General features: G+C 44.6%; 54 protein-coding genes, 1 tRNA gene and 1 pseudogene. 23 read left to right on the forward strand and 33 right to left on the reverse strand.

Annotated elements, in window-relative coordinates:
• The coding region (locus tag J7529_RS12280) for a hypothetical protein (RefSeq protein ID WP_318729196.1) at positions 1-1,445 on the forward strand (1,445 nt) is incomplete at its 5' end.
• Here J7529_RS12280 and J7529_RS12285 read toward each other — a convergent pair.
• The 3 genes from J7529_RS12285 to J7529_RS12295 all read right to left on the reverse strand — a co-directional run bounded on the left by J7529_RS12285 (position 1,418) and on the right by J7529_RS12295 (position 3,474).
• Positions 1,418-2,050: a hypothetical protein gene (locus J7529_RS12285; protein WP_318729197.1), complete on the reverse strand. Its 633-nt coding sequence runs from the start codon at positions 2,048-2,050 to the stop codon at positions 1,418-1,420. The genes J7529_RS12280 and J7529_RS12285 overlap by 28 nt on opposite strands.
• Positions 2,051-2,808: 758 nt before the next feature.
• Positions 2,809-3,081: a helix-turn-helix transcriptional regulator gene (locus tag J7529_RS12290; protein ID WP_318729198.1), complete on the reverse strand. Its 273-nt coding sequence runs from the start codon at positions 3,079-3,081 to the stop codon at positions 2,809-2,811.
• 225 nt (positions 3,082-3,306) lie between these two features.
• Positions 3,307-3,474 carry a hypothetical protein gene (locus J7529_RS12295; protein WP_318729199.1) on the reverse strand — a complete coding sequence of 56 codons (168 nt, stop codon included), beginning with the start codon at positions 3,472-3,474 and terminating at the stop codon, positions 3,307-3,309.
• 693 nt (positions 3,475-4,167) lie between these two features.
• Between J7529_RS12295 and J7529_RS12300 the strand changes: the two genes are divergently transcribed.
• Positions 4,168-6,900, forward strand: a complete 2,733-nt coding sequence (locus J7529_RS12300) for a DUF3854 domain-containing protein (protein WP_318729200.1) — start codon at positions 4,168-4,170, stop codon at positions 6,898-6,900.
• A 616-nt stretch (positions 6,901-7,516) separates the two neighbouring features.
• On the opposite strand, the gene J7529_RS12305 is transcribed toward J7529_RS12300, so the two are convergent.
• The 10 genes from J7529_RS12305 to J7529_RS12350 form a co-directional block, all read right to left on the reverse strand.
• Positions 7,517-7,589: transfer RNA gene (locus J7529_RS12305), tRNA-Thr, on the reverse strand.
• 213 nt (positions 7,590-7,802) lie between these two features.
• Positions 7,803-8,441: a response regulator transcription factor gene (locus J7529_RS12310; protein WP_318729201.1), complete on the reverse strand. Its 639-nt coding sequence runs from the start codon at positions 8,439-8,441 to the stop codon at positions 7,803-7,805.
• Positions 8,442-8,730: 289 nt separating this feature from the next.
• Positions 8,731-9,156: a ferredoxin gene (locus J7529_RS12315; protein WP_318729202.1), complete on the reverse strand. Its 426-nt coding sequence runs from the start codon at positions 9,154-9,156 to the stop codon at positions 8,731-8,733.
• Positions 9,157-9,188: 32 nt separating this feature from the next.
• Positions 9,189-9,725 (reverse strand): cell division topological specificity factor MinE, encoded by a 537-nt coding sequence (gene minE / locus J7529_RS12320; RefSeq protein WP_318729203.1) that lies wholly within the window; start codon positions 9,723-9,725, stop codon positions 9,189-9,191.
• 72 nt (positions 9,726-9,797) lie between these two features.
• Positions 9,798-10,604, reverse strand: a complete 807-nt coding sequence (gene minD / locus J7529_RS12325) for a septum site-determining protein MinD (protein WP_318699051.1) — start codon at positions 10,602-10,604, stop codon at positions 9,798-9,800.
• A 363-nt stretch (positions 10,605-10,967) separates the two neighbouring features.
• Positions 10,968-12,344, reverse strand: a complete 1,377-nt coding sequence (locus tag J7529_RS12330) for a hypothetical protein (protein ID WP_318729204.1) — start codon at positions 12,342-12,344, stop codon at positions 10,968-10,970.
• 277 nt (positions 12,345-12,621) lie between these two features.
• Positions 12,622-13,311 (reverse strand): L,D-transpeptidase, encoded by a 690-nt coding sequence (locus J7529_RS12335; protein WP_318729205.1) that lies wholly within the window; start codon positions 13,309-13,311, stop codon positions 12,622-12,624.
• 198 nt (positions 13,312-13,509) lie between these two features.
• Positions 13,510-13,896, reverse strand: a complete 387-nt coding sequence (locus J7529_RS12340) for a hypothetical protein (RefSeq protein WP_271937708.1) — start codon at positions 13,894-13,896, stop codon at positions 13,510-13,512.
• Between the two features lie 168 nt (positions 13,897-14,064).
• Positions 14,065-14,655, reverse strand: a complete 591-nt coding sequence (gene hemJ, locus J7529_RS12345) for a protoporphyrinogen oxidase HemJ (protein WP_271937709.1) — start codon at positions 14,653-14,655, stop codon at positions 14,065-14,067.
• Between the two features lie 342 nt (positions 14,656-14,997).
• Positions 14,998-15,663 carry a hypothetical protein gene (locus tag J7529_RS12350; protein ID WP_318729206.1) on the reverse strand — a complete coding sequence of 222 codons (666 nt, stop codon included), beginning with the start codon at positions 15,661-15,663 and terminating at the stop codon, positions 14,998-15,000.
• Between the two features lie 242 nt (positions 15,664-15,905).
• On the opposite strand from J7529_RS12350, the gene J7529_RS12355 reads away from it, so the two are divergent.
• The gene (locus J7529_RS12355; RefSeq protein ID WP_318729207.1) at positions 15,906-16,445 is read left to right on the forward strand and encodes a transposase; all 540 of its coding nucleotides are present in this window, start codon (positions 15,906-15,908) and stop codon (positions 16,443-16,445) included.
• A 126-nt stretch (positions 16,446-16,571) separates the two neighbouring features.
• On the opposite strand, the gene J7529_RS12360 is transcribed toward J7529_RS12355, so the two are convergent.
• From J7529_RS12360 to J7529_RS12370, 3 genes are all read right to left on the reverse strand, one after another.
• Positions 16,572-17,846, reverse strand: coding sequence for a DUF2201 family putative metallopeptidase (locus J7529_RS12360; RefSeq protein WP_318729208.1), 1,275 nt, complete (start codon positions 17,844-17,846; stop codon positions 16,572-16,574).
• A gap of 128 nt (positions 17,847-17,974) precedes the next feature.
• The gene (locus J7529_RS12365) at positions 17,975-18,595 is read right to left on the reverse strand and encodes a Uma2 family endonuclease (RefSeq protein WP_318729209.1); all 621 of its coding nucleotides are present in this window, start codon (positions 18,593-18,595) and stop codon (positions 17,975-17,977) included.
• 44 nt (positions 18,596-18,639) lie between these two features.
• The gene (locus J7529_RS12370) at positions 18,640-19,725 is read right to left on the reverse strand and encodes an AAA family ATPase (protein ID WP_271937716.1); all 1,086 of its coding nucleotides are present in this window, start codon (positions 19,723-19,725) and stop codon (positions 18,640-18,642) included.
• Positions 19,726-19,876: 151 nt separating this feature from the next.
• Here J7529_RS12370 and J7529_RS12375 point away from each other — a divergent pair, with 151 nt between their 5' ends.
• On the forward strand, positions 19,877-20,467 hold the full coding sequence (locus J7529_RS12375) for an SMI1/KNR4 family protein (RefSeq protein WP_318729210.1): 591 nt from the start codon (positions 19,877-19,879) through the stop codon (positions 20,465-20,467).
• 257 nt (positions 20,468-20,724) lie between these two features.
• Here the strand turns inward: J7529_RS12375 and J7529_RS12380 are convergent, their stop codons facing one another.
• A complete protein-coding gene (locus tag J7529_RS12380; protein ID WP_271937717.1) occupies positions 20,725-21,453 on the reverse strand; it encodes a hypothetical protein in 729 nt (242 codons plus the stop codon).
• Between J7529_RS12380 and J7529_RS12385 the strand changes: the two genes are divergently transcribed.
• Positions 21,446-21,685 carry a hypothetical protein gene (locus J7529_RS12385; protein WP_318729211.1) on the forward strand — a complete coding sequence of 80 codons (240 nt, stop codon included), beginning with the start codon at positions 21,446-21,448 and terminating at the stop codon, positions 21,683-21,685. The two genes, J7529_RS12380 and J7529_RS12385, sit on opposite strands and share 8 nt — an antisense overlap.
• A gap of 18 nt (positions 21,686-21,703) precedes the next feature.
• Here J7529_RS12385 and J7529_RS12390 read toward each other — a convergent pair whose 3' ends face one another.
• Genes J7529_RS12390 through J7529_RS12400 form a run of 3 tightly spaced genes read right to left on the reverse strand, consistent with a single transcriptional unit; the run spans position 21,704 to position 24,655 of the window.
• Positions 21,704-22,288, reverse strand: a complete 585-nt coding sequence (locus J7529_RS12390) for a hypothetical protein (RefSeq protein WP_318729212.1) — start codon at positions 22,286-22,288, stop codon at positions 21,704-21,706.
• A 27-nt stretch (positions 22,289-22,315) separates the two neighbouring features.
• Positions 22,316-23,305 carry a hypothetical protein gene (locus tag J7529_RS12395; protein ID WP_318729213.1) on the reverse strand — a complete coding sequence of 330 codons (990 nt, stop codon included), beginning with the start codon at positions 23,303-23,305 and terminating at the stop codon, positions 22,316-22,318.
• A 9-nt stretch (positions 23,306-23,314) separates the two neighbouring features.
• Positions 23,315-24,655: a hypothetical protein gene (locus J7529_RS12400; protein WP_318729214.1), complete on the reverse strand. Its 1,341-nt coding sequence runs from the start codon at positions 24,653-24,655 to the stop codon at positions 23,315-23,317.
• 303 nt (positions 24,656-24,958) lie between these two features.
• Here J7529_RS12400 and J7529_RS12405 point away from each other — a divergent pair, with 303 nt between their 5' ends.
• Both J7529_RS12405 and fba read left to right on the forward strand, forming a co-directional pair.
• Entirely contained in the window at positions 24,959-25,393 is a 435-nt protein-coding gene (locus tag J7529_RS12405) for a hypothetical protein (RefSeq protein WP_271937724.1), read from the forward strand.
• Positions 25,394-25,526: 133 nt separating this feature from the next.
• A complete protein-coding gene (fba, locus tag J7529_RS12410) occupies positions 25,527-26,606 on the forward strand; it encodes a class II fructose-bisphosphate aldolase (RefSeq protein ID WP_271937726.1) in 1,080 nt (359 codons plus the stop codon).
• A 342-nt stretch (positions 26,607-26,948) separates the two neighbouring features.
• On the opposite strand, the gene J7529_RS12415 is transcribed toward fba, so the two are convergent.
• The 4 genes and pseudogenes from J7529_RS12415 to J7529_RS12430 form a co-directional block, all read right to left on the reverse strand.
• Positions 26,949-28,184 carry an LL-diaminopimelate aminotransferase gene (locus tag J7529_RS12415; protein WP_318729215.1) on the reverse strand — a complete coding sequence of 412 codons (1,236 nt, stop codon included), beginning with the start codon at positions 28,182-28,184 and terminating at the stop codon, positions 26,949-26,951.
• A 163-nt stretch (positions 28,185-28,347) separates the two neighbouring features.
• Positions 28,348-29,343: a ketol-acid reductoisomerase gene (gene ilvC / locus J7529_RS12420; RefSeq protein WP_318729216.1), complete on the reverse strand. Its 996-nt coding sequence runs from the start codon at positions 29,341-29,343 to the stop codon at positions 28,348-28,350.
• Between the two features lie 98 nt (positions 29,344-29,441).
• Positions 29,442-30,008 (reverse strand): annotated as a pseudogene (locus tag J7529_RS12425) (Uma2 family endonuclease).
• Positions 30,009-30,066: 58 nt separating this feature from the next.
• On the reverse strand, positions 30,067-30,636 hold the full coding sequence (locus J7529_RS12430) for a Uma2 family endonuclease (RefSeq protein ID WP_318729218.1): 570 nt from the start codon (positions 30,634-30,636) through the stop codon (positions 30,067-30,069).
• A gap of 326 nt (positions 30,637-30,962) precedes the next feature.
• Between J7529_RS12430 and J7529_RS24720 the strand changes: the two genes are divergently transcribed.
• Positions 30,963-31,097: a DUF6887 family protein gene (locus J7529_RS24720; RefSeq protein WP_390889975.1), complete on the forward strand. Its 135-nt coding sequence runs from the start codon at positions 30,963-30,965 to the stop codon at positions 31,095-31,097.
• A gap of 61 nt (positions 31,098-31,158) precedes the next feature.
• On the opposite strand, the gene J7529_RS12435 is transcribed toward J7529_RS24720, so the two are convergent.
• On the reverse strand, positions 31,159-31,299 hold the full coding sequence (locus J7529_RS12435) for a hypothetical protein (RefSeq protein ID WP_318729219.1): 141 nt from the start codon (positions 31,297-31,299) through the stop codon (positions 31,159-31,161).
• Positions 31,300-31,469: 170 nt separating this feature from the next.
• Positions 31,470-32,408, reverse strand: a complete 939-nt coding sequence (locus J7529_RS12440) for a D-hexose-6-phosphate mutarotase (protein ID WP_318729220.1) — start codon at positions 32,406-32,408, stop codon at positions 31,470-31,472.
• A gap of 80 nt (positions 32,409-32,488) precedes the next feature.
• On the opposite strand from J7529_RS12440, the gene J7529_RS12445 reads away from it, so the two are divergent.
• Positions 32,489-34,969, forward strand: coding sequence for an HAD-IC family P-type ATPase (locus tag J7529_RS12445; RefSeq protein WP_318729221.1), 2,481 nt, complete (start codon positions 32,489-32,491; stop codon positions 34,967-34,969).
• A 54-nt stretch (positions 34,970-35,023) separates the two neighbouring features.
• On the opposite strand, the gene J7529_RS12450 is transcribed toward J7529_RS12445, so the two are convergent.
• The 4 genes from J7529_RS12450 to J7529_RS12465 all read right to left on the reverse strand — a co-directional run bounded on the left by J7529_RS12450 (position 35,024) and on the right by J7529_RS12465 (position 37,809).
• The gene (locus J7529_RS12450) at positions 35,024-35,866 is read right to left on the reverse strand and encodes a hypothetical protein (protein WP_318729222.1); all 843 of its coding nucleotides are present in this window, start codon (positions 35,864-35,866) and stop codon (positions 35,024-35,026) included.
• A gap of 147 nt (positions 35,867-36,013) precedes the next feature.
• Positions 36,014-36,256, reverse strand: coding sequence for a hypothetical protein (locus J7529_RS12455; protein ID WP_318729223.1), 243 nt, complete (start codon positions 36,254-36,256; stop codon positions 36,014-36,016).
• Positions 36,257-36,292: 36 nt separating this feature from the next.
• Positions 36,293-36,598, reverse strand: a complete 306-nt coding sequence (locus tag J7529_RS12460) for a hypothetical protein (protein ID WP_318729224.1) — start codon at positions 36,596-36,598, stop codon at positions 36,293-36,295.
• Positions 36,589-37,809 (reverse strand): hypothetical protein, encoded by a 1,221-nt coding sequence (locus J7529_RS12465; RefSeq protein ID WP_318729225.1) that lies wholly within the window; start codon positions 37,807-37,809, stop codon positions 36,589-36,591. The genes J7529_RS12460 and J7529_RS12465 overlap by 10 nt, the downstream gene beginning before the upstream one ends.
• Before the next feature lie 132 nt (positions 37,810-37,941).
• Between J7529_RS12465 and J7529_RS12470 the strand changes: the two genes are divergently transcribed.
• The 4 genes from J7529_RS12470 (at position 37,942) to J7529_RS12485 (ending at position 42,367) form a co-directional block, all read left to right on the forward strand.
• Complete coding sequence (locus J7529_RS12470) at positions 37,942-38,310, forward strand: hypothetical protein (RefSeq protein WP_271937750.1); 369 nt, start codon at positions 37,942-37,944, stop codon at positions 38,308-38,310.
• Positions 38,311-38,453: 143 nt separating this feature from the next.
• Positions 38,454-39,905, forward strand: coding sequence for an LCP family protein (locus tag J7529_RS12475; protein ID WP_271937751.1), 1,452 nt, complete (start codon positions 38,454-38,456; stop codon positions 39,903-39,905).
• Between the two features lie 169 nt (positions 39,906-40,074).
• Entirely contained in the window at positions 40,075-41,664 is a 1,590-nt protein-coding gene (locus tag J7529_RS12480; RefSeq protein ID WP_271937752.1) for a glycoside hydrolase family 57 protein, read from the forward strand.
• Positions 41,665-41,794: 130 nt separating this feature from the next.
• Positions 41,795-42,367: a Uma2 family endonuclease gene (locus J7529_RS12485; RefSeq protein ID WP_271937753.1), complete on the forward strand. Its 573-nt coding sequence runs from the start codon at positions 41,795-41,797 to the stop codon at positions 42,365-42,367.
• Positions 42,368-42,443: 76 nt separating this feature from the next.
• Here J7529_RS12485 and J7529_RS12490 read toward each other — a convergent pair whose 3' ends face one another.
• Positions 42,444-44,636 carry an ATP-binding protein gene (locus J7529_RS12490; RefSeq protein ID WP_318729226.1) on the reverse strand — a complete coding sequence of 731 codons (2,193 nt, stop codon included), beginning with the start codon at positions 44,634-44,636 and terminating at the stop codon, positions 42,444-42,446.
• 476 nt (positions 44,637-45,112) lie between these two features.
• Between J7529_RS12490 and hoxE the strand changes: the two genes are divergently transcribed.
• The 7 genes from hoxE (at position 45,113) to J7529_RS12525 (ending at position 52,495) form a co-directional block, all read left to right on the forward strand.
• Positions 45,113-45,637 (forward strand): bidirectional hydrogenase complex protein HoxE, encoded by a 525-nt coding sequence (gene hoxE / locus J7529_RS12495; RefSeq protein ID WP_318729227.1) that lies wholly within the window; start codon positions 45,113-45,115, stop codon positions 45,635-45,637.
• Positions 45,638-45,746: 109 nt separating this feature from the next.
• Positions 45,747-47,360, forward strand: a complete 1,614-nt coding sequence (locus J7529_RS12500; protein WP_318729228.1) for a NuoF family protein — start codon at positions 45,747-45,749, stop codon at positions 47,358-47,360.
• 55 nt (positions 47,361-47,415) lie between these two features.
• On the forward strand, positions 47,416-49,059 hold the full coding sequence (gene hcp, locus J7529_RS12505; protein WP_318729229.1) for a hydroxylamine reductase: 1,644 nt from the start codon (positions 47,416-47,418) through the stop codon (positions 49,057-49,059).
• Positions 49,060-49,174: 115 nt separating this feature from the next.
• Complete coding sequence (gene hoxU / locus J7529_RS12510; protein ID WP_271937762.1) at positions 49,175-49,891, forward strand: bidirectional hydrogenase complex protein HoxU; 717 nt, start codon at positions 49,175-49,177, stop codon at positions 49,889-49,891.
• Positions 49,892-49,897: 6 nt separating this feature from the next.
• Positions 49,898-50,389, forward strand: coding sequence for a hypothetical protein (locus J7529_RS12515; RefSeq protein WP_318729230.1), 492 nt, complete (start codon positions 49,898-49,900; stop codon positions 50,387-50,389).
• A 17-nt stretch (positions 50,390-50,406) separates the two neighbouring features.
• The gene (locus tag J7529_RS12520; protein ID WP_271937764.1) at positions 50,407-50,955 is read left to right on the forward strand and encodes an oxidoreductase; all 549 of its coding nucleotides are present in this window, start codon (positions 50,407-50,409) and stop codon (positions 50,953-50,955) included.
• A gap of 109 nt (positions 50,956-51,064) precedes the next feature.
• On the forward strand, positions 51,065-52,495 hold the full coding sequence (locus tag J7529_RS12525; protein WP_271937765.1) for a Ni/Fe hydrogenase subunit alpha: 1,431 nt from the start codon (positions 51,065-51,067) through the stop codon (positions 52,493-52,495).
• A 94-nt stretch (positions 52,496-52,589) separates the two neighbouring features.
• On the opposite strand, the gene J7529_RS12530 is transcribed toward J7529_RS12525, so the two are convergent.
• On the reverse strand, positions 52,590-52,961 hold the full coding sequence (locus J7529_RS12530; protein ID WP_318729231.1) for a hypothetical protein: 372 nt from the start codon (positions 52,959-52,961) through the stop codon (positions 52,590-52,592).
• 336 nt (positions 52,962-53,297) lie between these two features.
• Between J7529_RS12530 and J7529_RS12535 the strand changes: the two genes are divergently transcribed.
• The 3 genes from J7529_RS12535 to J7529_RS12545 all read left to right on the forward strand — a co-directional run bounded on the left by J7529_RS12535 (position 53,298) and on the right by J7529_RS12545 (position 56,515).
• Positions 53,298-53,816, forward strand: coding sequence for a DUF29 domain-containing protein (locus J7529_RS12535; protein WP_318729232.1), 519 nt, complete (start codon positions 53,298-53,300; stop codon positions 53,814-53,816).
• A 197-nt stretch (positions 53,817-54,013) separates the two neighbouring features.
• Positions 54,014-54,172, forward strand: coding sequence for a hypothetical protein (locus J7529_RS12540; protein ID WP_318729233.1), 159 nt, complete (start codon positions 54,014-54,016; stop codon positions 54,170-54,172).
• Positions 54,173-54,205: 33 nt separating this feature from the next.
• On the forward strand, positions 54,206-56,515 hold the full coding sequence (locus J7529_RS12545) for a CHAT domain-containing tetratricopeptide repeat protein (RefSeq protein WP_318729234.1): 2,310 nt from the start codon (positions 54,206-54,208) through the stop codon (positions 56,513-56,515).
• 227 nt (positions 56,516-56,742) lie between these two features.
• Here J7529_RS12545 and J7529_RS12550 read toward each other — a convergent pair whose 3' ends face one another.
• Positions 56,743-57,621, reverse strand: coding sequence for a hypothetical protein (locus J7529_RS12550; RefSeq protein WP_318729235.1), 879 nt, complete (start codon positions 57,619-57,621; stop codon positions 56,743-56,745).
• Between the last annotated feature and the right edge of the window lie 50 nt (positions 57,622-57,671).

Genomic DNA, 57,671 nt, shown 5'->3' on the forward strand with positions numbered 1-57,671 from the left:
CTATCAGCAAGAACCGTAGTCGTCTGTCCCTTCGGTTCAAAGTTGCCAGCAAGTCTCAGACTTCCGATAATGGTTGCAATGAAAACTTCACTCGCGATGGGTGCATTAACACTCTGGCGAAAGCCTTGGCAGTCTTTAGCCAGCTCAAAGAGTTTGATAAAGAATCAGAGTTTTGGTCATGGTACGAGTCGGAAATTAAAGGCGCTCAAGCCCTTGTTGATGATTGCCTAACCATCGGGGATGCCATTGAGATGGTGAAGAAAAACTACCTCTCTGGCTATGATAAATGCGGTAGGGATAGAGCCGAAGAAAAGTCCAAGACTAATACCTTGGCTGGATATCATGATGCCTACGGCAAACATCACCGTAAGCTTAACCCTAAATTGAAACTCACTGGTGAAAACCTCATTTCTGAAATTGTCCGTAATTGGAGTCAATTGTTTACCATCTCTGGTAATCAAACTCTTTGCTCTAGAGGCTTTAGGAATGCCTATACAGGAGTCATGAAGCTTTTAAGGGACACGAAACTCTCATCAGAGTTAGACAAGGTCACTAGGCATTTTGGAACTTTGAGGATAGTAAGGGAGATTGAAGAACAGACTATTGATTTAGAGTCTTTCTTGGACTTTAGAGATAGAGTTCTAGGGTTAAATGGTTATCAACTTACCAAGGGACAATTCAGATATATCGAGAACCGTAAGTCATGGTTTAAAGCAATTTGCATTAACCTACTTTATGGTTTCCGATGTTCTGAATTCAAAGCCATTCGGAATCTTGATGAACCAGTAACAATTGATGGCGAATATTTCCCAGCATTATCTGACCCTGATAATGAATGGCACGAAATTGTCTTAGGTGATGGGTTTTGGATTACCGATACCAGTGGAAAGCGCCACTATATCACAGTGAAGACTTCCAAGAGAATAACCTGCCCCATGATTCATCCCGATTACCCTAATTTGGTTGAATTGTTAGGGATTAAGGATGCTTCTATAAGAATGCCTGAAGTTACTCCTAATTCTAAATCCAAGCCAGAAACAATTAAAAAATGTTATGTGCATGGAATGAGGGAATCTCTCTTAAGATATATTGACCAAGCGGACCATCCCGGATTTACCCAAACCCACGCATTGCGCCATCTCGCAAATTTCCATGGTACAATTGCAGGTTTAACCGTTGACCAACGTTCGGCAAGTCTAGGGCATTCAAGCCTTATGAATGACACGACTTATAAAGGTCATCAATCTGTTAGCAATAAGCGTGGTTTACTTCGTAGGAGAATCTCCAAGGATGCAGAGATAGCTGAACTTAAACAGAAGCTACAACAAGCAGAGGAAACAATCTCCTCCAGGGAGGAAACCATCCTCTTCCTAAAGAAGGAAAACGCCAGGCTCAATGAACTCCTGGGAGGAAATAATTACTTCTCTGTCCTTGCTGGAGAGTAAGCATGTAGCTTTCTTTTTTCTAAGAAAGCGCTGTTAGCCACCCTCCAGGGGTGATTGCTGTTCTCTCGCGAACTGTTAAGTTTTTGTAAATGCTTTTTCTTTGCCTGAGATATTTTGGGGCATTTATACCCTTGTGCTTCAAGTTCAGCTTCTAACTCCAATAGCTTCTTTTTCCCCGCAGGGTATTTTTTCCCCTTGCCCATTTTCAACACTTGAGCGATGATTTTTGTCCGGCACAGTTCCCCGGATATCAACAGCTCTTTAGCCCGACTGATTTGCTCGTCAGTAAGACTTTTTTTATCCCAATCTTCTTTTCTAGAGTCCCTAATAAGGAAGTCTCCTTCTGGTTGCTTAAAGTCAGGGTTGGGGACATATTGACAGGTATCATAATCAAAGATAATCAGCCCTATTCTTACTGCTTTCAAGACTGCCACCACTCGTCGAGAATACGTCTTAACGCCACCAGAAAAATCTTCTGCGTGGATATTCAGTTTGTGGTGGGCAGCTTGCACTCTACTGAGGATTGGTTTTTTTGGTATTAGGTCCTTTTGTGATACTTCTTTTGTTCCGAGTCCGTTGGCTATGTTACATAAAGCCTGTACCATCTTTGGGGACAGAGGCTCATAGTATTCGTCAATATAATGCATAATAGAACAACAACTTGTTTTGTCTCAAAAAAAGAGAGCCAAAAGGGGGAGAGGAGTCCCCCTGGCTCTCTCAGGTTCTTGCTGTAAACCCCCGATCGCTTCACGGGTAGTTTACGCTTTTATTGTCAGGAATTAGTTCAGGTTTTGTCTAGAGTTTTTCCATTTCAGTTGCTGACTGTAACGATCGCCGTACATTCATGGCTCTGATAGCAACTGCACAACTGCTATCACACGGTGAATCACCGTGTGGTGAGAAATGCGTCTAGCTTCACATTCAGACGCAACTGCTGCCACACAGTGATTCACTGTGTGATGAGGAATGGACGCGAAAGGGACAAGTAACAAGATAAGTTGGATTTATTTCTAATAGCAACTAACATAATTTTCTCTAAGTAATATGCTTTGTATTACCCGAATCGCTGCAACTCTTGTTCTGCAAGGATTCCTTGAGAAGAGTACTTTCTGTACAATAGGTCATTCTAGGGGGTATAACTACTGTACACCCCCAAAATGAGCCGCTATGAGCATGTCCTGAGTAGTACGGGGTAAGGGAGTGCCCCAAAAGGATAAGCCCTGAACCAATGTTTCCCAACCTGGCATCATCTTCAGTCTATTCAAATCACTGTAAGACGACTGTACAGTAGTCATAGAGAGATTGGCGATCATAGGGGCAAAAAAAGGACCGCCTTCTGGCGATCGGGAAAACAGCAAGCAGCTTAGTCTTCATAGTCCTTGAACAAGTCGCAATACTCATCAAAGGTGAGTTGCAAGATGCTTAATATCCCCTTTTGTTGAGTAGGGTTCGTTTTTGGAGTCTTCTTGTAAGTAATCCATTTTTGATAGGTACTTGGCTTAATATTTACTGCTCTAGCAAATTGGACTTGCGTAAGCTTAGTCCTTTCTTTGCGTAACCGCTCCAATGGGTAAATGTCATCCCAGTCGTCACATCCATGTTCAATCTTTTGTTTCGGCTTGGTAAGTTGATTCATGATTCAATCTATAGTTACTATTATCAAAAATTATTAGTTTTCCGATTCGGAAAGTGATACAATAAGGGTATCGGTAACCAAGCCCTCCTGGCTCAGAGCCTACAAGCCTTATTATCGCTTACCTGAAGGCAGTCGCCAAGTGTAGAGGTGCCGATATATTTTTTCGCTTACCCGTAGCACGACAGTGCATTTTTTACTGGCGTAAGCACTATTGAACCTTGAAAACTAGATATCACTGTCATTACTACCAGCACTAGCGCATCTACCTCTACCCAGGGGGTTACTGCCATAACTGGAGGCGACTTCAACCCCTTTGAGCCGATTGGGGGTCGTCTCGTCAGCATGGACAAGGAAACCCTCTCCGGCCTGATACAGAGGTGCGATCGCTTTCATGTAGAGTCACCTTATTCAAAAGGGAGCTGGTTGAAACGACCAGGGAAGAGGTTAACAGACTTCTCTCCCCTCCATGAATGGGAGACCGCCCAAAATTGCCTGACTTTCTATTACTGGACAGTTCCTAGTTCTGGTAAAAACTCTCTCTTTTTGCTCAGGAAGAAATAGGGGTAAATCTCTCTTATAGGAACCCTCTTAGTTCCCCAAGGGATCAACCCCTATCCCTGCAAAGTTCAAGTCGTAATTCCCCCAGAAGTATATCATGAGAATTCGTTGGAGACCCAACCCCCATGGGAGAAGGTTTAAGTCAAACCAAAGCAAGTGGCTCAATTCAGAGACTAAACCTATCCGGCTACCAGAGGTTCTTATTCCTGAAATCTTGGAATATGCCCACCAGTTGGACAAAGGAAATGTTGGTCAAGAATCCGATGAAAGCATCAAGCAAGTCCGCTCTATTTTAGAGGGCTGCTTAGACAGCAAAAAGTACCCAGCCAATAGAGGAGGCGCAATTAAGAAAGAAATCAGGAAAGTCCTAGAGCTTTTGCGATAGCCAAATGCCCCCAAAATGAGGGTAAACACACCTTTTGTCCCTGTTGACCCCACCCTCATTTTGGGATTAGTATAGAAGCGAAAAAAAAAAGAACGAGTTAGGTTTATCGCCTAACTCGTCACAAAATAAAACCATCCGACATTATGCACAAAAATCTTAAAGAGCGAAACCCCTCTCTTAACAGTTCTTCATGTGGGGGACATTCTCGTTCCCCCATTGTATCAGACAGTGATTGGCTTGAGCAACAGTTAAATGACTCTGGCATAAGGAATCCTCTGTTGAGGAAGCAGTTTGAGGTCTGCTTTGAAGGCTTCACTATTCAGGGAATAAGCATTGATGGAGTCAAGCTCAATCCTGACTCTTGGCAGAAGCGCAACCGCTACCCAGAGAAGCATCTCGACAAAGACGGTAAGCCCATCAAATACATCACCCAGAAGAAAAAGCCAGGTGAGGAGCATGGATACTATGATGCTTTCCTCCCTGCCGGATGTGTTGCCTGGTATAGCGAACTAAAGTGGAAATGTTCTGATTTCCTGTCGGGAACTTCAGGAGAGAAGATGGACATCACTCTCTCCCTAGGGCAATTTCTCGTCAAACACCCATCATTCCCCATCATCATTACTGAGGGGGCAAAGAAAGCTTGCTGTGCCTTGGAGAACGGCTATATAGCTATCTCTATCCCTGGTTGCTCCATGTGGCACAAGTCCCAATCCACAGAGCTTGTCCCCACCCTTGATGCCCTATGTGTGAAAGGCAGACCCGTCTATGTGGCTCTCGATAGCGATTTCAGAGAAAAGCCCGAAGTCAAACAGCAGCTCTGGCAACTCTCAAAAGCCCTAGAGAAACGTGGCTGTGATGTCAAGATATGTGTGTGGGAACCAAAGGGTAAAGAAAAAGAAGGAATGGATGACTTCATTGTGGGTGGGAGTGATTTTGATGAGGTGATTAAGGCAGCCCTGACGATTGCACAATGGGAAAAACAGTTCTACAACGACTGCACACGGGTTGTACAGGGCAAAAAACCACACAAGAGAGAGAAGCTTCCCACCCCTGTGGAGTTTGCTATGGAGTTCGCTAACACCGAGCGTTATCGGTGGCGCTTTCACAATGAACAGAAAACTTGGAGGGAGTGGAACGGTCAATATTGGGAAGCTATTCCAGATGAGAAAATCGGGGATGCCATCTACCACAAAGCCAAGACCCGGATTAAGGGAAATGCCTGGGTCAAAGATTGTCAAATCCTCATGGAACGGGAGCTACGACAGTGGAAATGGATGCCTCAATCCCAAACCGTTAAAGCCTTTGCCAATGGAGTAGTGAACATGGGAACCTTGAAACTCTCTCCCCATGACCCAGAGAACTACAACACCAGCATCATTAACCGGGACTGGTGGACTCCAGGAAAAGACCCCATCAAAGACCCCTTGCAAGCCCTAAAGACCTACTGTCCTAATATTTATGAGGCTTGGTGCTATGCCATGGGCGGAGACGAGAAAAAGATGCTCAAGCTCCTAGCCGTCTGCCATGCTGTGATGACCTGGAGATTCTCCACCCTCCAGAAGTTCATTCACTTGATTGGTAGACCTGGAAGCGGCAAGGGTACATTCTCGCGACTGCTAACGGCTTTAGTTGGAGAAGAAAATACCAAGTCCTCCAAGCTTGCCAAACTCGGAAATGATTACGACATAGCCCACTGGATTGATGGGCAGTTGGTCACCTTGCCAGATGAAGGGGCTAAGGTTTCCGATGCCGTCCTAGATAACCTGAAGTCTCTGACTGGTGGCGATAGTATCTCCTACCGTCAAATCTATGGAGCGGTTGCCTCTAGCCCGTTCTATGGCACTCTGCTAATGATTTCCAACGACCCCTTATTTAGGGGGGAGACGGGAGCGCTTAAACGTCGGCTGTGCCTAATTGAGTTTGACCAGCCTATCCCCAATCGTTCCCACTGGGCAGAAGAACTAATGATGAGGGAAATTTCCCAGCTCACCTACTGCGCTCTTGTGATGCCATCCCATCAAGTTGATGAAGTCATCAATGAATTAGGTGAATATGAGATTCCAGAGTTCCGATCCAAACAATGGGAACTGGAGACGGCGGAAAACAGCGTGGCTGATTTCTTGGATACCCAACTAATACCCATTGCTGGATGCAAGACAAGAACTAAAGACATTTATGACGAGTACAAAACCTTCTGTACGGAGACTGGACAGAAGCCTGTCGCCATGAACAAGTTCAGCTCTCGTCTACTGACGGCTTGCAGTTTCGTAGGTTGGGAAGCAGAGAGAGGGTTGAACCGCAACGGTTCTTACATGGTTGGAGTAGACCTGAGAGAGGAAGTCAGAGACATGAACACCCCCACTCCCAGTGAAGTGTTCAAACAAGCAGAGAAGGTTGATAATCGTCATCAACCTTCACAACCTTCACAGCCAGACGGGGCAAGAGATTCAGCCTTCACGCCTACCTTCACGCCCACCTTCACGCAACCTTCACGGGAATCTTCACAGCCTTCACCGACGAAAAATGAATCTGGAATTCCTAGTTCATCCCCAGAGTGTGAAGGTAGTGTTAAAGCTGATGTGAAGGTTGATGTGAAAGCTGAAACCCAGTCAGGGCAAGGGTGTGAAAGCTGCGAAGGTACTTTTCCTAAAAAGTCTCCAGGAAGAGAGTCTTCACAGGAAAATGCCTCCAGTGATTCTCCTCCAGAACTTCGCTTGGGGATGAAAGTCAAGAACAAAAGCCTTGACATGGAACTATTTAATGAGGGTGTTTTGGCTCTTCCTCCAGAAGAAGATGGAAAGTGGGGAGTCTTCTGGGAACACTTTGGCTACAGCAGCAGGGAACATCCAGATAATCTCATCCCAATTGTTGACTGACCTAGTTTAACAATTGATACCAGTAAGAATGGCTTCTGGTCACTCTTACTGAGATTTTGCGGGGACTTTTTTGTACCTAGAATAAGCTCAAGAGAACATAAAGCGAATTTGGTATCCTTATAAGGATTCCAGCTCAAAAGCAGTTAAGTGCAGAAGGTAGGGCAAAGTAAAGCCCTTGAAGCGTCCAACTCTTTGAGTGCGCTTTATCACTCGCTAGGCGGTCAACTGATTTCTTTGCTTCTCTCACTCTGGCATTCATTATCGGCATAGTCAGTGTCACTGTGATTGAGGGTGGTTTCGAGGGGTGAGGTTACCCCCTTATCTCTGAACACCGTGTGAATCACACGGTGACAGCAGTTGCGTCTGAAATTAAGAGGATATTTTTAGGGGTTCTTGGGAGGGACTTTAGTTTCTCTCGGTTTCCTCTTGGGAACCCCCTTGGATTTCTCTATGGATTCCATAGAAAACTCTAATTACTATCTAACTCATTTAACCTATTTCTTGCCCCTTACTTTTGGAGGTGTTATGGTGGTTTTAGGTAGATTTTAGGTGTAGCGATGATTTGTAATCAGCCTGTCAGGAGTGAAAGTTCCTTACAATAAGCCTTTCTCTAAAGAGCTGGTGAGGAGACTCGAACTCCTGACAGGCTGATTACAAATCAGCTACTCTACCAACTGAGTTACACCAGCAAACTCGCGGTGATAGCATTATATCAGAAATGATATCTCCTTGTCACGCCCTAAGTACGGAAAAGAAAGACAATCTCGATAAGATCAAGCGTTTCTAGATGGTTGTGAGGAGTAGAACAATTGAGTGCAAGAGCGAACTTCACTTGGGACACCTATAGATACCTAAAATAAAGATGCAACCCTATAGAATCAATTGGGTGAACCCGATCGCTCTTAAGCTAGATTATTTTCCATAGCCCAGCGAGCCAATTCCGTGCGGTTATGCAAATTGGTTTTACCCAACATATTGGAAACATGGCTCTCTACCGTCCGTTGACTCACATTTAAGATCTCCGCAATTTCACGATTAGAACTACCTTGGGCCACTTTCTGTACTACTTTGCGCTCGGTGGGAGTTAAGGTTACATCTTCAGGAACTTTAGGGAAATTCACTTCGGTATTTCCCCCTTTATACTGATGATGCATCATCCGGGACGCTTGCTTGAGAGAAGATTCCACTTGAGCCACTAGTTCTTCTGGTTCAAAGGGTTTGACCATATAGACATCAGCGCCTTTACTCAAGCCCTTAACTCGATCTTGACTTTGGCCTTTAGCGGATAAAAACAGAACGGGAATCCATGCAGTTTGATCATCTTCACGCACTTTTTGCACAAACTCATAACCGTCCATTTCCGGCATCATAACATCACAGATAATCATGTCTGGAGTTTGATCGTCCAAGATATCTAGCGCTCTTTGCCCATTTTCAGCAGTGGTGACTTCGTATCCCCGGAATTCCAAGTAATCTTGTACCAACAGAATCAGGTTGGGATCGTCGTCAATTAGAAGTAATTGCTTGTGGTCGGTCGTCATATCCGTATCTCCTCGTGTGAATTGATTATAAACTACTATCTTTTCAGTATATTCCTCTAATTCTGGAAAATCAATAGGGAGGATAATCTAATTTCCTCCTTGTCCCAAAATGTCTTAGCGTTTTCCGAGGCTCTGAAACTCAGGGTATCCTAGGAGAACAGTAGTGAATATACTTAGTGTTGGCTGGGTGGATTTTCTTCATTATAGCGTACTTTTGCGGAAATAATCAGAGAATATCATTGAATATTTGCGGGATTTACTTATTTTTTTTCTCTGTTTTTCGGAAAAATCATGATGAAATTACGGAAGAGTTGGGCAAAGGATGAACAAGGAAGGCATAGTCTTCAACGACCTGATTGCCCAGGAGATGGTCCTGAATAATCCGCTCTATCACATCTGGAGTGCAGCTATGATACCAAACTCCATCAGGATAAACGACTAGAATGGGCCCTTTCTGGCAAACTCGTAGGCAATGACTCTTAGAGCGAAAAATACTCATCGGTCGTTCTGGAGTGGGCAGATCCAACTTCAACTCTTTCAAGCGACTTTTGAGATAATCCCAAGATTCAAGACTCTGTTGACGATCGCAACATTTAGGAACGCCCTGATCGGCGCAAATAAAGACATGGCGATCAATCTGAGTTAGACCTAGTGCCTTGACACAAGCACTTAAGGAGTCAGAAGTGGGTTTTTGAGCATCAGATTCCAAGTTCATTCGTAAGACAGAGTAACACGATTAACTTTATCTTACTCAGATTTGGTCGTTTTTCGTGGTTTTTGGCTAGATTTTGGTGATAAATCAGATTTTTTAGGGGAGTCTTTCGGAGGAGGGGGGGCACAAGAGTGCACATCCTTTTCCTCCTTTTCCGTTGCAGATGAGGAACTAGCCAGGGGTTCAGAAGAGTCGAGGGGAGCATCTTCGACAAATAACTCCTCTAGTTCAGCCGCTTCTTCTTGAGAAGAAAAGATGAGAGCGCTTTGTTCATCTAGGGAAGCATTTTCTGGTTCCGGGTCAGCCGTATTTTTAATCCGCCGAATAGGAAAATTAGCAATCAAAGCTGTAGAGCGATCGCTATTTTCAATGGCAAACTCCAGTTGTTCGTCATCAATCTCCACATAGCGAGAGACCACCGCCAAAATATCATTGCGCATGGCGTTCAACATCCCTGGACTAATCCCCGCTCGGTCATAGGCCAGCACCAACTTCAACCGCTGTTTTACCTCCTCGCGACTGGACGGGCGAGTTTTCCAAGGGAAAAGACGTTCTAGAAGATCATTTAACATAGGGAGTGGGCAGTAGGGAGTGGGCAGTAGGAAATGGGCAGTAGGAAATGGGGAAACCGAAATTCACCCAGCTCATCCCTTACGGAACATCTGAAACAAGCGGCTGAAGAAATTTCCTTGGGGGGGAGCCAAATCCAAGAATGGCACTTTTTCACCTTCTAGACGGCGAGCAATATTACCATAGGCAATTCCGGGTAAAGACGACTCTCCAGCGCCAGAAAGCACTAGGGGTTCCCCTCGGTTCGTAGAGACAATCACCCGTTCATCATCCGGAATGATACCCAAGAGGGGAATAGCCAGAATTTCCTGCACATCCTGAACTGACATCATGTCATTGGCTTCCACCATGTTTGGGCGAATGCGATTGACAATTAAGCGAATTTTGCGAATACTATTGGCTTCCAAAAGACCAATCACCCGGTCAGCATCTCGCACAGCCGCAATTTCCGGAGTCGTCACAATCAGAGCCTCTTGCGCTGCGGCGATCGCATTTTGGAATCCCATTTCAATCCCAGCCGGACAATCCACAATCGCATAATCAAAACTGGGACTCAAGCGATGAATCAACTTGGCCATTTGATCGGGAGTAATAGCATCTTTGGTGCGATTTTGGGCTGCTGGTAACAGCACCAACTTTGACTGGCGCTTATCTCGCACCAAGGCTTGTTCCAGACGGCACTCCCCAGCTATTACTTCTACTGCTGTATAGACAATACGGTTTTCCAAACCTAAGAGCAAATCCAAATTTCTCAAGCCAAAATCGGCATCAACCAGGACGACTCGTCGTCCCCGTTGAGCCAGAGCCATTCCTAAATTTGCGGTACAGGTGGTTTTACCCACTCCTCCCTTTCCTGATGTAACGACGATAATACGGCTCATGATGGCGATTTCTTTGGCAGGGTCACGGCAGTTGATTATAGCAAGGCCCTTTAGCCTTTTAACAGATTTAATTAAACTTTGTTCATCGGCTGCTGTCGAGTCTGTTGTTCCCTCTCCCTATGCCCCCATCCTCCCATCACAGCACAAAGCACTGTATATTGTATCGGGATATTGCATCGGGGTTGGCGATGGGTTATTGAATCATATTATTCCCAATTTCTTTTCACCAATGATCTAGCTGTTCTTGTTGAAAATGGGGCACCCCGAGGCTTATTAACTCAACTCATCCTGGAGTGTTTATCTACTGGGATCTCGTTCTGGCCATTTGATATTTTTCAGTGGCACGATGCAGTTTTCACGAAATTATCGGCAAGATTCGGGAATGCGATCAGGAGTGGCGGACTGCCACCAAGACAAACGCGCGGCTTCTAGAATTTTCGGACTATCGCGCCAGTTTTTCGAGACAACTCCCAAGTGAATTTCACTCATTTCATCAGTCGATTGCCAACCCCAGCGTACATCGAGCGGCGGTTTATGGGGATTGGATGAATTTTGAGGGGAGTTGTCATAGCGAAACCAAGCATCAATACGACTACCTGCGGGCAACCGAATGAGGTTGCGATAAACATAGGTATTTTGCCATCCCAAATCCCAATTGGGGATACAAATTAACGGTTTTTTACTGCCGTTGGGTAAGGTAGCAATGGCTTGCATTTCTGCACCAATATAGTGCATATGAGGGGAGATATCGACAAGATCCATGGTTGCAGGTACGTCCATGCTGAAATGTCGCCAATACTGGCTTTCTCCAGCCGGAATATCGAGGTCTTGGGTGCCGATGATTAGTCCCTCAATATATTTCTGCACGGGCTGTTTGGCAAAGTAGAGACCGAGAATACTGCGATCACTCGCTTTTTGACCATTGAGATGATAGTGAATTTCGACAACAAGATCGCCACCTTTTTGCAAGTACATCCCAATATCGGGAGGCAATTGGTAAGGATCGACTCCCGGTGCCCAACCCCCGATCGCGCTGGCACCATCGTAGTCCATAAAACCTCCAGTTTCAGTAGTCGAGAATCCTGGTCGCGGATCTTCGGCATCTAATTTGCGTCCGCGTCCCTCATAATCGATGAAAAAATTAGCATGATGGACGACTGCTGCCGCTCCGGGTTGAAAGTCGATCGCCGTGACCGTTCGATCTTCTAAAAGCTTGCCATCGAGAACGAAGTAGCGATAGATATCTTCTCCGGTTGCCGGGACTTCAAAGGCTTCTGGCATGGGAAACTGGCGATCAGGTTCCCCCAAACGCCACCGAGAGAGCGGTAGATTGGGAGGGGGGGGAAGTTCGGCCAAATTTCCCGCCGGAGTCCCCGCTTCAACCCATACTTTGAGGGTAGCAATCTGTTGTTGGCTCAAAAATTTCTCATTACGAAATTCTCCATATCCCTGTTTGGCTCTCCAAGGAGGCATAAAACCATCTGCTGTCGCTTTCACAATGCGATTGGCATGGGAACGGGCATCTTCATAGGATTGCAAGGGAAATGGGCCAATACCTCCAGTGCGATGACATTCAAGACAATTGTTGTTGAGGATTGGAGCAATATCTCGTGCATAGGTTGGTGAGATTGGCGAATGTTGTGCAGCGCTGAGTTTGGCACATCCAATCGCCGTCATGAGAAGAATAAAAATAAAGATAATGGCGCGAATGTCAGGTTTGTTGAAATTAACGCGGCGCATAGGTTTTAACTCAATGGAGGTTAGCAATGGGATGGGACGATCAAGATAGGTTTAAGGAGATCGCGCGCTAGATTCGTTTTACTATTGATATTATTTTGCCTCGAATAAGACAAGTATGTATCGCAACTTAACACAACTTAACAGTTGGTTCAAATCTTGGACCAAAATCCGATAAATATGCCAGTATTTGCAGGATTATACGCAGAAATCCGGTGTTAGACCACAACTACTAGAACATCTTCTGCTTGAGGGAATCATCCTGCAATACGGATTTATTTTACTGTATGATCTCTACTGTCGTTCCAGGCTGGATTGCACCATATAGTTCATCAACATCTTGGTTTTTCAGGGAAATGCAACCTAAGGTCCAATTATTTTTGCGATCGATGAGATCATCACGGCCTGATGGCACACCATGAATACCAATTTCTCCGCCAATTGTGGCGCTAACTGGGATAATTCCTTGTTGTTTCGCTTGTAAATGTTTGCGCCAAGAGTTAGCATTAGGATAATCTAACCAAATGAATTTAAACCAATCCGAATGAGGATACAGATCTCGTACCTTAAAAATGCCTTCAGGAGTTTTGAGATCGCCTTCTCGAAGCTTATCTCCAGTCGGATTACCTCCCAAAACAACGGGATAGGATTTAATGGGTTGGCGATCGTAATAAAGGGTCAGAGTTCCTTGAGATTTCTCAATAAGAATTGAGGTTTTACTCGTGTCGATTGTTCCAGTATTAAGAATATCTAAAATAGTCCAATTATAGTTTAATAATTGACTATAATCAGGACTCGAATGCAGAGGTTCAAAATATTCTACATTAGCCAAAATTCCCCACAAATGATTGAGCGGAAAAAGGTAACCTCGTTTGATCAGGAGAAAACAAACAATACTGCCTGATAACAATAAAAAAATAACCCAACTAATCGCTTTTCTGTTAGCTTTTTTAATAAGATTGTCAAACATAATCGATTCTCTTGCGAAAAAACCAGATATTTTACTTTTAAACGTTCTATAACAGGAGTTTCCTCTGCTATGCAGTACATCAATAGTAGTTTTTAAAAGCTTAAAACTAGATTGAGCTTATTGTCATTCCCTCCATTTCCCTATTCCTCCACGGAGAGCGAAAAGTGCTGCAACTTCTCTGCCATGAATTTTTATCGCTTACTTTAATTTTTTGATAGCTGTAAAGCCTTCCCATGTTTGACTGAGAAATGCAACTGGAATAATTAAACCAACTGGAGAGCCACTTTGAACCAAATTCAAAAGCCCCGCAATAGCATTGAGTCCCATAAAGCCAACAGCAATTCCTAATGCAAGGATTGATTTGCGTTGTATGAAGAAGCCTAATAATAAATAAAATGCTCCAAATATCAAAAAGGTGAAAGCCAAAAACATACCACCGGGTATTACCGCACTCGAAAAACTTGCTAATAATGCTAACAAGCCAAGAAATATACTTAAGACTCCTACTGCATAAGTAGCACGGTAAGCAGCAGCTAGTTTTTTCAAGTATTCCGATCGTGAGGAATTTTTCTCTTGCTCATCCATAATTGATGATTGTTAGACGGCAATGTGAATCTCAGTAGCTTATCTTATATTATATTATATTGTTTGCTTTTTGTCAATCTCAATCGTCGATCGCGATCATCTCTTCCCCTTACCCTAAAGACAAGAGATGCCTTGTCTTTAGGGAATTTCGGGTAATCGAAGATTATGTTAACTTGCTGATGAAGCCGATGTTTGTTGTTCAATACGTTCCAACATTTTTTCCTTATCTTGACGACGTTTCTTCGCATAAAGTTGAATCGCAGCTACCATCGAAACAACAAGCCCAAAAATTAACCATGTTGTTAAATCTAAAGGCAAACTTCCCTTAAATACAGCCAAAAGAACGATAACAACTAACAATACTGTTGGGGCTTCATTTAAGGCGCGAAATTGTTGACCTGTCCAGTTGCATTCACCAGATGCTAACCGTTTCATAATGCGTCCACAATAGAAATGATACCCCAGTAATACAGTAACCAGAGCTAGTTTAATATGTAGCCAACCCGACTTTAAAATTTCCGGTTCTGTAGAGATCAAACCAATCGCCATTGCCACTGTAACGGCCATTCCAGGCATGGTAATAATATGATAGAGGCGCTTTTCCATAATTTCATATTGCGCCTTGAGAATGGTTTGTGCCGGCTCATCTCGTTCTGAGGCTTCAGCATGGTAAACAAAGAGACGAACTAAATAAAACAAGCCTGCAAACCAGACCACTACACCGATCAGGTGAAATGCTTTAAACCAAAAATAAGCCATAAAAGGTGTTCTTATCGAGCAACTCATCAAGGCGAGTTTAAGATTTCTCTTGGGTCAACAGGGTGATCGCGCAACAAAAGTTAATATACTCTGAGAGAGTAGAGAGTGCGATCGCTGATTGTGTAGTGCCTTGATCTCACTCAATCAGTGCATGAAATGCAAGGGATTTATCCTACTCAAACACTCGATAAAGGTGTTTGAGTAGGATGAACTCCATCTATCCGTGGTAAATCACCGAGCTAAACAGGGGGCTTCATAGGCAGGGCAAGTTTTATAGACAGACGTAATACCATGAGTCTTGGGGTTGTCAAAGATTAGTCGGACTTTAAGTTCCTCAGGAGTTTAAGCTTTTACTCCTGCGTCTTCTAGCGCCTGGTTAAAGTTCTCTGCATACCCTGCAATGAGTTCTGCACAGTCCAAACCGTTGATGATTTTTCGAGCTTGGTAAAAATCAACTTTTTGTCCTTTGTTGGGGTCGCCGATAAAGTTCTTCAACGCATATCCTGTAAAAATACCCAAGAACATCCCATAAAACATGACTATAGCAGAATATTTGGGACTCTTAATAGCATCAGGATCGGCAACAAAATCCGGACTACTGGGGTAAAATTCGCGGACTACAGGAGTTACTTTTGTGTAATTTATGCGTCCAGTTAGTTGAACATAGCCGCGTCCATGAAATCGAGGACCATCGCCGGGTTTGCCACCGTATTGCGGGCCGTTACCTAAGTCCTTTCTGTTGCAATAATTCTCTTGAAAGTAAGCCGTTGAACCGTATTCGGAAATAGGCTGCATTTTTTGAGCTGTCTCATGGTAGGTCGTTGCAAGCATATACGCTAACCATCCAATAGTGCGAATATCCCAGTCGGTCTTTAACTCACCTACGGGTTGTACTGGTGGATCTTCCCAAAAATTTAGAATCGCCTCTATTCCGTCCACTTGGCCTGGGGTGAGATTGCCACTAAATAGGCTATTTCTGATCCGATCGTAAAAAATCTTTCTGTCCATTAAGATTTCCTTCTAAAGAGAATAGACGAGTGTAAGCCTATGGAGGGAGCACTCCTATAAGCTGCTTCTATAAAAAAACGATTGTAAAAGATGATTTCGGAATTTGTTGACTTAGAACCCTTTTCTCAAAGCTATGGCTGATTAACAGCTCTCTCACCAGTTAAACCTATTGCTTCATTACTCAATTGTTGCTTCGAGCAATCCTAACCTACACTTCGTTTATAATCTCAGCATCAAATTAAATGACATCGATCGCCGAGGACGAAGAACATGATGCTAAATTTAGGGAACAGGTGATGACGATGATTCCCGACGGAGCAGTGATCATGATGGATAGAGGTTTTGCCAGTTGGGAATTTATAGAAGAAATGAGTAAAACTCAGACAAAATTTGTGGTTCGGATTAAGAATCATATGAAAACCCAATTTAATCCCCAAAGATATCGAGTGGTATGCTTTCATGATCCAGAAACCCAAACCGAATATCGTCTGGCTACTAATCTAAAAGACATGACGGATGAAGAAGTATCAGAAATTTACCGTAAACGTTGGGATATTGAAATTTTGTGGAAATTCTTAAAGATGCATTTAAAGCTGGACAACTTAATCACTAAAAACATTCCCGGTGTCCGATTACAAATTCTTATGTCGTTAATTGCTTATTTGATGTTACAGTTAATGAAAATTCATAAATTTTATGGGCATACATTACTAGATAAATTTCGTTATTTGCAACTTAAATTAAGTCAAAAATGCTCCCTCATCCATTGGAGCTATGATTAGCTCCCAGAGACTCTTATTTAGTTTAATGTAAAGTTTTATGCCGAAATTCAACACTTCTGGCTGAAACCCTCATTCTGTTGTAACCTGAACCCCCGATTCTCTCGTGAGATTATCCCGAAAACGGTCTTAACTCGAACTGAGGTTAGCATTAGCTTTCAGATAAGACCCCGGCCCCAAATGCTGTAGCTTAGGATAACAACTCCGGTAATGCGCCTCGCTCACAAATAACCACAGAATACGAGTTCGCCGATTTTGGGGCGGTGGGGGGCAGGGAGCATAACCATCTGTGTAAATAATTAGGCCATCGTAATCCCGGTGTTCATCAAGATACGTCAAAACCGGGTGAAAATTCGTGCCACCTCGTCCGGTTAGTTTGACCTCGTGCTTGGCGCGACGGAACGTCATTAAGTCGGCGGTAATCTTGGTATCAAATTGAATCACATCGATCGCCGGTACACCGTAGTTAAAAAAGCGATTCACCACCGAAAATCCCTGCTGTAGCTCTTTCGTTCCCATGGAGCCGCTCACATCAATGGCAAACAGCAAACGGGTGGTAAAGTCACGACGACTACCCATATAGGCGAACCCATAGCGGCGATTGGGTTTCATGCGGGTGAGCCGTCGCTGTTGGCTGAGGATAGAGGTGCGAAACTTGCGTAAAACCGCCCGATAGTCGAGCTTAGGGTGCAGATTGGCTAAGATACGTTCGCGCAATTTGCCGCCAATGCTACCCCAACTGTTATTGGCTTGAGCCATTCTCACTAGATCGTCTAGGCGATCGCTCAATAATTCATCTCGATCCCACTGGTCAGTATTTTCTACACCGCTCAAGTTTACATCAGTATAAACCACCAGGAGATCTGGGGGGCGATCACTAGGGATTGAAGTCGGTTCAGATTCACAAGAGCCAGGAGAGCCGGATGCAAGTGCAGCATTCGCTTCCCTCATCTCTACTCCTGGCACTCCAGAGGCTGCTCCCTGTACACTGGAGGACTGTTGGTCGAGCAATTTGTGGTAATAAAACTCGAAGAATAGTTGGTCATAATTGCGATCGCCAAAAACATCCCGCGCCCGAGGAAACGGCAGCTCGGTTTGCAAATATTCCTGGAGTGTTAAATTGCTGGCAGCATAGCTAATCGCCGAGTGCGCTTGGCGACGACTGTAGGGGTGTTTGAGCAGAATTCGTAGAGCTTCAAAGCGCAGGGTGGCTTCCAGGTGGCGATCGCTCAACTGGGCGATAAACTCCGGATTGTACTCAATTCGTCCCCGTTGCACGCGAATCGTTTGAATGCGCGGCTCGGAAACTAAAGCGTGACTTGTCCAAGTTGCCAGCAACAGTGGCTCAACCAGCAACCACTTTTCCACAATCCGAGCAATACGGTGACGGGCGATCTGTTTCATATCAATTAAAACTGAAAAATGGGGGTTGTAGCATGAAAAATGGTATTCTCATTACCGATAACCTATTATCCTTCTGCCGCGCGTTTCGGACTTCGTCCGACATGAACATCTCCGCGAAGCGGAAAGCGCTATATCGTTTTGGCGGCAAAAATCTCGGCGGCGCTCAGTTGCAATTCTGGGAAAGCCAAAGACTCAATCCTCTCGTTTCCGGTAAATAGCGTTACCTGATATTCCCCATCCACCAGTTGGTAAACTGAGAGAGTCGGTTGTTTGGGATTACCAATAAACCGCCGACCACCTAAACCGAGATAATCTACAATCCAGTATTCGGGTATACCCATCAGTTCGTAATCCCCGACCTTCCGCAGATAATCATTTTGCCAGTTTGTACTTACAACTTCTATAGCTAATCGCACGGAATTTCCCTTAGTAATAACCGATTTTTTCTGCCAATGGGGTTCCTCAGCCAGTTGCGCTTTATTGAGACATATAATGTCAGGTTGGTAACCGGATTCGTCATCGAGTGGTTTCAGCAAGCAATCGCCAGGAATTGTACAAGGTAATTCGTAACGGTCGATTTGAACTCCCAGTTTTATCGTTAAAAAACCGATGACGTTAGAATGTTCCCCAGTTGCTAAAGGCATTTTTACGATCGCTCCATTGCGTAGTTCGTATTTACAGGTCGCGTTTTCCGGATACCAGTCAACAAATTCATCGAATGAGATAGGTGTCGTTAGAGTTGCAATCATATTAGGGAATAGGGAATAGGGAATAGGGAATAGGTTTTTCAGGTTCAAACCTGAATCGCCTCCAAATATTCTGACAAGAAGTCAATCAGATCCATCGATTCAGCCACAAAGCCCATAGCATCGCTAAATTTGGGCCCCTGAACCAGGGAGGAAAAATGAGCGATCGCCTCCTGTTGTTTGGCTTTGGCGAGATATTGGAGATATTTCAACAGATTTTTGCGGGCATTCTCCGCTTTATTGTCAGGACAATGCCCGGCATTGAGCCAGAGTAAGACCCGTTCGTTCAAACTGGCAAAGTCCTGAATTTCCAGGTCTTTGAGCTGTTTGGAATGCTTCGCAAATTGCAATAGAAGTTGCTCAGGACTCAGACCCCGTTGGGTAGCCAGGCTTTGGCGAAAGGTGATACTGGCGCGAGTCCCCACCATACCGGCAATCAGTTTGAAGTGAATGTCTTCTAGCTTTGGATGGTTGCGCACAAAATTCGCGACTTTCACCCAAGCGCGGCGATCGGGGGTTTTGACGAGTCCGGCGGTGGCGATCGCCGCATCCGCATCTGGATTGTCGCCATCGAGATAGTCCGGATGCTGTTGGATAAAGGTTAACACTCGCGCATCGATATTGCGATCGGAAGCCCAGAGTAGCCAATCTTCTACTGTTGGCGCAAACTCGTAGAGATTGAACCGCGACACCAGCGCCGGATCGAGTTCCGTCAGTTGATATTCTTCTCCCCCATTCACCGCAGCAATGACAATACTGCCAGGGGGTAGCGCTTTACCGGCTAAGGTTTTGTTGAGGGTGAGGTCTTGAACGGCTTGCAAAATTTCGGGTCGGGCGCGGTTAAGCTCGTCTAGGAAGAGTACCACCGGGCGATCGGGTTCCGGCCACCAGTAGGGCGGTAAAAACACTGATCGCCCCGTTTTCTCGTCTTTGTGCAACAAGCCAATCAAATCCCCCGGATCGCTCATCTGACCCAGAAAGAAGGGGATAACAGGCAAGTTCTGGCGATCGCGGTAGAAATGGCTAATCATTTCCGATTTGCCAATCCCATGCTTGCCCACCAGGAGGATATTTTGCTCCGGTGGAGTCAGTTCCAGAACGTGATAGAGTTCCCTCGCATCAATACGAATCATCCTTTTGTCTTTAATATCAGATCCGGTTGATTGGTTAACAAGCGAGCAAGATGCTTGCACTACCAAAACCCTTAGATCGAGGCGTAGCGGGAGCGTCTTGCTCCCTAGATTTTTTATTATAGTATTTTACGATAGTTCATTTGAAAATGTCATGACAACTTTTAATTGGGAAAGCCTACTCAAAGAACTTAGTCACAAACTGATTGAGGGACGTGGAGAATATGACACATGGGAATTGACTCCAGAAATCCTTGCATCCAGATGGTTGGGCAAACCAGGCGCATCAGAAGATCAAATTACTTTAGCTGAAACTCGTTTAGAAACTCGATTTCCGCCATCTTATCGGGAATTTCTCAAGATTTCTAACGGTTGGCGCAACTCAGATTGGACCGATTTGCAGCTTTGGTCAACAGAGGAAATAGAGTGGTTTTCTATAAGAAATCAAGATTGGATCTGGCCACTAGATACGGATGAAAGACCTTCAGTACCGGATGATCAATATTTTGTTTATGGTGAAGCTCAAGATTGCGTTCATTTAAGATGCGAATATTTACAAACTGCCTTGGAGATTAGTAGCAATAGCGGAGATGGTGATATTTTTCTATTAATTCCTGATGTTGTTTTTGAAGATGGAGAATGGGAGGCATGGCACTTTGGGAACAAACTTCCAGGGGCTAATCGATATCGTTCATTTTATGAATTGATGTTTGAAGTTACAGAACAAGGTCGCTTTATTTATTAGGAAATTAACAGGGTCTCTTATATCTTCGGTGAAATCGGGACAATTGTATCTCTCTTCTGTGACTTTCGCTAGGGCAAATTCTGAAACCTTAATATAGCAAGGCTTTCACAAAAACGCGAGATTTTTGAGTTTCTGTTAGTTGGCGATCGCTGAATATTATGTCCTGATTGAGTTTTGGGATTTGACTTTGATTTTTCTTTTCCCAGAGTGACAAAACAGGGTTAACTGGGTTTTTCTGAATTATTGGAGAGTCTATTCTACAAATCCTGATGACGAATCCAGCCAGAGCGGCCGTAGCCCCGCTTAAGACGAGTGGTAAAACGAACGCCGGTGTTGTAAGTCTCGCGCAGAGTCTGAATTGCAGTTCGTAATTTGGGTAGCACTTCCTTGAATTGGTTAAAGGGAATCAAAATAGCAAAATAGTCGTTGTTGTCAGACAGACGAATAATCAGCTTGAGCTTAACTGTATCGACTTCGGTGGCAAAGTCAAATTGATCTTCTTTGGCTATTTTACGCACCTGAGCCAAGATAGCTTGCACTTTCAAGTCTTTCTGTTTTTGGCGCTTGGCAGCCTGTGCTTTTTGCCGGTCAACCCTCTGGAAAAATGCTTGAATGAGGGCAACTATCTCACTGATGTCTGAAACGGGGGCAGGCGATCGCTCTCCTCCTAACTCTACCCAGAGCTGTTGCTCCGGACTCAAGAGTAAATGTAAATGGGTGTGATTTCGATACCAACGCTCGCTGGATTCTTCGAGCAAAATACAACAACAGAGGGTATTGCTGGGAGGCTGATCTGCACTCGATCCCCTTTGGAAACGATGGTAATGGTGACAGTTATCATGCCGCTCTGCACCAGCGAGAGGCTCAACTCGCGCCAATAAGTCTTCTGCTAGATCTTTAGCCTGTTCGGGATTAACGCTAAGGGGTTTTTGCCCGGATATATTCTCCCGGAGGAGCTTTTGCAAACTTCGTGATGTGATGGACATAAGATCAACGACCTTCTTTCACTCAGATTCGGCAATTTTGCGATCGCGAAGCGACTGGGCAGGAGTATCGCTACTAGCACACCCTCAATTATATCGACTGGCGATCGATCTCCGCTCAACATCCTCATTCCCAGTAGATGATAGCGATCGCCCCAACCCAACAAAGAAACCGGGTTTCTCCCATAACTTCCGACTCTCAACTACCATCTGGCTTGAGAAACCCGGTTTCTAGACCTCCCGCGATAAAACTTTAGTCAGAAAAGAACGCCCACCTCTTAGGAAGAAATACCCAACCTTTATCATGAATCAATTTTTGCTTTTCTGCTGGTGATAAAAGAACGAGGTATAAACTAGGGGGGACATCGCACACCTCAAATTGATAACCCGTCTTCGCGATCGTTGGATTAATTTGTCCAGCTAAAACCAAGGGTTCATCTAGAGGATCTAGCGGAGTCAAACTATAAGGTTTACCATTCAAGTTAAAACCAATAGACTCTTGTCCTAGCTCAATAATATGCTCTGGCATAAACTGGCCGCGAGAAATCTTAGATAAAGCCCCTAATGTTTCCATTAATACGGGTAAAGTATAGGGCGGAGGGAGTTCTCCATAGAAAAGCTGTGGGGTTATCCCAATAACTCGTTGGCTATCCAGTTTCAGGAGTTTCCAATCATTCTCCCAATCAAACAACTCTGCGACTCCACCTTGATAGAGTTCTATTTGTCTGCCAATAATTGCCATGGCTATAGATTCATCAGGAAGATCATGATATTCAGTAAAGAAACCGAGATCGCAGTAGTATCTGATTTTTTCCAGAAAACGGGTTTTAGTATTCATTTTTTAATAAGTTAACATTTTGGATATCTACAGTCCATGCTCTAACTCAAAAAGGAGTGTATGCATATGATTCTTACCAAACTCAAAACAATGCTCGAAATCGTAATCATTCCAGTCCCATAATTTCTTTTTGATCATTTTTTTCTTTTCCTCTTCAGATAAGGTAATTATAGCTAGTTCGTTATAATACTCTGGACAATAAAACTCAAATTGGTATCCTGTTCCTACAATAATTGAATTGATTTGTACGGCTATCATGAACGGATCATCTACCTCTCCTTTGAACTCAAGCGTATAGAGTTTTCCATATAAATTAAATTGAATCACTCGCTTCTCTATCTCGATAATATTCTGAGGTATAAACTTGCTACGAGAAATTCTCGATAAGTCTCCTAATGTATGTAACAAATTCTCGAATGTATAGTTTGGCCCAGAATCTCCATATAAGACATCCAATGCTCTATAGATAACTCGTGTGCTATCTAGTCGAATCATTTCTCCATAACTTGCTTCAAGAAATAATCGCTTCGGCTGTCTACCATCATCCATGGAAAGACAAAGAATTTCAAGCATCAGAGCATCATCACTAAGATATCTATATTCGGCAAAAAAGCTAATATCGAACAATTGTTCAACTGTCTGAATAAAATACTTCTTGTGATATTTTTTTTCGGTTTTATCTTCAGTATCGACTTCTAATATGTAATCTTTTTTCAGAAGCTTCCAATATTTTTTGTAACCCAACAGCTTGGTTATATCGCCTGTATCGATATCTACTTGTTTGCGACGAATCATTTCTATGGCTTCCACAAGCTTCCAATCATTTTCGTCACTATAGTTTTGGTAACCAAAATTTTCGTCACCAAACAAGTCGGCTATACCCTCTGGATCGATGTCTGCTTGTCTACTAATAATTTCTATGGCCATCTCTTCATCTGAAAGATTGTAAAATTTTGTATAGATTTCGATACCGCAGTAGTATCTTATTTTTTCCAGAAACCAATTTTTAGTATTCATGATGCAAATTTAGAATTTAGGGTTCATCCAGAAGTTATTAAATGTCCAGCCTGTTTTATCGATAATATCTTGTTTTTCCTTTGCCGATAAGAGAAAAAGATACATATCGTATAAGGCAATCCATTCTAACAACTCAAACTGAAATCCAGTGTCTGAAATTATTGGATTAATTGCTCCAGCTAAAATAAATGGATCGTCTGGAGGAAAATCAATCGTAAGACTATGGGTTTTAGCATTTAAATCAAATTGAACTGACTTATTCCCTAGCTCTACAATATTCTGTGGGATAAATTTTCCACGAGAAATTATAGATAACTTTCGTAATGTCTCTAAAAACAAATTGAACCTATAATCTGGCGGTTCTTCTCCATATAAAAACTCAAGTGATGCATAGCAATGAGGCAACATCCAAAAATCATCAAAAAGTCCATCTGTGTCTTCAGCTAGTTTTTGTTTCTCGTCTTCAGACAAGAGAATAACATACACCTCATATCCGTCATATCTCTGATTTATTGGAGTTCCACTTAATAATTTAAACTGATATCCTGTTTCTAAAATTATGGGATTGATTTGCCCAGCTAAAATTGAGGGTTCATATGGAAATCCATTGAGCATAATTCTGTGATTTTTCCCTTCTAAATTAAATTGAATACAGTTATTATCTACTTCGATAATATTTTCAGGGACGAACTTACCACGAGAAACTTTAGATAGCTTTCCCAAGCTATCCAATAATGTATTGAAACTATACTCTGGTGCTTTCTTGCAGTTTTTATCAAGTAATGTATATTCCTCTAGCTTTTCTTCGCAATCTTCATCTGGTAATGTATCTTCTTCTCGTATTTTTTTGCAATCCTCATGAAGTAATTCATTATCTTCATAATCTTCATCATCAAATAATAGATCGGATAATATATACAAATTATCCTCTGTATCCAAATCATCCTCTAGTGTTTTTATCCACTCTTCAAGTGAGGGACAACAGAGAATTCGCTCCGTATCTACCTCTAGCATTTCTCGATAGTTTCCTTCCAGAAATAATGTCTCTGGGGAGCGATCGCAATCTATACTGAGACAAATAATTTCTAGGATCAGAGCATCGTCAGAAAGATGGCGATGTTTGGCGAAAAAACCGAGATCGCATAAGGTTCTAGCTTTTTGGAGAAAATGACTTTTTTTATATTCGACTTCCCCTGCATAATCTCCCCTGTAGATGGGTAATAAGAAATCCTTCAATGTTGGCGAGATTCCAGTGCCTGAACCTCCCTTATTCAGCATGGGGTCTGGGTATCTATAACCTTGCATTTTTATCCGGAAATGATACAATTCCTGACTAGGATATCCTGCCATTGATTTTTTTGTCAACTGCTTGAACTTTTACAAATCCTTAGTTGACATTTGGTAATATTGCGATTCCTCCAGAAAGCTTCGCTAACGCGGCAGCGATGGGTCGCATTATCGCGAAGCGACTGGGCAGAAGTATCGCCCCCAACCCACGCTCAATTAGATCGACTAGCGCTCGATTGATTATTGTGTCAACTTAATAAACCTTTACAAATCCTTAACCTTGAGTAGAGTTACCGTAACTAGAGATACAACAAAATTGCAGAGGATGAGTGAATAATCATCATTCACGATTGAGGAGGATTGCCTGTGAATGCAGCCGAACAAGCAAAAAACTTTGAAGTCGCCAGCCAAATAGCTACCGTCATCAACCTGTTGAAGTCCCAGTTTCCGGATGCGCGGGTGGATATGAAGCCTTGGATGAACGATCCGTGTACCCAAGAACTCGTCGATCCTGACTCCATCGATCTGGGCTTCCATTTTCCTGGATTTAGTCGATCTTTCCAAAGTCGTTCCGTGCTGATCCAGATTCGCTTTCATCACGATCGCCTAGAAAACGCTTATCGAGCGATCGGCATTGAGGTAACTGGATACAGCCACAAAGGGCAACAATGGCGATTCTCCACCGTGGAGAATTGGCACTTTGAGGGCGAAACCCAACCCAATCCCGACACCGCAAGCAAATTGAAGCAGTTTTGCCGTCAAACCTTAGCACTGTTCAATCGCGGCGATCGCACAGCATAAAAACCCATCATCCTAGCAAGATGAAAGTTTGATTTCCTAAAATCCCAAAAATATCTTAATATTGTCTCAAGACTGGATTTGTCATTAGACAACTTGCTGATAACCACAACCATCTTAGGAGGACAAGTATAGTATGGCCCTCGTACCCATGCGACTTCTGCTCGATCACGCAGCCGAAAACAACTACGGTATCCCAGCATACAACGTAAACAACATGGAGCAAATCCTGGCCATCATGCAAGCTGCTGATGAAGCCGATAGCCCCGTAATTCTGCAAGCTTCTCGTGGTGCTAGAAAATATGCAGGTGAGAACTTCCTCCGTCACCTGATTCAAGCCGCAGTTGAAAGCTATCCCCATATTCCCATTGCTATGCACCAAGACCATGGGAATGCTCCTGATACTTGCTATACCGCTATGCGCTATGGTTTCACGAGCGTCATGATGGATGGTTCCTTAGAAGCTGATGCCAAAACTCCTGCCAGCTTTGAGTACAACGTTAACGTTACTGCTGAAGTTGTTAAAGTTGCTCACTCCATTGGGGTTAGTGTTGAAGGAGAACTCGGTTGCTTAGGTTCTCTGGAAACTGGACAAGGTGACAAAGAAGATGGTCATGGGTTTGAAGGAACGCTCTCTCACGATCAATTGTTAACTGATCCTGACGAAGCTGTTCAATTTGTAGAACAAACTCAAGTAGACGCTTTAGCTGTTGCGATTGGAACCAGCCATGGTGCTTACAAATTCACCCGCAAACCTACTGGTGAAATCCTAGCAATCAGCCGCATTGAAGAAATCCACAAGCGCCTGCCTAACACCCACTTGGTTATGCATGGATCTTCTTCTGTACCTGAAGATTTAATTGCCATCATCAACCAGTATGGTGGTAGCATCCCTGAAACCTACGGCGTACCCGTTGAAGAAATTCAGAAAGGAATCAAGAGCGGTGTGCGTAAAGTTAATATCGACACCGACAACCGGTTAGCCATTACCGCTGCTATCCGCGAAGCGGCATCTAAAGATCCTTCTAACTTCGATCCTCGCCACTTTATGAAGCCTTCTATCAAGTACATGAAAGAAGTTTGCTTGGATCGTTATCAACAGTTCTGGACTGCCGGTAATGCCAGCAAGATCAAACAAGAAACCTTGGATGTTTATGCCGTTAAATATGGCAAAGGTGAATTAAACGCAACCACCAAACAAGTAGCTGCTGTTTAATTTTTCTTGAGTATTTGCTCTTCGTTTGTTCCTAACTGTTCACTGATATTATGGATGGGGATGAATCTTCGGGTTCATCCCTTTTGTTTGATGTTATGACGCTTTGCGCTAGGGAATAGGCTTTTGGTACATATATAGTTAATTCAATTAATACTGAGACACTCTAAGAGTGTCTACAATAACGGTATATGTAGGGGCGAAAAATTTTTCGCCCCTACAAAAATATCTCACTGTTATTTGAATTGACTATAGCTTTGAGGATTCAACACTGTCCCTCATAACGCAAGCAAAGCGCTGTAGGTTGTAAGAACGAACAACGGTTCGCCCCTAAAGGTTGCGTACTTAAACCTTGAAATTGGCCGTAATGCGACTCATAGCTTCCTCCACATTTTCCCGACTGTTGAATGCCGAGATACGGAAGTAACCTTCTCCAGCAGCACCAAATCCCGATCCGGGAGTCCCCACGACATAGCACAAATTGAGCAATTTATCAAAGAAGTCCCAACTCGAGAGTCCTTGGGGGGTTTTTACCCAAATATAGGGCGCATGAACTCCACCATAAACGGTTAATCCAGCATCGGAGAGCTTTTGACGGATAATTTGGGCATTTTCCAGGTAAAACTTGATTAAGCCTTGAACTTGGCTTTGTCCTTCTGGAGAGTAAACCGCTTCTGCTCCACGCTGTACCAGATAGGAAACGCCGTTAAATTTGGTGGATTGGCGACGATTCCACAGTTGATGTAGGGTGACTTCTGCACCGTCAGACGCAGTGACTTTTAAGCTTTTGGGAACGACGGTATACGCACATCGAGTTCCTGTAAATCCCGCATTCTTGGAGAAGGAACGAAACTCGATCGCACATTCCCGTGCGCCTTCGATTTCATAAATAGAATGGGGCAGCTCTGGATCGGTAATAAATGCTTCATAGGCAGCATCAAAGAGAATCACGGAACCATTGGCTCTAGCGTAATCGACCCAAGCTTTCAGGTCAGCCTTAGATGCGGTTGCCCCCGTGGGATTATTGGGGAAACAGAGATAAATTAGATCTACGGGGCGATCGGGAATTTTGGCAGTAAAGTTGTTCTCGGCTGTAATGGGCAGATAGAATAAGCCTTCATATTCGCCCTTATCATTGACTGGTCCAGTATGACCCGCCATGACATTAGTATCCACATATACTGGATAAACCGGATCGGTAACAGCAATGGTATTACCCTTGCCGAAAATGTCCAAAATATTGCCTGTATCGCACTTACCGCCATCGGAGACAAAGATTTCCGATGCATCAATCTCACATCCCCGTGCTTGGAAATCCTGACTAGCAATCTTTTCCCGTAACCAAGCATACCCCTGTTCTGGGCCATATCCTTTAAATGTAGCCCGATCGCCCATGTCCTCCACTGCCTTAATCATTGCTGTGCGGCAAGCTTCGGGTAAAGGTTCCGTTACATCTCCAATACCTAGCTTAATAATGGGAGCATCCGGATTAGACTCAGTAAACACTCTCACCCGTCGGGCAATTTCTGGGAATAAATAACCCGCCTTCAACTTGAGATAATTTTCGTTAATTGTGACCATTGTGGCTTTATTGAGACTCTTTCTATCAGCTTAGGCGTAAACCGGTATCATAGGAAGATCTGCGATCGCCAGTCATGAGTAGATGAGCTAGTCATCTTTGAGTTGGGTGAAGGTAATGTCGAGTAGGGCAGGTTAACATTGAGGTGTAACCCACCCCCACAGATTATGCTTTCTTCAGCCAGCTAAACATAGCTCGTAGGTCTTTCCCTACCTCTTCGATGGGATGTTCAGCTTCTTGACGGCGCATGGCATTAAATCCAGCTTTACCCGATTGATTTTCTAACACAAATTCACGGGCGAATTGACCGCTTTGAATTTCTTCGAGGATTTTCTTCATTTCGGCGCGGGTTTCGTCGGTGATAATCCGATGGCCGCGAGTATAATCGCCATATTCAGCCGTATTGGAGATACTATCGCGCATTTGGGCCAAGCCGCCTTCGACCACCAAGTCTACAATTAACTTGACTTCGTGGAGGCATTCAAAATAGGCTAATTCCGGTTGATATCCTGCCGCTACCAGGGTTTCAAAACCGCTCTTAATTAGGGCACTTAAACCACCACAGAGGACAGCTTGTTCGCCAAATAAGTCAGTTTCAGTTTCTTCGCGGAACGTGGTTTCCAGGATACCCGCACGAGTACCGCCTACACCTTTAGCATAAGCCATGGCGCGATCGCGAGCTTGTCCGGTTGCATCTTGATAAACCGCAAATAAACAGGGAACTCCTTCCCCTTGTTCATAGGTTCGCCGCACCAAATGTCCCGGCCCTTTTGGCGCTACCATAATGACATCTACATTTGCTGGAGGAACCACTTGACCAAAGTGGATATTAAACCCATGGGCAAAGGCTAAAACATTACCTTCACTCAGGTTCGGGGCAATTTCATTCTGATAAACCGTCTTTTGCACCTCATCCGGCAGTAAAATCATAATCAGGTCTGCTGCTTTCGCGGCATCCGCAACAGGTTTAACCGTTAACCCGGCAGCTTCTGCTTTGGCTGTTGACTTACTCCCCTCATACAACCCCACAATCACATTAACCCCACTCTCCTTTAAATTCAGCGCATGGGCATGTCCTTGGGAACCATAGCCAATAATGGCAACAGTTTTACCGTTCAGTAAATCTAAGTTAGCATCCGCGTCGTAGTACATCCGGGCCATAATCACGATTCTCCTTGGTGATTGATTTGTATTTTATGCCAGCCTTTAAGTGTAGCGCGTTGTGGGGAAAAAGGCAAAAGGTAATAGGTAAAACGGCTTCACGTCCATAGAGACTCAACCGCACACTGAAACTCTGGTAAAAGGGGACTTGTGAGGGTATCTTGGTCAGATAGGGTAACAGCTTTTTCTAAACGGGCTTGGTTACGGCGATAGATTTCAATTTCTCGTTGCTGATAATCAACGATCCAGTATTCTCGCACTCCTTGCACAGAATACAACTTTAACTTATTTTGTCGGTCTTGCTTCTTCTCCTTCTCTAACATCGATAAAACCTCAACCACCAACTCTGGCGCACCCCTCAAATGTCCATCATTATCCAAAAGCTGGGCAAGACGTTTATGGGAGATCCAAACTACGTCAGGAATCACATAATCACTCTCAAAAAAGATAATTCCAGGACCAAATACAGCTTCTCCCAAACCTGTTTTTTCCGACCATATATTTAAGCAGATACAGATTTTTCCCATAACCATTTGGTGATATAAATGGGGCATTTAATTCCTGAATAATTCTCCATCAATAATCTCATACCTGATGCCATTGTCGGGGAACCCTTCTAAATCTTTACTTGTCCAATGGACAGCGTTTCCTTCTGATGAAATCATGGTTACAGGGCATCTATAACAAGAGTTTAACTTTATGTTTTGTGAATTCAAATAGCGATTAGTCTTCCCACAATACTTCTAGAGGACACTGAAAGTCTGGTAAAAGTGGACTGGTGAGCGTATCCTGCTCAAATAGGGTGACAGCTTTTTCTAAACGTCCTTGGTTACGACGATAGATTTCTATTTCTCTTTGCTGATAGTCAACAATCCAATATTCTCGCACTCCTTGCACAGAATAGAGCTTTAACTTCGTTTCTTTGTCTCGCTTTTTATCCTTCTCTGACTTCGATAAGACCTCGATCGCCAACTCTGGCGCACCAGTTAAATGTCCAGCATCATCTAAAACTTGAGATAGACGTTCGCGGGATATCCAAACTACGTCAGGGATAACGTTATCACTATTGGAAAAAATAATCCCCGGACAAAAGGATGCTTGTCCTAAACCTGTTTTTTTTGACCAAATTCGTAGTTCTGTATAAATTGCTCCAGAAATATCTTGGTGATTCCAATGGGGTGATTTAGTCATGAATAATTCTCCATCAATAATCTCATACCTCGTGCCATTGTCGGGGAATCCTTCTAAATCATCAATTGTCCAACGGACGGTTTTTACTTCTGATGAAATCATGGTTACACTCAGCCTCTAGAGAGTTGCCAGGGATGGGATAGGGTTCGTCTATGTTAGCGTATTATATGAGCGATCGCCTTTGAGCCTTTGAGCTATAATTCTCTAAATCTATCCTAAGCAAGGGTAACCGGTGGAGTAAGTGAACAAAATGCCTACTGCCGATCAGCTAGAAAGTTTGTATCGGGTGAGCTATCAATTAACATTCATTAGATATTGAGTTTGAGATCGTGCCTAATGGGGAGGTATTCTGATGTATCCAGTCAATTTTGAGGCAATGCAGTGATGACGAATTAAAACGTTACTTTCTCAGCAACCGCGAAGATAAAATGGCTTTTCAGGCTTATTTGGACAGATTTAACCAACGTCCAAAATCACTGATTGCTAGTCCAAATGACCCCAATTTTGACGCGAAGATTCAATCAGCCATTCGGGAAAAACTAAAAACGTTAGAGAGCAATTAGCAGAGCTTTGAGGCAATGAATGACCCAACAAGAGGTATGGTAAGGCTAGTTGGATCGCATCTTACTCATAATTGCCCAAATCCTCAATGAAATATTGGGCAGTGTGGTTTTCGCCTTTGATGGTTTCACCACGACAATTGACTATAACTGTTTCAAAGTCGAACACTATTAGTTTCTTGCCACTGAGAGATAATTGACTCATGATCACTTTTTAAATTCTCCCTATCTTTAAGAAAGTAAATACCAACTTTTCAATTGCCTATTGCCTAGCGCTTCGCGCTATAGTGCATATTTAAGGATTTGATGGTGGGCAGGGTTAAAGTTGTCGAAAGTGACTCAATCGCTAATCCTCCTGCCCACCTTACGATGATTTCAATTCCTAATTTTCGACTCTAATCGATATTCATGTCCAGGGAACACTTCAATTTGATCTGGCCCTGCATTAGTGGTTTCCACACAGACAAACCGAAGATAATCATCATCACTTAAATCGTCACATTTAGCAGCTTTTTCAGACCAAGGATTCCAGACAACAGCGCTGCTACTCCCTTTAGAAAGGATCTGAATCTGGCGTTTCCAGGTGGAATCATCAATCGCTAACTTAGGTGGAACATTCATGTAAATGCGATCGACTTCTGAGTCAATCTCTACTACTCCAGCTTGAGATTTTTGCACTCCACCCTCTACTTTATCAATATATTCTGTTCTATCTAAGCCCAAAATCCTGACTCCATCAATATTGCCGACCTGGAAATAGGTATGTAAGGCTTGGGTAATTGTAAAGGGTTCATTCCCTTGGTTACGAGTAATTAAACCCACGGTTAAGGTATCACCAACGACAATGTCAATGACTAATTCCCAAGCATGGGGCCAAAGTTCGCGGGTTTCTGGGGTATCGGTTAATCCTAACTGGATTTGGGTTTCTCCTCCTGGAGTCGTTCCGGTGGACAAAACTGACCAAAACCGATTGCGTACAAACCCGTGACTGGGAAGTGTTGAGTCTTCTGGATGGGGGCCAAACCAGGGCCAGCAAACGGGAATTCCACCGCGCAGTCCTTTTCCCGCTTGGATGCGTGCGCTTTCGCTCAGAAACAGGAGATCCTCCGCTTCAGTCATGGGTTGAAAGGAGAGGACATGACCCCCATAAAGGGCAATGGTAGCCTTGGCGAAGTTATTCTCAATTTGGATAATGGGAAAGCCTTCTACTTCTTCAGGAACCGATATAATGCGATCGGGTGGGAACTCGGTTGTGCCATCAATAAATTTGAGTTGGCCGTCAATTGCATAGCGATCATTGAGTTGATTAATCATAAAATAAACCTGATAATTGAGTCTCAAATGTACCTAGCCGCTTGGCTTTTTATTCCATTATTATCCACCAATCATGCTTCATGGTAAATGCTAATTCTATACCCACCGGATTAACGGACGATCGCGTGGAAAGCCTCTATCGGTCCGGCTTGCATAATAATGTTAATTTACCCAATAGTCGCTCCTATCAAGATATTTTACGCGAAACCGTGTTTACCTTCATTAATGGGGTATTCTTTTCGATTTTTATGCTGCTGATTTCCCTGGGACGCTACAGCGATGGAGCGATCGTGATTGCAGTGTTGTTTAGTGCGGTGATGGTGAGTGTCTGTCAGGAAATTTGGGCGAAACGCAAGTTAGACCGAGTAGCGTTGTTAACCCGTCCGCGATCGCTGGTAATGCGCAATGGTCAAGAATGCATCCTCGATCCTCGTGAACTGGTTCAGGGGGATGTGCTGCATCTGGTTCCTGGAGAGCAAATCATCCTTGATGGAGAAGTGTTGCAGGGACAAATTGAGGTGGATGAGTCTCTGTTAACGGGGGAAAGTGATGCCATTGTCAAAAAACCGGGCGATCGCCTGCTCTCTGGCACGTTTTGCATTAGCGGCAATGGGTATTATGAAGCGCAACAGGTGGGGAAGGAAACCCTCGCTTATCGTCTGGCTTCGGGGGCTAGGGCGGTGCGACAGGTGTATACTCCTTTACAGGAGCAGATCAATCTGGTGATTCGCATCTTTATTTTGGTGGCTGGGTTTCTGTGGATTTTAGTGGCGATCGCTGTTCTCAGTCGTACTTTATCGGTGAGCGATGGGGTGCAAAAAGCGGCAGTAATCTCCAGTTTAGTGCCTGCGGGCCTCTATTTATCGATTACTCTAGCCTATGCTCTGGGAGCGGTGCGGATGCTAGATCGAGATATTCTGATTCAACAGGCGAATTCTGTGGAATCCCTGAGCCATGTGGAAATTCTCTGTTTGGATAAGACGGGAACGCTAACCGCGAATCAAATTGAAGTGCATCAGTTAGAGGCAATTAATGGTGAAACGGAGCGTCTAGAGCAGGTTTTAGGCGTTTATGCCGCAAGTTCGACGACTCAAAACGCCACCAGTGAGGCGATCGCTCGTTATTCTCCCCGTTCCCCACAATCGGTTAAGGAGGAAGTTCCCTTTACGTCTGCACGCAAGTGGAGCGGGTGTATTTTTGCTCCTGGGACAGAACAAGGAACCTATGTGCTAGGCGCTCCGGATATCCTAGCGCGCTCGATTCCCCTTTCCGAGGATATCCGGGAAACGATTCACCAGTGGACGGAACAAGGCTATCGCGTCTTGCTGTTTGCCGGTTCTCCAGAGATTATCAACCTTTACGATACTCCTTTGGAGTCGCTTCGCGAACGCGACAATACGCCCACGATTCCCCCTACCCTTGCCCCTTTGGGATTGGTAATTTTAGGGGATAAATTGCGTCCGGGAGTGTTAGAAACGCTGCAAGGATTTCAACAAGCAGGGGTGCAACTGAAGATTATTTCGGGTGATTATCCGCAGACGGTACAGGCGATCGCCCGTCAGGTGGGATTAGAGGGCAATTTAGCGATGATTTCGGGAGCGGAGTTAGCCCAAATTGAACCGCAAAAATGGCCGCAAGTCGTGCAAGACTATACCATTTTCGGGCGGATTACCCCCGATCAAAAAGCGCAATTGGTGAAAGAATTGCGGCAAAAAGGGATTTATGTGGCCATGATTGGCGATGGAGTGAATGATGTTTTATCCCTGAAACAAGCGAATTTGGGGATTGCCATGGAAAGTGGCAGTAAAGCAACCAAAGCGGTGGCGGATTTAGTGTTATTAAAAGATTCGTTTGTTTCGCTCCCCTTTGCACTGTTGGAAGGGCAACGAATTCAAAACGGAATTCAGGATGTATTGAAGTTGTTTATTATCCGCATTTTTTCATTTACCTTACTCATTTTAGCCACCGGTCAAGTGATTGGTACATTTCCCTTATTGAATAAACATAGTGCTTTGGTGACTGCGCTTTCTGTCGGCTTTCCAACCATGAGTTTGCCCATTTATGCGAAACCGAGAGGGGAACAGGATGGCAATCGGGTTCGCGCTCTTTTTCGGTTTATTTTACCCGCCACATTATCAGTAACTTTAGCCGGATTAATCGTTTATTTAGGCTATTTAGTCACCAGTGTTTGGCGAGCGGTGAGTCAGGGTGGGATGGTGATTGTCGATAATGAGTTATTAGCTATTCCTCGCAGCGCGTTAGTCACCCTCTTAATCTTCTGTGGCTTAACGTTAATGCTGTTTCTCAAACCCCCAACGCGGTTCTGGGTAGCCGTGGAACCCCTGAGCGGAGATTGGCGATATACGAAGGTTGCAGTGAGTTTGTTGGGGTTATACGGGCTGATTTTGGCGATCGCCCCCGTGAGAAACTTCTTTGACTTGACGCTATTATCAGCATCAGATTACGCCTTTATTCTGGCGATCGTTTTGCTGTGGATCTATCTCCTGCGCCTCACCTGGCGACGGAAATGGTTAGAGCGTTTCTTGGGGAAATTTCATTAATCGAATGCTTTATATCAAAATGGTGCAGATAGGGACATAAGCGATAGAAGTACTTTAGTTCGCGGAATGTTGTAATATCTTAGCCCAAATAGCCTCATAATACTCATCAATAGGAATTTTTTTTATCTCCTGAACTTCTAGTCTAGAATCAGGAGCAATTATCCCCCTAATTGGAGAGGATGCTCTTCCGCCTACTCTTAAGTTAATTGAGGTAATGCTTTCAATAATTGTCTGCTTCTTAGGAATGGTATCTTGCTTAATCGTTTTATCATTTTCTAAGGTTTGACTACCCCTATCCACTTTTCCCAGATATATCCATCCTTCTACATTGGATTGTTCTTGCGTAAGTTGCTGCAATAGTTTTTTTTCAGGACTTGTTTCTATTTCCACTGGATCATAGGTTTCTATCTTCGGACTCTCTGGTGTCGGTACTATAATCAGATTTTCTACTGTCTGTATTCTAGCTAATTTAGAAAAAATTTCGTTTTCAAAATCAGCCGCGACTGAAGGATCATCAGCAATTAAGTCTGATATAGTGCTAGTCAATTCCTTATTCTGACTAGATACTGCAATCCTAAACAAGATGATTTTTTCTTTATTGCTTTCAGCTAAAGCATAAAGACTCATCAGAGCAATCTTTGCTTTTGTTTCTTCTCCAGCTAAATTGTTCAATTGTTGTTGAATTAGCTCTGCAAACTTTTGAGTCCTTTCAATTTCTTGCACCCGTTCTGCAAGTTTTTGTGAGTTTTGTGCAGCTATAGTTGATTGCCATGATGTGTATAAACCAAAAACTGCTACCATTATTCCTACTACAATCTGTAATTTTTCCAAAAATTTTTGATTTTTGTCAGATTGAGAAATTCGATTATTGGCTGTGTTTTCCTGTTGTTCACTCATAATGACACCTTATCCACGCAAACCTATTCTCTAATGCTTCCCAATTAGTCCGAGAGATATGGCTCAAGTCTTTTCCGCTCATACTGCATTCAAGTGTGGAGATCGCTAATTCACGTCATCTGTATTTTCCATTCTAGGCGATCGCCCCTATTCCCCTTCTGCGTCCTTTCTAAATCGCTCTAATAGCTCTTCGCGAGACAATTGTAGCAACAGAGGCGTAAACTCATCTGATGGCAGAGTAGCAATTTCCTTCACAATAGCCGCCAGTTCCTCATCTAGTTCTCCAAAACGGACACGCAAAATATCCGCTATCAACCGAAGGGTTGCTCGTTGTTCTCCCTCTTCGCGCAGTTGGGCGATCGCCTCTTCATACAATTGAGTTAGAGTCACGATTAGCACCTCCTCATCTGGATCGGCTGCTGGGTTTTACCGTAGGGCTAAAACCGCTAAAAAATGGCACACTAATTTTATCACATTCGCTCGCCATCGATGGGTTGGCGGCAGGCTCTCCAATTCTTGAATGGCTTGTTGTTGAACTGTTCCTCTTCCCAGAAGTCTCAACCATAGAGTTTCTGGAGTTCTCGGCAATTGATGGATAACGATGATGGCACTTTTATACAGATCCCCTAAATAATAGATTCCTGGCGGGCTATTTTCTGCCTCCTTTGCACGAGCATTATCTAGCAAATTTTTGGATATGGACAGAATTATATTATACTCAATTACCGCCACGATCCTTGCTCGCACTCTAACAAGCGATTTAAGATCGCTAAATCCTCTTCGCGATCGCTCTGACGCACTTTATCTTCCATCCCCACATTCACCAACTCTAGCATTAATCGCACTGCCAAGGCTTCTTGCACTTCATCTTCTAGGGTTTCTGGATTAATCTCTTCTAAGTTTTCCAGATAAGACTTGAGATGATTCCATTCAAATGTCTCCATTAGTTGATTAATCACATAAACTTGCTCAGGACGAGCTGTTTTCATCACCGTAGCGATCGGTTGCTTTAAGATTTCTTGAATTTCTGCTTCTGATGCCTTTTGCCGTAGCCAATTTTCCGAAGTTGATAGGGGTAAATCGATCGATTTATTGTCTACTTTGGCGAAGGCATGGGCTTCTCTATAGGAAATACGACCATCCTGGTTATAATCCGCAGAATCGGCTCTTTCTCCCGTGCGCTTCTGACCACTTAAACCGGCAAAAAAGCTAGAGCTATAGTCCACATAGTCTGCTTCATTCACTTCTGGGGTGCAACCGACCGAAGGTAAAGTTTCTACGGTGGCAAAAAAACCGCATCGAGTCTGCGGGGCAACGGGATTTTCTGAATTCCCCCCTTCATAAATTATATTGGCAAAGGAGCCAGAATAGCATTGAGCCATCATGGTAACGACAGGCTTTTCGGCGGGCATCAAGTCTAACAATTGGGCAAACTCTTGCACGCTGACTTGTTGACGATCCCACAATAAAAGCGTATTATTTTCAGTATTTTCTTGATTTTGTAAGCCGTGGCCAGTAAAATAGATAAACAAGCCTCGATCGAGAGATTGGGCGAGGGGCGCTTGAAACCAATTCGTCAAGTTTTTTAAGGTGGAAGAACCATTCAAAAAGGGAATTTGAGGAACTTTAAATTTCTCTTCCTGATTCTCGTCTAAATAACGCACAGTAAGCTGTCCATCATTTCCATTAGCAAAGAAAAAATCAGCATCCTGTTCTGGGTTATAGCCCAAAAATTTCAGCACTCGTTGAAAATAAAGGACATTTTTTTCTAGGGCAATTTCGTTAGTGGCAGGATTTCCACCACCCGCAACCACCAGAAAATTGGGGGGTTGACTCAGAGATTGGCAAGTTGATGAAGTAGAAACAGGTGCAGAATAGGGGGGAAAAACGGCCAGTGCGGATAAACTGGTCAGGGTAGCAGACAAGAGATGAGACCAAAACATAACCGGAAACTCTAAGCAAACGATGAATGATTTCCATTGTGCCCAAAATTTTCCGGACTAGGAAACCCGATCGCCGGAAGGAATGAGCCAAAGCCTGTAGGATAGTAAAGGACTTGCTGATGGAACTCGATAATGACCGATCGCCGATCGCCCGAAAATAAGGAAAATCCCTATTTCAAGCGCCTACAGCTCTATGTGTACCTCACCCCCGTCGTCGGATTTGTCCCCGCTCTATGGACGCTCTACCAGAAAAAAGGCGATCGCCAAATCCAACTCACCTGCCGTTTAGCCGTTGTTCTTGCCCTCAGTTGGGCGATCGCCATTAGTCTACTCAACACCAGCGCCAACGCTTCCGAATCCCTGCATCTTCCCCTGCTAATCACCAGCAGTACCCTCACCTCCGGCTACTTTTTCCTTAATATTTGGTTAATGATTCGCCTGTGGAGACACCAAAACATTTGCATTCCGGGCATTTCTGAACTCGGCGATCGCTTACCCTAACCGGAACAAAAACCTACTCTAACATTCACCAGGTATCAACCAGTGGTGAGAAAGGCAATAATATGTAACAATTGCCGCTGAATCCCAAATCAGAAGAGTCCCAACCTCTTCTCATTATTTCTAATTAAAGTGTGAGGAAACCTGTGTCCATTCATCAAAGCTCCGATCGCAAGACCCCCTTCAAATCCTACCCCCAACCCGTCCCCAGACCCCTTGGGAGTGGTTTGCGATGGCTCTCCATTGGACTAGGACTAACGGGTATTGCCCTATTATCAGCCACGGCTGGGGCCCTGTTAGCCGTCTCTTTAATTAGTACCCCCTTAATGCAAAGCAGACTCACTCCAGAAGAAGCTGCCGTTTTTGGTCAAGGGGAAAAAATCTCTTCCGGTAACAACCTCCAACTCCCCGAACTCACCCGCCCCGTCAACATTATGATTCTAGGGGTAAAAGTCCTCACCTCCGATGTAGACACCCCTCCCGAAGAAATCGCTGATTTAGGATACCACGCCCTCGTCAACTCCTTTGAAGGTCTCAGCGATACCATGCTCATGCTGCGGTTTGAGCCAACCACAAATAAAGTCACCCTCCTTTCCATTCCCCGTGACACCCGCACCTGGGTCGAAGGCCATGGTCTAGTCAAAATCAACGCAGCCAACTACCATGGTGGCCCAGCCCTCACTGCCAGTTCCATCAGCGAACTACTCGGAGGCGTAGGAATTGACCGCTATGTTCGCATCAACGTCCAAGGTATTGAAAAACTGATTGATGCTTTGGGTGGAGTCACGGTTCATGTGCCCAAGGACATGAAATACCAAGATGATAGCCAACATCTCTACATCAATCTCAAAGCTGGAACTCAACACCTAAACGGTGCTCAAGCTCTACAATTTTTGCGCTACCGCTACGATAATTTAGGCGATATTGGGCGCATTCAACGGCAACAGATGTTCTTACGAGCAATGACGGAACAAACCCTCAGTCCAGCCACCCTGAGCAGATTACCCAAAATTTTATCGGTTATTCGCTCCCATATTGACACCAACTTAAGCGTCGAAGAACTACTCGCCCTAGCCAACTTTGCTGGGCAAACCGATCGCTCTAAAATGCAGATGTTACTCTTACCCGGGCGATTTAGCGAACTAGAAGAATTTGATGCCAGTTATTGGGTTCCGAATTACGGTAGTATTGACTCGCTCATGGCCGAGCATTTTGATTTTGGCTATGAAGCCTATGACGACTATACCGATTATGAGATCGATCCGACCCAATTGGCGATCGCCATTCAAGACACCACCGGCCAACTCGAATCCGTCGATCAACTCTTCATTTGGTTAGAAGCCCAAGGCTACTATAACCTCTATTCCACTAATTCCTGGAGCGATCCCCTCACTACCACCCGCATTATTGCCCAAGACGGCAATATCGAAAGCGCCAGAGCCATTCGTAACGTCCTCGGATTTGGAGAAGTCCGTGTTGAAAGCACTGGTAGTTTACAATCCGATGTCACCATTCAACTCGGCCAAGACTGGTTAACGCAAATGGCAACAGAATCAAGAATCGACTCTACCTCCTATTCTGAATGGCAATCCTATTAGACCATGAGGGGATAGGGAGATAGGGCGATCGAGGGACGCAGTGAAATTGGAAATTCTCTATTGCCTATTGGCTAGCTAATTACCCATTAACCATTACCCACTACTGCTGTATTGTAATAAAGAGGTGAAAAACGCCCACCCATCTGATCAAACTCCTACGGAACTCTCTATGGCTATTGGATATCTTGCCTTTGTTCTTCATGCACACCTTCCCTTTGTCCGTCATCCAGAAAGTAACTATGTCTTAGAGGAAGAATGGCTTTACGAGGCAATTACAGAAACCTATATTCCCTTAATTCATATTTTTGAAGGACTCAAACGGGATGGGGTAGACTTCAAACTAACCATGAGCTTGACTCCTCCACTTGTCTCCATGCTCATGGACCCCCTCCTACAAAAACGCTATGACCACCATTTAGCCCAACTCCAAGAATTAATTGAAAAAGAAATCGATCGCTACAAATATCACGGTCACCTCAAATATTTAGCAGAATTTTATGCCCAAGAATTTGCCAAGACTCGCGCCACTTGGGAGAGATATCAAGGGAACTTAATTACCGCCTTCAAGCAATTTCAAGATAGTAATAATCTCGACATTATCACCTGTGGCGCAACCCATGGTTACTTCCCCTTAATGAGAAGGCAGCCAGAAACGGTTTGGGCACAAATTAAAGTCGCTTGCGACCATTATCAAGATATCTTTGGTCAGCTTCCGAGGGGCATTTGGTTACCCGAATGTGCCTATTATGAAGGCGTAGAAAAACTGCTCGCTGATGCTGGACTACGCTATTTTCTCATTGATGGTCATGGGATCATGTATGCTCGTCCCCGTCCCCGGTTTGGAACCTATGCCCCCATTTTCACCGAGACTGGAGTAGCCGCTTTTGGCCGCGACCATGAATCCTCCCAACAAGTGTGGTCTTCTCAAGTTGGTTATCCAGGAGCGCCAGAATATCGAGAATTTTATAAAGACTTGGGATGGGAAGCAGAATATGAATATATTAAACCTTATATTTTACCCAATGGACAACGGAAAAATATTGGTATTAAATATCATAAAATCAGCGGTCGAGGCTTAGGATTATCAGAAAAAGAACTCTACGATCCCTATTGGGCAAAAGAAAAAACGGCTGAACATGCCGGGAACTTCATGTTTAATCGGGAATATCAAGTGCAACATCTGCACCGAATTATGCAACGTCCGCCAATTATTTTATCGCCCTACGACGCTGAATTATTTGGTCATTGGTGGTATGAAGGGCCTTGGTTTTTAGATTATCTGTATCGTAAAACTTGGTTCGATCAAAGCACTTATGCGATGACCCATTTATCGGATTATTTGAATGACTATCCTACCCAACAAGTGTGCCGTCCTGCCCAGTCAAGTTGGGGTTATAAAGGATTTCATGAATATTGGTTGAATGAAACCAATAGTTGGATTTATCCCCACTTACATCAGGCAGCCGATCGCATGGTAGAGTTAAGCATACGTGAAGGAGGCGATCGCCTGGAAGAAAGAGCCATTAACCAATGTGCTAGGGAACTCTTATTAGCCCAATCCTCCGATTGGGCGTTCATTATGCGCAGCGGAACCATGGTTCCCTATGCCAACCGGCGCACCAAATCCCATTTGATGCGCTTTAATAAAATCTATGACGATGTGATGGCAGGAAGTATTGATAGTGGTTGGTTAGAAAAGGTCGAGCATATGGACAATATCTTCCCCAACATTGACTATCGGGTATATCGTCCGCGCTAGAGTGTGGAGAGAGGAGTATCAGTAGACACGGGGATAGACTTCTTCTCCATTCCCCTACGGAGAGCGCAAAGCACTGTAAATAACTCAACTGTGTTCCTTTCCCCATTTTTAATTGAGATTAGGAGTTAAGATGACTCATTTGACTCTCGACCTAGAAACCGTCAATTTGACTGATGAGCAATATTATCAGTTGTGCATCAGAAATAAGCATCTTCGCTTTGAACGTAATGCTCATGGAGATTTAGTCATTATGCCTCCCGCAGGTGATGAAACCAGTAATCGTAATGCTGGACTAACTGCTCAACTTTGGTTATGGAATGAAGACCAACAATTAGGTGTCGTATTTGACTCTTCAGCCGGTTTCACCTTGCCTAACGGTGCAAAACGCTCTCCCGACACTTCTTGGATTCCTCTCGAAAAATGGGAAAAAATACCACTAGAAGAACGAGAGAAATTTAGCCATATTTGTCCTGATTTTGTGGTCGAATTAATGTCACCAAGCGATTCATGGAAAGCGACCCAAAAAAAAATGCAAGAATATTTGGATAATGGAGCAAAATTAGGTTGGCTGATCAATCGACAGAAAAAACAAGTAGAGATTTATCGACCCGATCGAGAAGTGGAAAAATTAGACCGCCCTTCTACATTATCAGGAGAAAAGATATTACCCGGGTTTGTTTTGAAATTATCCAAAATTTGGTAAATCCCCCTCGTTCATTCCTTAATCCGTGCTGCGTTTAATGATTCACAATTCACTCTCTGCGATCAACGATCGCCTACTAACTCTTGTGCTGAACCTGTTGAATCACTTCCACCACTTCCTCAAAGTCCAAAGGCTTACTCAAATAGCCATCTGCTCCTGCTTTCATACATTGCTCCCGATCGCCAGCCATCGCCATTGCCGTGACAATAATCACTGGAACCTCTTTCCACAAAGGATTGGCTTTCAAGCGCTGGACTAACTCTAAACCATCCACTTCTGGCAACTGTACATCCATCAAGATTAATGCGGGTAAATTTTGTTGGGTTACTAAGGGAGACTCAATGGTATTGACCATTACTTGACCATCAGCGATCAATTCCACCCTATAGCCTTCCAGCTCCAGGATCTCAGAAATCAAGGCTTGATTATAGGGTTGGTCTTCTACCACTAACACCCGCTTCCCATTCACTTCTTTAGGAGGATCGCCGATGGGAGGCCCCTCTTGATCCAAGTCCATCTCCTTAGCAGATAAACGACTCATTCCCGTCAGGGGTAACCAAACTCGAAACACGCTACCTTTACCCTCTTGGGACTCAAACGAGAGAGTTCCCCCATGGAGTTCAGCCAGTCGTTTCGTTAGGGAAAGACCCAAACCTGTTCCCTCATGACGACGGGTTAAAGAGGAGTCAATTTGTTGAAAGGGACGAAAGAGTAGGTGTTGTTGATCTTCGGGAACGCCAATACCTGTATCTTGGACTTCTAAACAAAGATAGGGAGTACTCTGATTAATAGGGGAGCGATCGCAGCGATTTTCTTGGGCTAATTCTTCCCCATATGCTAATCTGCCCTTGAGTTTAATCTGTCCCTTCTCTGGAGTAAACTTCACCGCATTAGAGAGCAAATTGACTAAAATTTGACGGATACGCCGTTCATCGAGCAAGGCTTGATCCAAACGATAATCCAATTCTAACGAGAGAATTTGCCGTTTTTTATCTGCACGGGGTTGGATCATCTTCAGACAATCCGTACATAGCTCATGAATACCCATAATTTGTAGATCTAGTTCCGATTTACCCGCCTCTATTTTCGATAAATCCAGGATCTCATTAATCAGAGAGAGCAAATGTTTCCCACTAGAGGCGATCGCCTTTACCTGATTTTGTTGCCGTTCATTCAATTGACCTGAGCGCTGGCGGAGCAATAAATCGGAGAAGCCTAAAATACTATTCAATGGAGTTCGTAGTTCATGGGACATAGAAGCCAGAAACTCCGATTTTAATTGAGACGCTCGCTCTAAATCTTGATTAATTTGATGCAGGGTTTCCTGAGCGCTGGCCCGCTCAATCGCCACACCCAAAGTCCGACACGCTGCGATGAGCATATCCTGCTGGGGAGAATTTTCCAGTCGGTGTATAGTGCGCGATTCTAAGGTTAACACCCCAATCACCCGACCATCAGAAGTAGGAATGGGAAAAATCCCCAATTGGCCAATGTTCGGATGGCGAAATATCTCTAGTGATTGGGGATGGTTACAGTAATTTTCAATAAATAAGGGTTCTCCGGTACGGACAACTTCCCAGAGCAAACCTTGACCCTGGGGAATGCCTTTTTGTAGTAAGGATTCCATTTCTTCCACCACGGGTTTACCACAACTGGCAATAAATTGACCGGAAATATTATTGGTTAAGGGGCCGGCTAGTCGTTCCTCCCCTTCTCCGCTAATCACTTTAATATCCCCAAATGCTGAGTCCATCGTTTCTATGAGATAATTCAGGGCATATTGACCCATATCTTTCAGGGAAACTGAGGTCTGTAGCCTTTCATTGAGGCCTAACAGGAAACGGAGACGCTTGACCTCTGCATTTAAGCTTTCTTCCATCAGGGCTGCTTGTTTGAGTGCTTGGCGATCGCGGGTCACATCGCGGAAAATCAGTAATCGTCCTTCATTAGAAGTAGCTGTTGTTGAAATTTCCAAGTGAATTCCATTAGATTGTTCAACTTCAATGGCTACATCCGTTTTTGCCGATCCGATAATTCTGGATTTGAGTTCTTGACATTCTCCTGGACTCCAATAGCCTTGATGGATTAAGTGGCTAATAACCGTTTCAATATGGGGCTGTTTTTGTAGATACTCAAGGTCAACTTCCCACAACTGAGCCAACTTCTGGTTAAACAAGACCAAGTGATGGGAAGCGTTGAATAGAGCGATCGCGTTGTCCATTTGAGACAAAATTAATTCTTGTTCTTCTTGAAGACGCTGTAGATCCATGGCAGTTTATTCTCGGTTGGGGGATACAAGCATGGCATTATCTTCCCAATGTACTCAACTGACGAGATATATCTTCGCATAACGTTACATTTCTTGAGGTCAGGTGACTCGGCTTTCGATCTATAGCAGAGAAAGGGAGAGTTAGGACATTTTCTATTACCTATTGCCTATTGCCTATTGCCTCAAACCATAACCTCACTATCCTAATCAACTCTTTCACTGCTATAGATTGCGATCGCACCTCATCGATTTCCCTTTTACAAAAATTCATAAAAACATAAATTCAGACATTAAATTTAGTATTATTTTATAGAAATCCCCTCAAAACTTAAGCCCACTTAAATCCAAGATTAAACAACAAAAATATTGTCAAAAAGAATCTAGATTTTACTGAAAATCTTTATAAAAAAATGAAAATTTTCCTCCATTTAGCGCTTCAATAGAAACTTAAGAACACCCAAAATTCAACACAGACTATGCAATCTTCAGTCGCCCCTCCCACCTCAGACAAAAAAAACGCCTCGGCCAAGCCTGCGGCCAAAGATAAACGCTTCAAAGCCTTAGATGTAACCATGAAGCGCAATCAATATCGCCAAGATGCCCTGATTGAAATCCTGCACAAAGCTCAAGGAGCCTTTGGTTATCTTGAAGAAGAAGTCCTAGAATACATTGCCCGCAACCTCAAACTCCCCCTGAGTCGAGTCTACGGAGTCGCAACCTTCTATCATCTCTTCTCCCTCAAACCGTCCGGTACTCATACCTGCGTCGTTTGTATGGGAACAGCTTGCTACGTCAAAGGAGGAGATAAAGTCTTAGCTGCCCTCGAAGACCATACGGGCGTTCATTCTGGAGAAACCACCCCCGATGGACAAGTTTCTCTCGTTACTGCCAGGTGTATCGGAGCGTGCGGCATCGCCCCTGCTGTTGTGTTTGATGGTCAAGTGGCTGCCCAGCAAACCCCAGAATCTGTAATTGAGCGGATCAAAGGCTGGCAAGAGTAGAGGAGGGGGGACGCGGTGACACGGTGACACGGGGACACAGTGAAATAGAAACTATTCCCTATTCCCTATTCCCCCACCCCGGTACACATAATGATTACGGAGAACACTTATGGAATTTAGCGAACTGCAAGACCTAGCCGAACAGGAGAAAAAAGCCCAGAAACCCACCAGAGTTCATTGTTGTACCTCAACCGGATGCCAAGCGGCTCAATCTTTAGCCGTCAAGAAAGGCATGGAACAAGCCGTTAAAGACCAAGGCTTGGAAGATGATGTGCAGATTATTGGGGTAGGCTGCATGGGATTTTGTGGGCAAGGGCCCATTGTTCAGATCGATTCGGAATCTTCAGAAGCGGCTGATGGACTCTATTATGAAAAAGTGACTCCAGAGCAAGCGCCCTCTATTATTGACGGCTTAAAGGGAGGAGCGGTTACTGCCAATCAAGGTGATCCCAATCATCCCTTCTTCAGTCGTCAGTTCCCCATTGTGCGTGAATACAGCGGCAAAATTGACCCAGAAAGTATTGGTGAATACCTGGCCATGGGAGGCTATCAGTCCCTGTATCATGCCGTCTATGAAATGTCTCCAGAAGAGGTAATCGCAGAAATTACGAAAGCTGGACTTCGGGGACGGGGAGGTGCAGGTTATCCTACCGGATTAAAGTGGGCGACCATGGCGAAAATGCCCTCTGGACAAAAATACGTCATTTGTAACGCCGATGAAGGAGACCCCGGCGCATTTATGGATCGTTCTGTACTCGAGAGCGATCCTCATCGAATTTTAGAAGGAATGGCGATCGCCGGATACGCCGTCGGAGCCAACCAAGGCTACATCTACGTCCGCGCCGAATATCCCCTCGCCATTACCCGCCTCGAAAAAGCCATCAGACAAGCCAAACGGCAAGGCTTCCTCGGCTCCGGTATCCTCGGCTCGTCAATTGACTTTAACATTGCCATTCGCGTCGGTGCAGGAGCCTTCGTTTGCGGCGAAGAAACCGCCCTCATCGCCTCCATCGATGGCGGACGCGGAGTCCCTCGTCCCCGTCCTCCCTATCCTGCTGTTTCCGGACTCTGGGGAGAACCCACCTTAATCAATAACGTAGAAACCCTGGGTAACATTGCCCCCATTATCCGCAATGGTTCAGACTGGTTTGCTGGTATTGGTACAGAAAAAAGCAAAGGCACCAAAATTTTCTCCCTCACTGGAAAAGTGTGCAATAACGGCCTAATTGAAGTGCCCATGGGGATTACCTTACGAGAAATTGTCGAAGTGATGGGGGGTGGAGTCCCTGATGGCGGCAAAGTGAAAGCAGTGCAAACCGGTGGTCCCTCTGGCGGTTGTATTCCGGCTGAATATATGGATACCCCCGTAGACTATGACTCTCTGACCAAACTCGGTTCCATGATGGGTTCAGGAGGAATGGTGGTCATGGATGACTCCACCAACATGGTACAGGTGGCCCAATTTTACATGGAATTTTGCCAGGAAGAATCTTGTGGTAAATGCATTCCCTGTCGCACCGGAACCGTGCAGATGTACGAACTGTTGACCAAAGTCATTAAAGGAAAGGGAACCCTTGCAGACTTGGAAAACCTAGAAAATCTTTGTCAGATGGTGCGTGTAACCAGCTTATGCGGGTTAGGAATGAGTGCGCCCAACCCGGTGTTGAGTACGTTGCGCTATTTCAAATCTGAGTATGAGGAGTTCTTAGCTGTTAAGGCTTAAATCCTCCCTCCATTTAGTTATTCTCGCTTTGCCTCATAAGGAGTGAAATTCAATTATGTTTTGTGAACAATGCGAACAAACCGCCAGTGGTCAAGGTTGTCACCAATGGGGCGCTTGTGGGAAAAGTCCAGCCGTGAATGGGGTTCAAGACCTCTTGGTCTATTGCCTTAGAAGTTTAGCCCCCGTAGCTCTAAAAGCTGGAGAACTGGGATTATCCATTTTAGAAGTCGATCGCTTTACCTGCGAGAGCCTGTTTACCACGATGACGAATGTCAACTTTGACCAGCGTTATTTTGCCAATTTAATTCGTCATGCGATCGCCCTGCGGGAAGATCTGAAAGTTCAAATTGCCCAATCTATAAGCATTGAGTGGCCCGAAATTGCCCACTATCAACCTGACTTTACGGAAAGTTTAGCCGAACAGGGGGAAAACCTTACTGCTCGCTTGCTAGAGTCAGCCAAGGGCAACCCCGATATCTTTGCCCTGAAGTTGCTGGTACTCTATGGAGCCAAAGGTATGGCTTCCTATGCCTTCCATGCCTACGAACTCGGTCAAGAAGACCCCGATATTTACCAGTTCTGCCATCAAGCTTTACATGCAGTCGATCAAGACAATTTGACCTTAGAGGAGTGGGTGGCCTTAGCGCTGAAAATAGGAGAAATGAACCTGAAAGCTATGGCTTGCTTAGATGCGGGTCATACCGAAACCTATGGTCATCCCGTACCGACTACCGTACCCCTTAACCCCAGACCAGGCAAGGCGATCCTGGTTTCAGGTCATGACATTAAGCAACTCGCGGCTCTACTCGAACAAACCCTAGACAGTGGTATTACGGTTTACACCCATGGCGAGCTACTTCCAGCCCATGGGTATCCCCAGCTCAAAGAGCGCTATCCCCATCTGTATGGTCACTATGGTAAAGCTTGGCAAAATCAAACCCGCGACTTTGCCAAATTTCCCGGCCCGGTTGTTATTACGACCAACTGCCTGATGCCTCCCCATGAGACTTATGAAGAGCATCTATACACGGTTGGGCCGGTTGGTTTTCCCGGAATTATCCATTTACCCACCCTTGATGACACTGTGGATTATAGTTTGGTGATTTCCAGGGCAAAAACCATGGAAGGGTTTACTGAAGAAACTGAACCTCGCCAGGTGATGACCGGCTTTGCTCGCAATGCGGTCTTAAGCGTGAGTGAGACCATTATTGATGCAGTTAAACAGGGTAAAATTCGCCATTTCTTCCTGGTGGGGGGGTGTGATGGTGCGAAACCCGATCGCAACTACTATACGGAATTTGTGGAAAAAGTGCCCCAAGATTGCGTAGTCTTGACGCTCGCTTGTGGAAAATTCCGCTTCTTTGATCAGCAATTGGGAACCATTGGAGGGATTCCGCGCTTATTGGATGTGGGGCAATGTAATGATGCCTATTCTGCGATTCAAATTGCTCTGGGTCTAGCGAATGCTTTTGAGATGGATGTGAACGAACTGCCCTTATCTATGGTGCTGTCTTGGTACGAGCAAAAGGCGATCGCCATTTTACTCACCTTACTCCATTTGGGAATTAAAGACATCCGCCTAGGGCCAACTCTGCCCGCGTTCTTAACTCCCAATGTGTTTAAGTTGCTCTCCGAGACCTATAACTTGCAACCGATTTCTACCCCAGAAGCCGATCTAGCCGCTTGTTTAGCCGTGTAAGAGATAGGGAGATAGGGAGATAGGGGGATGGGGAGATCAACTGATTGCCTATTGCCTGTTCCCTATTCCCGATTCCCTATTCCCCATTCCCCATTCCCTAATTTTGGAGAACACTATGTCTGTAAAAACCCTAACTATTGATGGAATTGATGTTGCCATTGAAGAAGGCTCCACGCTTTTAGAGGCAGCCAAAGAAGCCGGGGTTGAGATCCCAACCCTGTGTCACTTAGATGGCATCTCTGATGTGGGGGCTTGTCGCCTCTGTTTAGTCGAAGTTACTGGCATTCCGAAGTTACTGCCGGCTTGCGTCACTGAGGTTTCTGAAGGCATGGAAGTGCAAACGCAAACGGCAAAACTGCAAGACTATCGGCGGATGACGGTTGAACTACTGTTTTCTGAAGGCAATCACTTTTGTGCCTTTTGTGTCGCTAATGGCAACTGCGAACTTCAGGATGTGGCGATCGCCGTCGGTATGGATCATTCCCGCTTTGAATATCGCTTCCCCAACCGCGAAGTTGATGTGTCCCATCCCCAATTTGGTATCGACCACAACCGGTGTATTCTCTGTACTCGCTGCGTGCGAGTCTGCGATCAGATTGAAGGGGCCCATGTTTGGGATGTTTCTGGACGCGGGGGAACCTCAAAAATCATCTCAGGTTTAAATCAACCTTGGGGTGAAGTCAGTGCTTGTACCTCCTGTGGTAAATGTGTCAATGCTTGTCCTACGGGGTCAATTTTCCGCAAGGGAACTACTACCGCAGAGAAAGAAAGCGATCGCGAAAAACTGGAGTTCCTCGTCACTGCTCGGACTAAGCACCAATGGACGAGATAATCATCAATGGCTCAAGGTAGCAAAATCATGACTCAACCCCTTGATGTAACAGCGAGTTTATCCAAATCAGAATTAATCGAACAGCAGTTCTTAGAAGTTCTGGAGAGTTGTGAATCTCTTGGCTCTCATCATGCAGAATACTCTAGTATTCCTTATGAATCTGTAGATAGACTCTGCGATCTTGCTCAAGATGTGAATGGTTTTGTACGCTTTTTGATGATCTATAAAGAGTCAATTCAAATGGCTGTCAATGCCGTATTTGGCTATGCAAGTACAGTCGATAATTGGAGAGTTAAAGAGTCTCCAATTGGATTTGGAGTCCGAGACTTTTGTAGCCTGTTAGTTGCTATGCTCCAAGGACAACAAGCAAGCAGCATATTGGCTTCCGGTAATTTCGAGTCCTTAGACGCGATCGCTGAATTATTGGATGAATGGAGGGGAGTTAAGTTTCACGAAATTCTAGAGAAACAAGCACAGTACCTATTGAATGGAAACTAAAACTAGGAGAGAACACCATGGCAAAGATTAGAATGGCAACGGTTTGGCTGGCGGGATGTTCGGGCTGCCATATGTCCTTTTTGGACTTAGATGAATTCCTATTTGATGTAGCAGAAAAAGTCGATGTAGTTTACTCTCCCGTCGGCTCAGATATTAAGGAATATCCAGAAAATGTAGATGTCTGTTTAGTCGAAGGGGCGATCGCCAATGAGGAAAACTTAGAACTTGCCCTAAAAGTTCGCGAGAGAACGAAAACCGTGATTTCCTTTGGAGATTGTGCCGTGACGGCTAATGTTCCCGCCATGCGGAATATGCTAGGAGGAACGGAACCGGTATTAAAACGCTGTTATTTGGAACTGGGAGATACCACGCCCCAATTGCCCAATGAGCCGGGCATTGTGCCGGAATTACTCGATAAAGTCCGCCCGCTTCATGAAACGATTAAAGTGGATTTGTTTATTCCCGGATGTCCCCCCCCAGCCGATCGGATTAAAGCAGCGATCGCGCCTTTATTAGAAGGGCAAACTCCAACCATGGAAGGACGGGAAATGATTAAATTTGGCTAACCCATCCATCCTCGCTAAAAACCCGTAAGGGCAGGTTTCACTAGGTTTGTGCAAACCCGCCCCAACCCCATTCATTCCCACCTCAAAACCAATAAAGGAGAACGCCAAAATGAGTAAAAAAGTTGTTATCGATCCCGTAACCCGTATTGAAGGTCATGCCAAAATTTCTATCTTCTTAGATGATGCGGGAGAAGTAGAAAATGCCCAGTTTCATGTTGTTGAATTTCGCGGATTTGAGAAATTCTGTGAAGGGCGACCCATGTTTGAAATGGCTGGCATTACCGCCCGAATCTGTGGAATTTGTCCGGTCAGTCACCTGTTAGCTGCTGCCAAAACTGGAGATAAAATATTAGCTGTACAAGTGCCTCCGGGAGGGGAAAAACTGCGGCGAATGATGAATTTAGCTCAGTTGACTCAATCCCATGCTTTGAGCTTTTTCCATCTCAGTAGTCCCGATTTTCTGCTGGGATGGGAGAGCGATCCAGCAACTCGAAATGTATTTGGCTTAATTGCAGCCGATCCAGAGTTGGCACGGGAAGGAATTCGCCTGCGGCAGTTTGGACAAACGATTATTGAACTGTTAGGCGCGAGGAAAATTCATTCAGCCTGGGCAGTTCCGGGTGGAGTGCGATCTCCACTTTCAGACGAAGGTCGCGCTTGGATCAAGGAGCGTCTACCAGAGTCGCGCGCAGTGACGGAGAAAGCTCTAGCTCTGTTTAAGCGGTTATTGGATAGTGAGTTAACCACAGAAGCCGAAGTTTTTGGTAAGTTCTCCTCCTTATTTATGGGCTTAGTTGGAGCTGATGGCAGTTGGGAACATTATGGCGGTCATCTGCGCTTTATTGACAGCGAGGGGAATATCGTTGCCGATCATTTGAGCGAGGATAATTATCAAGACTTTATCGGCGAAGCAGTGGAAAATTGGTCGTATTTGAAATTCCCCTACTATAAACCTCTAGGATATCCCGATGGTATCTATCGCGTCGGTCCCTTAGCGCGGTTGAATGTGTGCGATCGCGTGGGAACACCGAATGCAGACCGAGAATTACAAGAAATGCGCGATCGCGCGGGCGGACGGGTTGCGACTTCTTCCTTCTACTACCACTATGCTCGGTTGATTGAAATCATGGCGTGTCTGGAGCGCTTAGAACAATTAGTAGACGATCCTGATGTGGTTTCGTCCCGCGTTCGCGCCACTGGAGGCATTAATAACCTAGAAGGAATTGGAGTCAGCGAAGCGCCGAGAGGAACCCTTTTCCATCACTATAAAGTGGATGAACAGGGATTAATTGAGAAAGTTAACCTGATTATTGCCACCGGTCAAAATAACCTGGCGATGAATAAAACCGTGACTCAAATTGCCAAACATTATATCCACGGCAATGAGATTCCTGAAGCCATGCTCAACCGTACAGAAGCCGGTATTCGCGCCTACGATCCCTGTCTGAGCTGCTCGACTCATGCCATAGGACAAATGCCGTTGCATCTAGAGTTAGTGCGCCCCGATGGTAGTATTGCACACCAGCTTTATCGGGATTAAATTCTAGCGATCGCCATAGGATTAGAAACCGGGTTTCTGGCTCCTCTCCATTGCAGGGTGCATCTGTGGGGAGAAACCCGGTTTCTTTTCATCTCTAAACATGCTCCAAGTTGGCGATCGGCGAACGGTTCAATTTTTCCAGCCAATCTTGGACAAGTGGTACAGAAAGAGGAGACGCGAGCCAAGGATTAGCCAGTTCAAAGATTAGGTTTTTTAGTAATTCTTCATGTTCATCATCATAGGTAATATCCTCTCGTCCTTCAATGGTATTTGCCCAATCTTCTAGATCTTCGGCAGAGAGTTTACGATCGAGATAGCGTTGTAGAATGGAGCATAAATGTTGACAGTTGAGGACAACAAGAGGGGTATCGCTATCCCATCCAAAGTCATGAAGATAGGGCACAATTTCACCGAGGGGTTGGTTGAAGTTTAATAGGGCATTAAGCAATTCAGTTCGAGTTTTCATGGGTATTTTTGTTTAACGTGAACAATACTACCATCGGGTGCATAGGTGGTTTTCGTATAGAAAAGGGTTGTTCCTGTCGAGTCTACTTGTTTTTCATAGGTGGCAAAAGAACCGGGAATATTTCTAGCAGGAACATCAGCGAGAAAGGCTTTACCTCCATTGGGAAGATCGTAGATTTTTACTGCACTAGCATTTTTGGGAAGACGTTCTTGAAAGCGCTATGTTTCGCCCATCACTTAACGGTTAATTCACAATGACCGCGATTTTGAGATCATTGCCACAGTAACCAGCCTTAATCTGTGCTAAAGTAGCGAAAAATGCAACAGCACAAGCCTTATGGAAGCCTTAACCGATAATGCTCCGCATCACTGGCGCGATCGCACTCTCCTCTCCAATCTCTACGATCGCGATTATTATCTGTGGCTGGAAACTACGTCACAATTATTGCGCGATCGCCAACTCGATCGCATCGATCTGGAGCATCTGGCAGAAGAGCTTGAAGACATGGGGAAAAGTGAGAAACGGGCGATCGAGAGTAACTTGGAAATTCTACTGATGCACCTACTCAAGTATCAATATCAACTCGAAAAGCAGACGAATAGCTGGCGCTATACTATCTACGAACATCGCGATCGCATTCAAAAAGCCTTTCGAGATAGCCCCAGCCTAAAAAACTATTTTAACCAAATTTTCGAGGGCTGTTATGCCAAAGCACGCCAGCGAGCTGCTATTGAAACAGGTATGAACATCGATAATTTCCCAGAACTGTGTCCCTTTTCCATAACTGAAACCCTAGATATGGACTATTGGCCGGAAAACGAAGCAGAAGAAAAGCTTGATACTGATTCTCTTTAACTTTGCCCTTATCCCCCTATCCCAATTAGACTCTACTCCCAGGGGGCGGTTAGAAACCGGGTTTGTGCCCACAGATGCAATCTGCGATGGAGAGGAGCGACAAACCCGGTTTCTTTGTTCCTTGCTTTAACTCTTGGTTAAATATTTCGATACAATAGAACCAGTCCATCATTGTTAATTATTCATTATTAATTGATATGAGAATCGTCGGAACTCTGGTAGCGCTGGGAGTGTGGATGACTCCGGTAATGGTGACGGTGGGAGAGCAACCCAGTTGGGCGCAAAGTCAGCAACCTTCGGCGGAGGAAGGAGAGGTAGTAATACAACAGTTAATTCAGTACGCTACTAAGCTGTAACAACAGGGAAAATCACAAGAAGCTATAGAAGTTTTGCAGCAAATTGTGGCTATTTCGCAGCAGTTAGAACTTAATGAAGTAGAAGCCATTGCATGGCTCGCAATTGGATACAATGCCGATCAGCTAGGAAAACCTCAATTTGCCATAGAATCCTACCAACAAGCATTACCTCTTTTCCGAGCAGTGAGAAATCAACATGGAGAAGCAAAGACGTTAAATAATTTGGGGTTAGTTTACAGCAACATTGCTCAACTACAGCAAGCCTTGGAGTGTTATCAAAAAGCTTTGACCATTTACGAAGCTGTGCAAGACCGAGAAGGAGAGGCGGCGACGTTGACGAATTTGGGGTTAGCTTACCACAGAATCGGTAAACCACAACGAGCAATAGAGTATTATCAACAAGCCTTAGAATATTTCCAACAAGCCTTACCTATTCTCCGAGACGTACAAGACCGAAGGGGAGAGGCAACGACTTTAAATAATTTGGGAGTAATTTATGAAAGTACCGGTGAGCCGCAACGGGCTATAAATTATTATCAGCAAGCATTACCTATACATCAGGCAATCCAATACCAACATGGAGAGGCGACGACATTAAATAATTTGGGGGGAGTTTACAACCGCATCGGCGAACCCCAACAGGCAATAGAGTATTTGGAACAAGCCTTACCTATCCTTCGGGTTATAAAAAATAGAAGTGGAGAGGCGACGACTTTAAATAATCTGGGGGGAGTTTACTACAGCATTGGTGAACCCCAACAGGCAATAGATTATTTGGAACAAGCTTTACCTATTATCCGAGAAGTCCAAGACCGAGGGGGAGAGGTAAGGGCATTGAGCAACATTGCTGTATTTTACCGAGATACCAATCAACCTGAAAAAGCAATTGAATACTGGGAACAATCCCTAGAAATTACCCTCACGCTTCGCAGCAACCTCAAACAAGAAGATCGGAAAAGCTTCATCGAAACTAACCGAGGCCCAGCCATTGGTCTAACCTCCCTGCTCATTCAACAAAACGAACCCAAACAAGCCTTTACTTGGATAAACCGCGTCACCACCTACGAACTCGCTGACTATACTCGCCTCCTCGGTGCGAAAGTCGAAAACCCCGAAGCTCAAGCACGTATCGACCAATATAATCAACGCTGGCAACAAATCGAAAGCCTGAGACGACAACTGCAACTCAACCCCTCCGATGAACTTTCGCGCCGCATCGGTGACCTACAGACGGAAAATATGGAACTGGGAGAAAGAAGTGCCCAACAGTTCCCGGAAGTGGCCGATATTTTTGAAACCACTCCCACCGACATTGAACAACTCCAAGCCACCATCCCGGAAGGAACCCTTGTCCTGCAACCGGTTCCCCTAGCCAATGCTCGTAATACTCCCAATACCCTAGCCCTGTTTCTGCTCACCCGCGATAGTTTCCAGGTGGTGCAAACCTCCCTGGATGTGGAGGAATTTAACCGACTCCTCGACCAATACCTGGAACAACTGCAAACTCCAGAAGATACCACGTACATCGATACCAGCGCCCAACTCTACAACCTTCTCATCCGTCCCATCGAAAGCCAAATCAACGCCTATCAACCGCAAAACCTGAGCATCATTGCCACCGGACAACTGCGCTATCTCCCCTTTGAAACCCTCTACGACGAAGAAAGCGACGAACAGTTAATCGAAAAATACCCCATCAACTACCTGACTCGCCTCTCGAAAACGCCCCCCAACCGCCAACCGATCGCCAAATCTAATGCTATTCTGGCTTTCGGTAACCCGGTTCCGCACCCTCCGCAACATCTACCCGGAGCGGAGGCAGAAGTCAACACCATTACCCAACTGTTTCCCAACAGTCAAGCTTACCTGAATCACGGCGCAACCCTAGACCAGTTCAAAACCCAAGCGCCCAAGTTCGCCTTCCTCCATCTGGCGACCCACGGCTGTTTTAACGCCAACGGGTGTGAATCGCTACAAATGGCAGCCAATACCCTCCTGTTCGCCAATAATACCCAGTGGCCCATCACCGATGCCGCTTTACTGGGGTTGAACCACACCCGACTGATTGCCCTCAGCGCCTGCGAAACAGCCCGCGAAGCCGATGTAGAGGGAAATTTGATTTCTGGAGTCGCTTACCTGTTTGAACGGGCGGGAGCGCAAGCGGTGATGGCTAGTTTATGGAATGTAGCGGATGAATCTACGCAACGGTTAATGAGCGATTTTTACCAGTATGTCCAGGAAGGCATGACCCAAGGGGAAGCGTTACGAAAAGCGAAGCTCAATCAGATTAACAGACATCCCTTTTTCTGGTCACCGTTTATCCTCATCGGCGATCCCCGTTAGATGAGTCATAATTCAGTCATTGCGAATGAAGCGAAGCGGAATGAAGCAATCTCTACAATCTCCAAATCATGGCGATCGCTTCCCTGCAATCACCATGACAATTGTTCAACCAGACTTGATATCATTGCGAATGGAGCGAAGCGAAATGAAGCGATCGCCAACACTAGCGAGATTATGAGATTGCTTCACTCCACTGCGTTCCGTTCGCAATGACATACTGTCACTGATTATTCAGATTTGATATCGCCATAAAATGTAGGATTGAGGATCATGAGTTGATCGCCGTGAATACTTTTCTGAATGGCAACGACAGGAGGGACTTTTCCGGTTTGAGGCTCTTCTAGAGAACTGTCAATCAAATAAATCCAACCATCTCGCTCTAGAAGCAAGCGCCAAACTCTGGGTTGCCTGCCGCCAATATCTGTATTTTCTTTAGCCAGAATATTCTTGAACGCCTGATAATCGCCGAAAAAGCGAAAGCCTTGCACAGAGGGGTCAATAAATTCATCCTCCAGCAGTCTACCGAGGGGAAGTTGATCTTCTGGTGTAATCAGTGTGACAACGGGTAAGGTAGAATTGGGGCCAATATCTCGTTTGACATCGGCGATCGCCTGACTTTGGGCTAAGTGAAATAAAATCAATAATACCCAAGCCACAATCACCGTTTCATCAACCAAGGAGCGCAGAAACTTAATCGAATCAAAATCCAGAGGATTAAACGTGATTAAAGAGTGCATCTGGCGACATAAAAATCGCACCCATCGCCTCTTTGACTTTCGAGGATAGGGCAAGCGAATTTTTACCACTTTATTCAGTTTCCCTAACTTTTTAATCCCCCATAACGTCACATAAATACCATTGATCGTTAACCCTAACGCAAAGATCGTCCGAATAATGGCACCAGTATCTCCTAAAATCACTTGAATGGGAACCATAAAAAAAGATTGGACGGGCAATTCCAACGTCGTCAATTCCAGGCTAAACTGGAAAAAATAGACCGAACGATAAATCCAACCTATAAAAAACAAAGCAGCTCCCAGCAAGCCAATTAAACTGGCAAATCGGCGTAAAATGCTCGGTTCATTCTGGGATGGGGGATTAGACACAATGGTTTATTGGAGGCGAGCTATACTGAGTATTATAGGATTTATTGCTC

The organism is Roseofilum sp. Guam, from assembly GCF_017746735.1.
In the GTDB taxonomy this organism is placed as follows: Bacteria; Cyanobacteriota; Cyanobacteriia; order Cyanobacteriales; family Desertifilaceae; genus Roseofilum; species Roseofilum reptotaenium.

Excerpts from the sequence above, each read along its gene's own strand:
- J7529_RS12285 (WP_318729197.1), bottom strand. The coding sequence starts at position 2,050 with ATGGTACAGGCTTTATGTAACATAGCCAACGGACTCGGAACAAAAGAA.
- J7529_RS12290 (WP_318729198.1), bottom strand. The coding sequence starts at position 3,081 with ATGAATCAACTTACCAAGCCGAAACAAAAGATTGAACATGGATGTGAC.
- J7529_RS12295 (WP_318729199.1), bottom strand. The coding sequence starts at position 3,474 with ATGAAAGCGATCGCACCTCTGTATCAGGCCGGAGAGGGTTTCCTTGTC.
- J7529_RS12300 (WP_318729200.1), top strand. The coding sequence starts at position 4,168 with ATGCACAAAAATCTTAAAGAGCGAAACCCCTCTCTTAACAGTTCTTCA.
- J7529_RS12310 (WP_318729201.1), bottom strand. The coding sequence starts at position 8,441 with ATGACGACCGACCACAAGCAATTACTTCTAATTGACGACGATCCCAAC.
- J7529_RS12315 (WP_318729202.1), bottom strand. The coding sequence starts at position 9,156 with ATGAACTTGGAATCTGATGCTCAAAAACCCACTTCTGACTCCTTAAGT.
- minE (WP_318729203.1), bottom strand. The coding sequence starts at position 9,725 with ATGTTAAATGATCTTCTAGAACGTCTTTTCCCTTGGAAAACTCGCCCG.
- minD (WP_318699051.1), bottom strand. The coding sequence starts at position 10,604 with ATGAGCCGTATTATCGTCGTTACATCAGGAAAGGGAGGAGTGGGTAAA.
- J7529_RS12330 (WP_318729204.1), bottom strand. The coding sequence starts at position 12,344 with ATGCGCCGCGTTAATTTCAACAAACCTGACATTCGCGCCATTATCTTT.
- J7529_RS12335 (WP_318729205.1), bottom strand. The coding sequence starts at position 13,311 with ATGTTTGACAATCTTATTAAAAAAGCTAACAGAAAAGCGATTAGTTGG.
- J7529_RS12340 (WP_271937708.1), bottom strand. The coding sequence starts at position 13,896 with ATGGATGAGCAAGAGAAAAATTCCTCACGATCGGAATACTTGAAAAAA.
- hemJ (WP_271937709.1), bottom strand. The coding sequence starts at position 14,655 with ATGGCTTATTTTTGGTTTAAAGCATTTCACCTGATCGGTGTAGTGGTC.
- J7529_RS12350 (WP_318729206.1), bottom strand. The coding sequence starts at position 15,663 with ATGGACAGAAAGATTTTTTACGATCGGATCAGAAATAGCCTATTTAGT.
- J7529_RS12355 (WP_318729207.1), top strand. The coding sequence starts at position 15,906 with ATGACATCGATCGCCGAGGACGAAGAACATGATGCTAAATTTAGGGAA.
- J7529_RS12360 (WP_318729208.1), bottom strand. The coding sequence starts at position 17,846 with ATGAAACAGATCGCCCGTCACCGTATTGCTCGGATTGTGGAAAAGTGG.
- J7529_RS12365 (WP_318729209.1), bottom strand. The coding sequence starts at position 18,595 with ATGATTGCAACTCTAACGACACCTATCTCATTCGATGAATTTGTTGAC.
- J7529_RS12370 (WP_271937716.1), bottom strand. The coding sequence starts at position 19,725 with ATGATTCGTATTGATGCGAGGGAACTCTATCACGTTCTGGAACTGACT.
- J7529_RS12375 (WP_318729210.1), top strand. The coding sequence starts at position 19,877 with ATGACAACTTTTAATTGGGAAAGCCTACTCAAAGAACTTAGTCACAAA.
- J7529_RS12385 (WP_318729211.1), top strand. The coding sequence starts at position 21,446 with ATGGACATAAGATCAACGACCTTCTTTCACTCAGATTCGGCAATTTTG.
- J7529_RS12380 (WP_271937717.1), bottom strand. The coding sequence starts at position 21,453 with ATGTCCATCACATCACGAAGTTTGCAAAAGCTCCTCCGGGAGAATATA.
- J7529_RS12390 (WP_318729212.1), bottom strand. The coding sequence starts at position 22,288 with ATGAATACTAAAACCCGTTTTCTGGAAAAAATCAGATACTACTGCGAT.
- J7529_RS12395 (WP_318729213.1), bottom strand. The coding sequence starts at position 23,305 with ATGAATACTAAAAATTGGTTTCTGGAAAAAATAAGATACTACTGCGGT.
- J7529_RS12400 (WP_318729214.1), bottom strand. The coding sequence starts at position 24,655 with ATGGCAGGATATCCTAGTCAGGAATTGTATCATTTCCGGATAAAAATG.
- fba (WP_271937726.1), top strand. The coding sequence starts at position 25,527 with ATGGCCCTCGTACCCATGCGACTTCTGCTCGATCACGCAGCCGAAAAC.
- J7529_RS12415 (WP_318729215.1), bottom strand. The coding sequence starts at position 28,184 with ATGGTCACAATTAACGAAAATTATCTCAAGTTGAAGGCGGGTTATTTA.
- ilvC (WP_318729216.1), bottom strand. The coding sequence starts at position 29,343 with ATGGCCCGGATGTACTACGACGCGGATGCTAACTTAGATTTACTGAAC.
- J7529_RS12430 (WP_318729218.1), bottom strand. The coding sequence starts at position 30,636 with ATGATTTCATCAGAAGTAAAAACCGTCCGTTGGACAATTGATGATTTA.
- J7529_RS24720 (WP_390889975.1), top strand. The coding sequence starts at position 30,963 with ATGGCTTTTCAGGCTTATTTGGACAGATTTAACCAACGTCCAAAATCA.
- J7529_RS12435 (WP_318729219.1), bottom strand. The coding sequence starts at position 31,299 with ATGAGTCAATTATCTCTCAGTGGCAAGAAACTAATAGTGTTCGACTTT.
- J7529_RS12440 (WP_318729220.1), bottom strand. The coding sequence starts at position 32,408 with ATGATTAATCAACTCAATGATCGCTATGCAATTGACGGCCAACTCAAA.
- J7529_RS12445 (WP_318729221.1), top strand. The coding sequence starts at position 32,489 with ATGGTAAATGCTAATTCTATACCCACCGGATTAACGGACGATCGCGTG.
- J7529_RS12450 (WP_318729222.1), bottom strand. The coding sequence starts at position 35,866 with ATGAGTGAACAACAGGAAAACACAGCCAATAATCGAATTTCTCAATCT.
- J7529_RS12465 (WP_318729225.1), bottom strand. The coding sequence starts at position 37,809 with ATGTTTTGGTCTCATCTCTTGTCTGCTACCCTGACCAGTTTATCCGCA.
- J7529_RS12470 (WP_271937750.1), top strand. The coding sequence starts at position 37,942 with ATGACCGATCGCCGATCGCCCGAAAATAAGGAAAATCCCTATTTCAAG.
- J7529_RS12480 (WP_271937752.1), top strand. The coding sequence starts at position 40,075 with ATGGCTATTGGATATCTTGCCTTTGTTCTTCATGCACACCTTCCCTTT.
- J7529_RS12485 (WP_271937753.1), top strand. The coding sequence starts at position 41,795 with ATGACTCATTTGACTCTCGACCTAGAAACCGTCAATTTGACTGATGAG.
- J7529_RS12490 (WP_318729226.1), bottom strand. The coding sequence starts at position 44,636 with ATGGATCTACAGCGTCTTCAAGAAGAACAAGAATTAATTTTGTCTCAA.
- hoxE (WP_318729227.1), top strand. The coding sequence starts at position 45,113 with ATGCAATCTTCAGTCGCCCCTCCCACCTCAGACAAAAAAAACGCCTCG.
- J7529_RS12500 (WP_318729228.1), top strand. The coding sequence starts at position 45,747 with ATGGAATTTAGCGAACTGCAAGACCTAGCCGAACAGGAGAAAAAAGCC.
- hcp (WP_318729229.1), top strand. The coding sequence starts at position 47,416 with ATGTTTTGTGAACAATGCGAACAAACCGCCAGTGGTCAAGGTTGTCAC.
- hoxU (WP_271937762.1), top strand. The coding sequence starts at position 49,175 with ATGTCTGTAAAAACCCTAACTATTGATGGAATTGATGTTGCCATTGAA.
- J7529_RS12515 (WP_318729230.1), top strand. The coding sequence starts at position 49,898 with ATGGCTCAAGGTAGCAAAATCATGACTCAACCCCTTGATGTAACAGCG.
- J7529_RS12520 (WP_271937764.1), top strand. The coding sequence starts at position 50,407 with ATGGCAAAGATTAGAATGGCAACGGTTTGGCTGGCGGGATGTTCGGGC.
- J7529_RS12525 (WP_271937765.1), top strand. The coding sequence starts at position 51,065 with ATGAGTAAAAAAGTTGTTATCGATCCCGTAACCCGTATTGAAGGTCAT.
- J7529_RS12530 (WP_318729231.1), bottom strand. The coding sequence starts at position 52,961 with ATGAAAACTCGAACTGAATTGCTTAATGCCCTATTAAACTTCAACCAA.
- J7529_RS12535 (WP_318729232.1), top strand. The coding sequence starts at position 53,298 with ATGGAAGCCTTAACCGATAATGCTCCGCATCACTGGCGCGATCGCACT.
- J7529_RS12540 (WP_318729233.1), top strand. The coding sequence starts at position 54,014 with ATGAGAATCGTCGGAACTCTGGTAGCGCTGGGAGTGTGGATGACTCCG.